We start from the raw sequence: 44,834 nt of genomic DNA on the forward strand, positions 1-44,834 counted from the left end.
GCGCGGGACGTGGGGACCGAGGGGCGGCTGGGGGGTCAGGCGCAGGTGGGGGGGGGGGGGGGGGGGGGGGGGGGCCGGGCCGGCCAGCCCGGCGCCCACGACGACCACGTCGGGGGCGTCGGGGCGGCTGCGGCGGGTGATGTGGTGTGCGGTCACGAGCGAGCTCCCTCCCTGGTCCCGGAGCTCCGGGCCGGCGGACGGCTGCGGGGTGCCGGGACGGTCCGAACAAGTGATGCCCCGTCAGAGTCGCGATCAGGCAAGGGCATGCGGACGGATCGGCGGGCGCGAGCCGTGGCGGTGGCACGCCCGGGGAGCACGCGCGGGCGCCGTGCGCCGCACCGTGCGCCCCCAGGGCGTGTCTGACAATTCGCGTCGGACCAGCGTGCGCCGTTGGGCGCCCTCCTTGCCCTCGACGGGCAGGAGGGGCCCCTGGCTGGGCGTGCCGGCGGAGCGCCCTCGTACTGGGTCGTACTTGGGTGCTTCGCCGGTGCGTCCAGCCGGGATGCCCGGCGGCGCGCGCCCGGCGGGAATTGTCAGACACGCCCTATGCCGGGGGAACTGCGCGGGGAGCCGCCCGGGGAGCGCGGGGGAGGGGACGGGAGCCGGGGACCGTCAGAGGGCGGCGCGGACCGCCTCGTCCACCTGCGGGTGGCGGAACCGGAAGCCGGCGGCCAGCAGCTTGGCCGGCACCGCCCGGTGGCTGCCCACCACCTCCACCGCCATCTCGCCCAGCGCCGCCCGCAGCACCGCCTCCGGCACCGGGAACGGCGTGGGCCGCCGCAGCACCCGGCCCAGTGCCGCGGTGAGCTCCGCGTTCGTCACCGGCTCGGGCGCGCTGAGGTTCACCGGGCCGCTGAGCTCCCGGTGGTCGATCAGGAAGCGCAGCGCGGCGACCTGGTCGGCCAGCGAGATGAAGCTCCAGTACTGGGTGCCGGACCCCAGCCGGCCGCCCAGGCCCAGCCGGAAGAGCGGGAAGAGCCGCCCGCCGGCCGCGCCGGCGTCCGACAGCACCAGGCCGGTGCGCGGGTGCACCACCCGGATCCCCGCCTCGGCGGCCGGGCGGGCCGCGCCCTCCCAGTCCACGCAGACCCGGGCCAGGAAGTCCTCGCCGGCCGGCGCCGTCTCGTCGATCACCCGGTCGCCGGTCTGCCCGTAGTAGCCCACCGCGGAGCCGCTGACCAGCACGGCGGGCGGCGCGTCCGCCGCGGCCAGTGCCAGGGCCAGGGTGCGGGTGCCCAGCACCCGGCTGTCGCGGATCTCCCGCTTGTACGCCTCGCTCCAGCGGCGGTCGCCCACGCCGGCGCCGGCCAGGTGGACCACCGCGTCCAGGGCGTTCAGGGCGCCGCGGTCGATCTCGCCGCGCGCCGGGTTCCAGCCGACGCCGACCGAGCCGTCCGAGTGCGGCCCGAGCGCCGAGCGGCGGCGGACCAGCCGGACCACCTGGTGGCCGTCGGCCAGCAGCGAGCGGACGAGGGCGGAGCCGATCAGGCCCGAGGAACCGGTGACAGCGATGCGCATGCGGCCATCCTGGCAGCAGCGCCGGCCGCCACGGGTGCCTGACCCGCACTCAGGGACCGTGACCGCTCTGTCAGCGGGACGGGCGCGACCGATACGGTACGGCTGTGAGCAACTCCACTCCTCCCGGCTGGTACCCGGACCCGGCGCCCGCGCCGGGCGACGGGGGCGCCCGCGAGCGCTACTGGGACGGGGGCGCCTGGACCGAGCAGTACCGGTCCGCCGCCGTCCGCCCGCCGGTCGCTGTGCCGCCCCCGCAGCCGGTCGGCTCACCGCCGGCGGGCTCACCGCCGGACCCTGTGGCCGCTGTGGCCGCTGCGGCCGGTCCGGCCGGGCCCTGGGAGGGCACCGCTCACCCCGCCGCTCCCGTGGCGGCGCCGCCCGCCGCGCCGATCTCGGCCCGGCCGGCGGTCGCCGGCCCCTCGATACCGGCCTCCTCGCTCTCCGACGCCTCACCGGCCTACGGGCATCCGGCCGTCCCCGAGCCGCCGGAGCACGGCGGCTACGGGTTCCCGCCGCCCGGCTCGCTGCCGATGGCCCCGCAGCCGATGGTTCCGCAGCCGACGGCCGGTCCGATGTCCCCGTCGGCGTCCCCGGCGCCGATGCGGCCGGTGAGCGCGCCGCCGCCCGGTCCGCAGCCCGGGTACGGGTTCCAGGGCCCGCCGCAGGGCGCCTTCGCCCCGCCCCGGGCCCCGGCCCCGGGCTACGGCTCCCCGTACCTGGCCGCCCCCGCCGGCGGGCCCGCGCGGCCGTCCTCGCGCCGGCGCCCGGGCCTGATCGTCGGCATCCTGGGCGGCGCGCTGGCCCTGACGGTGCTGGCGACCGTCTTCTCGATATCGATCGTGCGCGGCGGCTTCGCGGCCCGGCAGGTCGACGGGTCCGCCGCCGTGCCGCCCGGCTCGGCCGGCGCCCCCGCACCCGGCCGGGGACCCGGCGCGGGTCCCAGCCTCGGCGCGCGCAGCCCCGGTGCCCCCAGCCCCGGTGCGACCGGGTCCGACCGGCCCAGCGCGCTGCCCTCGCCCTCGCGCTCCGGCGGCGCCCCGGCGCTGCCCGACGGCACCGGGGTGGTGGACGCGGTGCACGGCTGGGTCGTCCCGGTGCCCGGCGGCTGGAACCCGGCCGCGCACGACGGCGCGAGCACCCTGCTGCTGGTCACCGGCCCGTACGACTGCGCGACGCCCGGCGGCTGCGTGCGCGGCAACTTCTCGATCGACACCGCCCCCGTCGCGGGCCAGGACGCCGCCACGACGGCGCGCGCGACCATGACCACCTACGCCCCGCAGCTCTTCGGCGAGCTCGCCGCGCACCAGGAACTCGACAGCGGCCCGCTCACCGCCGCCGGGCTCACGGGCTACGCCGTCCGCTGGCACGTCACCGCACAGCAGGGCGGCGCGCGGGGCTTCCTGCTGCTGGTGGCCCTGCCGGCGCCGGGCGGCGGCTTCACCACCCTGGTCGGCTCGGTGGACGACGACCCGAGGGCGCCGCTGCCGGGGGTGCTCGACCAGTTGGTGGCCGCGATCCGCCCCAGCACGCCGCCGAACGGGGTCTGACCGGCCCGACGCCGAGCGGGCCGGCCCGGGCGACCCGGGGTGGCAGGCCTCAGCCGAAGAGCTCCCAGAGCTTGGGGAATCGTTTCGCCATCACTTCTCCGTCGGCGAAGTCGAAGGGCACGCCCTGCGGCTGCCGGGGCTGCTCGGTGCCGAGGTCCGGCAGGGCCATGCCGGTCAGCTGCTCGTGCGCCTCGTCGGCGGCGTAGCCGAACTCCTCGGCGTCGCCGTCCTCGTCCTCGTCGAAGTCGGGCACCAGCTCGGCCAGGTCGTCCGGGTGGTGCACCGCGCCCTCGAACACCTCCCGGCCCTGCGCGATCAGCCAGCAGCGGAAGAAGTCGAACGCGTCCTCCGAGGCGCCTCCGAGCATCAGGTAGGCGGCGCCCCACAGCTCGCGGGTGTAGGCGCGCTGGAACCGCGCCTCGAACAGCCGGGCGAAGTCGATCACCTCGTCCGGTGTCAGCTGCGCGAGCCGCTCCACCAGCAGGTCCGCATGGTCCTCGGGGTCGCCGTCGGCGGCGTCACGGGTCTCGTCGATGATCTGCCAGAAGTCCGTCTCGTACATCACCGCTCCAGCATCCCCGTTCCCCGCCCCGAACGCACACCATCCGCGCCCGTGCCACCCGTGCGGCACCCCCGGTTCGGGTGAACAAGGCACGTCGCGAGGTGTGCGGCCGCCGTGGAGCACGCGTTGATCGAGCGTTGATCGAGCGCTGGCAGAGTCGTCGACGACGGGGGTCGACGAGCAAGGGGAAGTTCTGATGGGGTACCAGAAGCGGTCCGGACGAGTCGTGGCGGCCCTGGCGGGGATCGGGCTGGCAGCGGTGCTGGGCGTCTTCACGGCCGGTGGGGTGGTGGCGTCGGGGGGCGCCGCGCACGGGAAGGGCGTGGTGACGGCCGGCGGTTCCATCGGCACCGGCCAGTCCGGCGTCAAGGAGTGGAACAACACCACGTCCAGCTGGGAGCCCCCGAAGGTGCAGAGCTGAGCCGGTGCCGAGCCGGCGCCGGCCGCGGCTCAGTCCGCGGCTCGGTTCGCGGACCCGGGCAGCTGGCGCAGCAGCGCGGTGACCTCGGCGGCCTCCGGTAGCCCGAGGGTGAGGAAGACCGCCAGCGCCTGGCGCAGGTGCCCCTCGGCCGGCTCCGGGTGTCCGAGGTCGAGCAGCACCCGGGCCAGCACCACCAGCGCGTTGGCCTGGTCGCGTTCGGCGCCGATCTCCTCGCAGTGCGCCAGGGCGTGCTCGGCGTGGCCCAGCGCCTGCTCCGGCTCGCCCTGCGCGCGCAGCGCGTCGGCGAGGCGGTAGCGGGCCTGCGCGGCGCGGTGCGGCAGGCCGGCCGCCCGGGCCACCGTCAGGCACTCGGAGAACCAGTGGACGGCCTCCGCGAAGCGTTCCAGGGTGTGGGCGGCCAGGCCCAGCACGTAGAGGCCGTACGCCGTCCCTGGGGCGTCGTCGCGCTCGCGCAGCTGCGGCAGCAGGTCCCGGCAGGTCGCCAGCGCCTCGGCCGCCCGGCCGCTGCGGACCCGGGCCATCGCGGCGTTGAGGGTGGCCACCATCTCGCCGGAGTGGTGGCCCAGCTTCCGGGCGATGCTGATCGCCTCGTCCAGGTGGCCCACCGCCTCGTCGTAGCGGCCCAGGTGCTGGGCGAGCACCCCCAGGTCGTTGAGCGCCTGGCGCAGGATGACCAGGTCGCCGACCTCGCGGCAGGCCGCGATGGCAAGGCGGGTCTGCACCTCGGCCTCGACGAAGCGGGTGGCGGGCACCGCGATGTTGCCGCACAGGAACCGGGCCCGGCCCTCGGCCCAGCGGTCGCCGGTCCGCACCGCGGCGGCCACCAGCTGCTCGGCGGTGGCGGCGAGCTGGCGGTAGCGCGAGTTGGGACCGAAGGCGCTCAGCGCGATCAGCAGGTCGATCGCCGCCCGCAGCCCCTCGTGGCCCGCGGGCCGGGCTCCGTCGGCGCCGGTCACGGGCGCGGACCCGGTCACCGGCCCGGGCTCCGGCACCGGCCCGGGCTCCGGCACCGGCCCGGGCAGGGGCGCCGGCCCGCCCGCCGGCCGGATCGCGTGCGCGACCTGCGCCGCCAGGGCCACCGCGCTCTCGGTCTCGGCGGCCGCCCACCGGCGGGCGGCCGCGAGGTCGCCGAAGGCCAGCGGGGCCGAGCGGGCCGGACCGAGCGAGCCGCCGATCGGGTCCCCGGGCACCGCGTGCCGGAACGCCTCGCAGGCGGTGGCGAGCAGGAAGTCGAGCAGCCGGTCGCGGGCCTCGGCGGCCTCCTGCGGATGGGTGGCCAGCGAGGTGCGCCGGGCGAAGGCGCGCAGCAGGTCGTGGAAGCGGTAGCGGCCGGGCGCCGGCGACTCCAGCAGCGTGACGTCGACCAGCGACTCCAGCAGGTCCTCGGTGAACTGCTCGTCCGCCGCGAGCAGCGCGGCCGCCGAGCTGAGCGCCAGGTCGGGACCGTCGACGGTGGCCACCAGCCGGAACGCCCGGGCCTGGCGCTCGGTCAGCTGGTGGTAGCCGAGCTCGAAGGCGGCCTCGACGGCCAGGTCCCCGATCCGCAGCTCGTCGATCCGGCGGCGTTCGTCGGCCAGCCGGCTGCTGAGCGTCTGCACGGTCCAGCTCGGGCGGGCCGCCAGCCGGGCGGCCACGATGCGCACCGCCAGCGGCAGGAACCCGCAGGCCGAGACCAGTTCCAGGGCGGCCTCGTGCTCGGCGGCCAGCCGCTGGGAGCCGATCGCCCGGCCGAGCAGCTCGGTGGCCTCGCCGGGCTCGAAGAGCGGCAGGTCGAGCTGGAGCGTGCAGGGCAGCCCGCCGAGGCGCACCCGGCTGGTGACCAGCACCGCGCAGCCGGCCGCGCCCGGCAGCAGCGGCTGCAACTGGGCGCGGTCCTTGGCGTTGTCGAGCACGATCAGCAGCCGGCGGCCGTCGACCGAGGAGCGGAAGAGCGCGGCCTTCGCCTCGACGCCCTCGGGGATCGCGGCCGCCGGCACGCCGAGCGCGCCCAGGAAGCCGGCCAGCACGCTCTCCGGGTCGGCGGGGGTCAGGTCGCTGCCGCGCAGGTTCGCGTACAGCTGGCCGTCGGGGTAGCTGGGGCGGGTGCGGTGCGCGACGTGCAGCGCCAGCGTGGTCTTGCCGATGCCGCCCATCCCGGTCAGTGCCACCACCTTGAGCGCCGGCGGGCCGGTGTCCGACAGCGCGGCCAGCAGGCTGTCGATCGGCGCCGCGCGGCCGGTGAAGTCGGCCGCGTCCGGCGGCAGCTGGGCCGGCCGCGGGCGGCCGGGCGCCGGTGCGGCCGGCTCGCCGGCGGTGGGTCGGGCCGGTGGGGCGGACTCCTCCTCGAAGGCGCCGGGCGCGGGCGCGGCCAGCACCCGGTCACCGTCCAGGATCCGCTGGTGCAGCGCGACGAGTTCGGGACCCGGCTCCACGCCGAGCAGCTCGATCAGGTGGTCGCGGGCCTCGCGGTAGACGGTGAGCGCGTCGACCTGCCGGCCGGACTGGTAGAGCGCGCGCATCAGCAGCGCGTACAGCCGCTCGCGCAGCGGGTACTCGGCGGTGAGCGCGGTCAACTCGGAGACGCAGCGCAGCGAGCCCCCCAGCGTCAGGTCGAGGGCCAGCCGCTCCTCCAGCAGGGCCAGGCGCAGGTCGTCGAGCCGGCGGCGCTGGCGCTCGGCGAAGGGTCCGGGCAGGCCGGCCAGTGGTTCGCCCTGCCACAGGGCCAGCGCCTGGTTGAGCAGTTCGCGGGCCTCGGCGGGCCGCTCGGCGGCCTGCGCCCGGTCGGCCCGGGCCGCCAGCTGCTCGGCCCGCAGCGCGTCCACCGCCTGCTCGGGCAGCAGCAGCCGGTAGCCGTCGCCGAGCGAGACCAGCAGGTCGGGGGCGTCGGCGGTGCTGCGCAGCATCTTGCGCAGCCGCCAGGCGTAGGTGCGCACGGTGGTGACGGCGGTGCTCGGCGGCTCCTCGCCCCAGAGCGCGTCGACCAGGTCGGCGGCGGTGGCCGAGCGGCCCGGGCGCAGCAACAGGACGGCGAGCATCGCCTGCTGCTGGGGGCTGCCGAGTCTCAGGACGGTGGTCCCCAGTTGGCCCTGCACCGGTCCGAGCACCGAGAACCTGAGGTCGTCCACTCTTTCACCCGCGCCTGTTCAATATCCTTGTGAGATTCGACCCAGACTAGCGCGGTAAATCGTCACACCCAGCCCAACTGGTGCGCACGCAGACCGGCCTCGAAGCGGCTGCGGGCGCCGAGCCGTTCGATCACCGAGGCCATCATCCGCCGGGCGGTGCGCGCGGAGATGTGCAGCTGGCAGGCCGCGGACTCGTCGGTGTGGCCCTGGGCGAGCAGCGCGAGCAGGGCGCGCTCCTGGTCGCTCGGGGCCGTCGCCGGGTCGCTCGCGGGGGCGGAGCCGAGCGGGGCGGCCAGCGTCCAGGTCTGTTCGAAAAGCGCGAGCAGCGGGGTCACCACGGCCGGGTCGGAGAGGCAGAGCGCGCCCCGGCGGCTGTCCGCCGGGTCGAGCGGCACCAGCGCCTGCGAGCCGTCCACCAGGATCATCCGGGTCGGCAGGCTGGGCGCGGTGCGGAACCCGCAGCCGTCGCCGGAGAGCCAGCGGGCGTAGGCCAGCGTGCCCGGGTCCTCGCGCACGCCGCTCAGTCCGACGGTGCGGATCAGCACGCCGCGCCGGCGGATCCCGTCGTCGTTGCGCTGGGCGGCGGCGAGCGCGGCGGCGGACTGCGGGCCGCCGGGCATGAAGGTCAGCACCTCGCGGGCGGCCTCGACGGCGAAGCGCTCCAGCCGGCGCTGCACGGCGTCCATCCCCACCAGCCGCTCGACGCCCTCGAAGCCACCGGCGCCGGGGCCGGCCGCGGCCAGCACCCGCACCAGGGCGGCCTGGCTGTCGGCGACCTGGCGCTGACGCCGGATCAGCTCCTCGTGCTGGCGCTCCATCAGCTGCTGCAGGCCCATCGCCGGGTCGACCACGGTGAAGCGGCCCGGCGCCTCGAAGGACTGCTGGATCAGCCGGAGCTCGAAGAGGCGGTCCAGCGCGCCGCGGACCTGCGCCGGCGTGGTGGCCAGCCTGGCCGCCAGCTCGCTCACCCCGAGGGTGGGCGAGGCCAGCATCTCGCGGTACACCGCCTCGTCCGGTGCCTCCAGCCCCAGCGCAGCCAACATCGTGCCTCCCCTTGTTCCGCCCCGTGGGGGGAAGTCTGCTGGACGGCGATAGACGCCCCATCTACAGCGCGTCAGCGCTCCCCGCGCCGGGTGCCGGAGCCCCGCGCCGAGGCGTGGCACAAAGCGGCCTGGACGGTTCCGACCTGCCGAAACCCGTTCCCCGCAGCGGTGGTGGCGGTCAGGATGGAGGCATCGCCGCGGCCCCGTGCGCCGCCCCGATCCGGCCGCCGGGCCCGCTCCCGGGCCGCTCACCCCACTCCAGACGAGGGCACCCCCATGACTTCTTCGCCGCACCTCCCGCGCACCACCGCCGCCGTGCTGGCCGTCCTGGTGGGCGTCCTGGGCGGGGCGCTGTCCGGCGCCGCGGGCCACGCCCCGGCCGCGCCGAGCGCCGCCGCGCCGGCCGTGCACGCCGCCGGGGGCGTGCACGCCGACGGTCTGATCTGGGACTGACCCCACCACCCCGGCGTGGAGCTGACCCTGATCACCCTGAGCGCCGACGGACCCGCCACCGGCCACCTGCTGGACGGCGGCCGGGTCGGCGACCTGATGTGGGCCGCGTCGCGGCCCGGCGAACTGCTCGAGCACGTCAGCACCCAGGCCGGGCCCGGCTGGCTGCACCTGGGGGTCTTCACCCTGACGAGCGAGCAGCACACCGCCGGGTCGGCCGCACTCGCCATCTGTCGCCGCGCGCTCGCGGCCTCCCCCCTGCTGCGCGGCTGGCGCATCGCCGCCGTCCGCCCCGGTGCGTGACCTCCCGTCACATCCGCACCTCCCCAACCCCGCGAGAGAGGACTTCCGATGACCAACCCCTTCGAGGACGAGAGCGCCAGCTACCTGGTGCTCGTGAACGAGGAGAACCAGCACTCGCTCTGGCCGGCCGCCGTCGCCGTGCCGGCCGGGTGGCGCACCGCGCACGGCCCCGACACCCGGCCCGCCTGCCTGGAGCACATCGAGCGGGAGTGGACCGACCTGCGGCCGGCCTCGCTGGTCGCCGCGCTGGCCACGGCGAACGGTGCGTGACCCGATGACCACCACGCTCCCCACCGCGGTCCGCCCGCCGGTGCGCACCGCCCGCCCGCGGCACTACCTGATGTGCCGCCCCTCGTACTTCACCGTCGACTACCGGATCAACCCCTGGATGGACCCGGCCAAGCCGACCGACACCGCGCTGGCCGTCCTGCAGTGGGAGCGCCTGTACGCGCTCTACCAGGAGCTGGGCCACACCGTGGAGCTGATCGAGCCGGTCCCCGGCCTGCCCGACATGGTCTACGCCGCCAACGGCGCCACCGTGCTGGACGACCGCGTCGTGGTCGCCCGCTTCCGGCACCCCGAGCGGGCCGCCGAGGCCCCCGCCTACCAGGCCTGGTTCGAGCAGCAGGGCTACCCGGTGGTGCATCCCGCCGCCTTCACCAACGAGGGCGAGGGCGACTACCTGGTCGCCGGCCGCCGGATCCTGGCCGGCACCGGCTTCAGGACCGACCCGGCCGCGCACGCGGAGGCGGCCCGGCTGCTGGGGCGCCCGGTGGTCAGCCTGACCCTGGTCGACCCGCGCTTCTACCACCTGGACACCGCGCTCGCCGTGCTCGACGACGACGAGATCATGTACTACCCGGGCGCCTTCGCCCCCGAGAGCCGCCGGCTGCTGGCCGAGCTCTACCCGGACGCGATCCTGGCCGAGGAGTCGGACGCCGAGGTCTTCGGCCTCAACGCGATCTCCGACGGCCGCCACGTGCTGCTCCCCGAGGCGGCCGGCCGGCTGGCCGAGCGGCTGGCCGAGCGCGGCTTCGAGCCGATCGGCGTGGACCTCTCCGAGCTGTTCAAGGGCGGCGGCAGCGTCAAGTGCTGCACCCTCGAACTGCGCCACCGCGACCTGACGCTGGGCGGCTGACGATGACCACGACCGAACCCCGGCTGCTCTGGGAGAGCGCGCCGGGCACCCCGGCGACCGTGACCGCCCCCGAGCTGGCCGACGCCGCCGCGGCCGCCGCCTGGCTCGCCTCGGTGCGCGAGGAACTGCGCGCCGGGCTGCTGCGGCACGGCGCGGTGTACCTGCGCGGCCTGCCGGTGCGCAGCGTGGCCGACTTCGGCCTGGTCCGCGACGAGCTGATCAGCCGGCGCACGCCGTACCGCGAGAAGGCGACCCCGCGCAGCGACTACGGCGGCGACGTCTTCTCCTCCACCGACCTGCCCGCCGCGCAGGCGATCCGGATGCACAACGAGAACAGCTACACGCTGACCTTCCCCGGCCTGCTGCTCTTCGGCTGCCTGACCGCCCCCGAGCAGGGCGGCGCGACCCCGGTGGTGGACTGCCGCGAGGTGCTGCGCACCCTGCCGCCGGAGCTGGTCGAGCGGATGCGGGCGAGCGGCTGGGTGCTGAGCCGCAGCTACTCCGAGCACCTCTCGGTCGACTGGCGGGCGGCCTTCGCGGCCGAGAGCGCCGAGCAGGTCGAGGCGTACTGCGCCCAGAACCTGATCTCCTGCGCGTGGGACGCCGAGGGCGGCCTGCGCACCCGTCAGCTGCGGCCGGGCATCATCAGCCACCCGCTGAGCGGCGAGGAGGTCTGGTTCAACCACCTCGCGTTCTGGAACTCCTGGTCGCTGGACGAGGAGATCCGCGAGACGCTGATCGAGGAACTGGGCGAGGGCGGCCTGCCGTTCGACACCGCCCTCGGTGACGGACTGCCGCTCACGCTGGCCGAGCTGGACGTGATCAACGCCGCCTACGAGCGGGCGACCGTGCGCCGCAGCTGGCAGCCGGGTGACCTGCTGCTGGTGGACAACGTGCTGACGGCGCACGGCCGCGACCCGTTCCGCGGGGACCGGCGGATCGTGGTGGCGATGGGTGACCCGCTCGCGCTGGCCGACTGCAAGCCGACCGTCGCGCCGAGCGCGGGGGCGATCGCGAGCGCGGGTGCCGGTACCGGTGCTGGTGCCGGTGTCGCCGTCGGGGCGGTGAGCTCGGATGGCTGAGCCGATCGATGTGCCGATCGATGTGCTGACCCGCCTGTACCGGGCCGCCGCCGCGACCCCGCACCGCCTCGCGGTGCAGGGTCCGGACGGCCGGCTCGACTTCGCCGGTCTGCTCGCGCGCAGCGCCGAACTGGCCTCCGGGCTGCGGGCGCTGGGCGTCGGGCGGGGCGACCGGGTGGGCGTGCGGGTGCGCCGCGGGGTGGACTGGGCGGCCGCGCCGCTGGCCGCCTGGCGGCTGGGCGCCGCGTACGTGCCGCTCGACCCGTCCTACCCGGACGAGCGACTCGCGCTGATCGCCCAGGACGCCGGGCTGCGGGCGCTGGTCACGGACGCCGGGCGGCCGGCCTGGCTGACCGCGCTGCCGGGGCTCGCCGAGCTGCCGGTGCTGGACGCGCCGGTGCTGGGCGCGCCGGCTCCGGAGGCGGACCACGGCCGGGCGGCGGACCACGGTCGGCAGGCCGTCGCGTTCGTCGACGCCGAGGCGGACCCGCTGGATCCCGCCTACCTGATCTACACCTCCGGCTCGACCGGGCGCCCCAAGGGCGTGGAGGTCACCCGGGGCGGCGTCGCCGCGCTGGTGGCCGGCCTGGAGGAGCGCGGCGTCTTCGTCGCCGAGCCCCGGGTGGTCGGCTGGAACGCCAGCCTCTCCTTCGACGCCTCCGTCCAGCAGCTGGTGCGCGTCTGCCGCGGCGACAGCCTGGTGGTGCTGGGCGAGGAGGACCGGACCGAACCGCGGCGGCTGGCCGCGCTGCTCGCCGAGCACGGCGTGCAGGAGCTCGACCTGACCCCCTCGCACTGGCGCCTGCTGGCCGGCCCGCTGCTGGCCCTCGCCACGCCCGAGCGCCCGCTGCGGCTGCTGCTGGGCGGCGAGCCGGTCCCCGAGCGGATGTGGCGCGAGCTCGCCGCGGCGCGCGGACGGATCGGGACCTGGAACCTGTACGGGCCCACCGAGTGCTCGGTGGACGCCACCGCGGTCGAGGTCAGCGGGGACCACCCGCGGCTGGGTCACCCGCTGGCGGGCGTGCGGGCGCACGTGCTGGACGGGGAGCTGCGGCCGGCCGGGATCGGCGAGCTGCACCTGGCCGGTCCGGGCCTGGCCGCCGGGTACGCCGGACGGCCGGGGCTGACCGCCGAGCGGTTCGTCGCCGACCCGTTCGCCGCGGACGGCTCGCGGATGTACCGCACCGGTGACCGGGTGCGCCGACTGCCGGACGGGGGTCTGGAGTTCCTGGGCCGCACCGACCGGCAGGTCAAGCTGCGGGGCTTCCGGGTGGAGCTCGGCGAGGTGGAGGAGCGGCTGCTCGCGCACCCCGCGGTCACCGTGGCGGTGGCCGCCGTGCGCACCGGCCCGGACGGCGACGCGCTGCTGGTGGCGTACTACGTGCCGGTGCCCGGCGCCGGGCTGGAGCCGCAGGAGCTGCGCACGCACTGCGCGGCGGCGCTGCCCGACCATCTGGTGCCCTCCGCGCTGGTGCCGCTGGAGGCGCTGCCGCTGACCGCCAACGGCAAGCTCGACCACGCCGCGCTGCCCGCCCCCGAGGACCGGCCGCAGGTCCGGGGCCGGGTGCCCGAGGGCGAGTTGGAGGAGCTGATCGCCGGCGTCTGGGCCGAGGTGCTGGGCCGGGAGGCGATCAGCGCGGACGACGACTTCTTCGCACTCGGCGGCCACTCGCTGGTCGCGCTGCGGGTGGTCTCGCGGCTCAAGCGGACCGCCGGCGTGGTGCTGCCGACCAAGGACGTCTACCGCTACCCGCGGCTGAGTGACCTGGCCCGGCACGCCGAGTCCCGGCGGACGGAGCAGGTGCGATGACCGCCGCCGACACCACCGTGGTGCGGCTGCGGCAGAGCCCGCGGCCGGACCTGACGCTGGTGGCGCTGGGCTTCTGCGGCGGCGGCACGGCCGCCTACCACCCGTGGACGGCCTCGCTGCCGGCCGGCGTCGACCTGGCGGCGGTCTGCTACCCGGGCCGCGAGGGCCGGTTCGCCGAGGACTTCGCGGACAGCTGGGACGAGTTGGCCGCGGACGCCGCGCAGGCCGTCCGTTCGGTGGCCGCCGAGGGCCGCTACGTCCTGTTCGGGCACAGCATGGGCGGCTGGATGGCCTTCGAGGTCGCCACCCGGCTCGCCGCGGCGGGTGACCCGGCCCCCGAGGCGCTGGTGGTCTCCAGCTGCAACGCGCCGGACCGCCCGCTCACCGCGCGCGACCAGTTCCCCTCCCGGCACCAGGACGACGCGCAGCTGCTGGAGTGGATGAGCACCCACGGCCTGCTGCCCGACCACGTCCTCGCCGACGAGGACCTGACCGAGATGGCGGTCGAGCTGATGCGCGCCGACCTGCGGGTGCGCGACAGCTTCGAGCCCGCGGGCCGGCGGCTCGACCTGCCGCTGCAGGTCCTCTCGGGCGCCGGGGACAGCGTGGTCGAGGCCGACCTCGGCGAGCGCTGGGCCGCCCTGACCACCGCCGGATTCCGCCACGACGTCCTGCCCGGCGGCCACTTCTACACACCCGAGGTCTGGCGGGAGCTCCCCGCACGGATCGTGGCGCTCGCCGCCGTCCCCTCCCGATGAAGGTTCCTCCATGACTCACTCCTCCCACCTGGGCATCAGCCATGTCGAGTGCCACGTCGCCGACCTGGCGACGGCCACCGCCGACCTGGTCGACCGCTACGGGTTCCGTGCGGTGGCCCGCGCCACCGACACCGACGCCGACTCGCTGGTGCTGCGCCAGGGCCGGATCACCCTGGTGCTCACCGAGGCCCGCTCGTCGGGCCACCCGGCGGCCGACTACGTCCGGGCGCACGGTGACGGCGTCGCCGACATCGCGCTGACCTGCCCGGACGTGCCCGCGCTCTTCGCCGACGCGCTCGCCCGCGGCGCCGTCCCGATCGCCCCGCCGCGGCTGCACCCGGACGGGCGGCACACCGCGGTGATCGGCGGCTTCGGCGACGTGGTGCACACCCTGGTCGAGCCGGCGGCCGGTGACGAGGGGGGCCGCGCGCTGCCGCCCGGGTTCACCCCGCTGCCCGCCGCCGACCAGGTCGCGCCGCAGGACGAACTCCTCGACGAGCTCGACCACTTCGCGATCTGCGTGACGGCCGGTCAGCTGGCCGCCACGGTGGCCTACTACACCGAGGTGCTGGACTTCGCCGTCGTCTTCACCGAGCTGATCCGGGTGGGCGCGCAGGCGATGGAGTCCACCGTGGTGCAGAGCGCCTCGGGCCAGGTCACCTTCACCCTGATCGAGCCGGACACCAGCGGCGAGGCCGGCCAGATCGACCGGTTCCTGGCCGAGCACGGCGGTCCCGGGGTGCAGCACGTGGCCTACCGCTCGGGCGACATCGTGCGGGCGGTCGGCACGCTGCGCGAGCGCGGGGTGGAGTTCCTGGCCGTGCCGGACGCGTACTACACGCTGCTGGCCGACCGGCTCGACCTGGCCCGGCACAGCACGTCGGAGCTGCACGAGCTGAGCGTGCTGGTCGACGAGGACCACGACGGGCAGCTGTTCCAGATCTTCACCCGCTCCACCCACCCGCGGCGCACCCTGTTCCACGAGGTGATCGAGCGCTTCGGGGCCCGGACCTTCGGCAACGGCAACATCAAGGCGCTCTACGAGGCGGTGGAGGCCGAGCGGGCGGGCGTCGAGGAGGCCCTGCGATGACCGCGCCGACCGTCACCGCGCAGCCGGGCCGCGCCACCGAGCCGGTCAGTGTGGCCGAGCCGGTCTGCACGGCCGACTTCGCCGCCCTGGCGCAGCGCGAACTCCCCGCCGAGGTGTGGGACTTCATCGCCGGTGGCAGTGGCGCCGAGCTCACCATGGCGGCCAACCGGGCGGCCCTGGACCGGATCGCGCTGGTGCCGAGGATGCCGGCCGGCCTGGCGCACTGCACGACCCGGGCACCGCTGCTCGGCGCACCGGCCGCCCTGCCGCTGGCCGTCGCGCCGATGGCCTACCAGCAACTCCTGCACCCGGACGGCGAGTCGGCCACCGCCCGGGCCACCACCGCGGCCGGCGTGCCGTTCACCCTCAGCATGCTGAGCACCCGGCCGGTCGAGGAGATCACCGCGCTTGGCGCGCGCACCTGGTTCCAGCTGTACTGGCTGCGCGACGCGGGCGCCACCGAGGAGTTGGCGCGCCGGGCCGAGGCGGCCGGCTGCGAGGCGCTGGTGGTCACCGTGGACGAGCCGCGGATCGGCCGGCGACTGCGCGACCTGCGCAACGGCTTCGCGCTGCCCACCTCGGTCGCGGCCGCGCACCTGGACACGGCCGGCACCCGGCGCAGCCGGCAGCGGCAGGCCGGCGTCTCGGCGGTCGCCGAGCACACCGCCGAGGCCTTCGCCCCCGGGCTGAGCTGGGACGACCTGGCCCGGCTGCGGGAGAGCAGCGGGCTGCCGCTGGTCGTCAAGGGCGTGCTGGACCCGCGCGACGTGGCCCGGGCGGCCGAGATCGGCGCGCAGGCGGTCGTCGTCTCCAACCACGGCGGGCGTCAACTCGACGGCGCAGCAGCCAGCGTGGACCTGCTGGCGGCCGCCAGTGCGGCGGCGCCGGCGCACTGCCAGGTGCTCCTCGACAGCGGCATCCGCGGCGGCGACGACGTACTCAAGGCACTCGCGCTGGGTGCCGACGGCGTCCTGCTGGGCCGACCGGTGCTCTGGGGCCTGGCCGCCGACGGCGAGCGCGGGGTGCGCCGGGTGCTGGACCTGCTGGCGGCCGAACTGCGCTGCGCGCTGGAGCTGGCCGGCTGCGCCGACCCGGCCGCGGCCCGTGCGCTGACCGTGCTCGGCGCCCGGCCGGTGGACGGGCCCGGCACCACCGGGGGTGCCCGATGAGCGCCTCCGCGGGCCTCGCGGGCCCGCCGGTGCTGCTCGAACCGGCCGACCTGCACGCCTCGTTGCGGGACCCGGCGCTGCGCTCGATGAACTTCCTCAACGAGGTGGCCAACCGCTTCCCCAAGGCCCTGTCGTTCGCTCCGGGCCGGCCCGCCGAGTCCACCTTCGACCTGGCCGACCTGCACCGTTACCTCGACGCCTACGCCCGCCACCTGGTCGAGCGGAAGGGCTACGACACCGTCCGGGTCAACCGGGAGCTCTTCCAGTACGGCCGCACCAAGGGGATCGTGCACGAGCTGATCGCCCGCCAACTGGAGCTGGACGAGGGCATCGTGGTCGACCCGGACGCGGTGCTGGTCACCGTCGGGGCCCAGGAGGCGCTCTGGCTGGTGCTGCGCGCGCTGCGGGCCACCGAGCACGACGTGCTGCTCGCGGTGGCGCCCACCTACGTGGGCCTGACCGGCGCGGCCCGGCTGCTGGACCTGCCGGTGCGCCCGGTGCGCGAGGGCGAGGACGGGGTGGACCTGGCCGACCTGCGCGCCCAGTTGCGGGCCGCCCGGGCGGCCGGACAGCGCCCCCGGGCGCTCTACCTGGTGCCCGACTTCTCCAACCCCAGCGGCCGGTCGATGCCGCTGGAGACCCGGCGCCGGCTGCTGGAACTCGCGGCGCGGGAAGGGATCCTGCTGCTGGAGGACAATCCCTACTCGATGTTCCGCAGCGCGGATGCCGACCAGCTGCCGACCCTCAAGGCCCTGGACACCGGCCACCACGTGGTCTACCTGGGCTCGTTGGCGAAGACCTGCTTCCCGGGCGCGCGGGTCGGCTTCGCGATCGCCGACCAGCCGGTGGCCGGCGGCGGCGTGCTGGCCGACGAGCTCTCCAAGGCCAAGAGCATGCTCACCGTCAACACCTCGCCGGTGAGCCAGGCCCTGGTCGGCGGGCTGCTGTTGGAGCACGGCGGCAGCCTGCTGCGGGCCAACGAGCGGCAGATCGCCATCTACCGGGAGAACCTGCACTGCCTGCTGCGCGGTCTGGCCGACCGCTTCGACGGCGTGCCGGGGGTGCGCTGGAACACCCCGGACGGCGGGTTCTTCGTGGTGGTGACCGTCCCGTTCGCGGTCACCGACGAGCTGTTGGAGCAGGCCGCCGTCCAGCACGGCGTGCTCTTCACGCCGATGTGCCACTTCACCGAGGACCCCGCCGCCACCCGCCAACTGCGGCTCTCCTGCAGCTCGCTGACGCCGGCCGAGATCGAGCAGGGCCTCGACCGGCTGGCCGCCCTGATCGCCGACCGGAGCTGAGCGCCGGCGCTGCCCCGCTCCCGCCCCGGCCCCGCCCCACCCCCCTGACCTCCGAAAAGGAACCCCGCATGCTGACCGAGAGCCAAGTCCACGACTACCGCCGTGACGGCCACCTCCTGGTCGAGAACGTCTTCGACGCCGAGGAGATCGCCCTGCTGCGCCGCGAGGTCGAGCAGCTCTACGCCACCGACCACCCCGGCCGGGTCTTCGAGAAGGACGGCAGCACGGTGCGCGGCATCCACGGCTGCCACACCACCAGCGCGCTCTTCGGCCGGCTGGTCCAGCTGCCCGCCCTGCTGTCGGCGGCCGAGCAGCTGCTGGAGAGCAAGGTCTACGTGCACCAGGTCAAGGTGAACGCCAAGCGCGCGCTGCGCGGCGACGTCTGGCAGTGGCACCAGGACTACATCTTCTGGGAGCAGCACGACGGCGTGCGCGAACCGCGTTTCGTCAACGTCGCGCTGCTGCTGGACGACGCCACCGAGCACAACGGTCCGCTGCTGGTGGTGCCCGGCTCGCACCGCTCCGGCGTGATCCGCACCGAGCGCCGCGCCCCGGTCGGCGCCGCGGTCGGCGCCGCGTCCGGCGAGGAGGGCGCGCAGGGCGGCGAGAGCTGGGCCGCCAGCCTCTCCGCCGAGCTGGACTTCGCCCTGAGCGCCGAGCAACTCGCGCCGCTGGTGGCCGAGTCCGGCATTCGCTCGCTGACCGGCCCGGCCGGCAGCCTGCTCTACTTCGACTCCTGCATCGTGCACGGCTCGGGCGCCAACATGTCGCCCGAGGACCGCACCATGGCGCTGGTCACCTACAACAGCGTCGACAACGAGCCGGTCTGGGTGGCCAATCCGCGCCCGGAGTTCCTGGCCGGGCGCGACCTCACCCCGCTGGCGGCACTGGAAGGCGGGCTGCGCGGATGACCGGCACCGACCGCACGCTGGTGAGCGCCCTGCTCGGCGCGGTCCGCGAGCACCGCGGGGCCGTCGCGGTCCACGACGCGGGGGTGGCCTACAGCTACGCCCAACTGGACGCCCGCTCGGGCGAGATCGCGGGCGCGCTGGCGCTGCGCGGGATCGTCCCGGGCGACGTGGTGGCGCTGTACTCCACCCGCTCCTGGGAGCGCTGCGCCGCGGTGCTGGGCGCCTGGCGGGTGGGCGCCGGCGTGGTCTCGCTCGACCCGGAGCTGCCCGCGGCGCGGGCCGAGCGGATCGTGCGCGGCGCCGGCTGCACGCTGGTGCTGCGCGCCGACGAGCTGGCGCCGACCGGACTGGGCGCCGAGGAGGCCGCCTTCGGCGAGCTGCGCGCCGCGGCGCCGGCCGAGGTGGTGGACGGGCCGATCGGCTACGTCATCCCCACCTCGGGCTCGACCGGCGAGCCCAAGTCGGTGGCGGTGCCCCCGGTGGTGCTGGCCGACCTGGGTGACTGGCACGGCTGGCACTGGCAGCACGAGCAGCTCCCGCACACCCTGCACGCCGCCTCGATCGGCTTCGACGTGGTCTACGAGGACATGGTCGCCACCTGGCTGGCCGGCGCCACCCTGGTGGTGGTGGGCGACGACGAGCGGCGCGACCCGTTCGCGCTGATCGAGCTGGTCCGCGAGCACCGGGTGGCGCGGCTCTTCCTGCCGGTGGTGGGCCTGCACGGGCTGGCGATGGCGGCGGTGCTCGGCGAGGAGGAGCTGCCGAGCCTGCGCGAGATCGCGGTGGCCGGCGAGCGGCTGGTGATCAACGACGAGGTCCGGGAGTTCTGCGCGGCCGCCGGGGTCACCGTGGTCAACCAGTACGGTCCCAGCGAGACCCACGTGGTCACCCAGCACCGGCTCACCGCCGACCGGGCCGCGCAGTGGCCCGACCACCCGCCGATCGGCGCCGCGGTGGTCGGCGCCGAGCTGCTCTGCCTGGCGGACGGCGTGCTGCGCCCCTTCGAGGAGGGCGAGGAGGCCGAGCTGATGATCGCCGGTGACTGCGTGGCGCTCGGCTACCTGGGCGACGAGGCGCTGACCGCGGCCAAGTTCCGCACCCTGGCGCACCAGGACGGGGAGTCGCGGCGCTGCTACGCCAGCGGTGACCTGGTCCGCTTCGAGGGCGGCGAGTTCCACTTCCTGGCCCGGGTGGACGACCAGCTCAAGGTCAACGGCTACCGGGTCGAGCCGGGCGAGGTGGAGGCGGTGCTCAACGCGCTGCCCGGCGTGCGGCGGGCGGTGGTGGTCGGCGTCAGGGTCGCGAACTCCACCCGGCTCGCGGCGGCCTACACCCGGCCGCCCGGCGTGGCGCTGGAGGCGCACGAGCTGGCCGAGGCCTGCGCGGCGCAGCTGCCCGGGTACATGGTGCCCAAGCACTTCCACGAGCTGGACGAGCTGCCGGTCACCGCGAACGGCAAGGTCGACCGCGCCCGACTGCGCGAGATCTGGGCGCAGCAGCCCATCGGGAGCCAGGCATGACGGACCGTCAGATCGAGGAGACGCTCTGCGGGCTGCTCGCCGGCCTCTTCGGAGTGGAGCGCGTCGAGCCGCGGGAGAGCTTCGTGGGGCTCGGCGGGGACAGCATCATCGCCGTCCAGCTGGTCGGCGCCGCCCGCCGGGCGGGGCTGCGGATCACCGTGCGCGAGGTGCTCACCCAGCCGGACGTGGCGGCGCTGGCCGCCGTCGCCCAGCCGATGGCGCAGCGCGCCCAGGGCCCGCAGGACGGGGTCGGCACGATGCGGCCCACGCCGATCATGCACTGGCTGCGCGAGCGCGGCGGCCCGGCGGCGAGCTACTACCAGTTCACCGTGCTGCGCACGCCCGCCGAACTGACCCTCCCGCACGCCCACGCGGTGCTGCAGGCGGTGCTGGACCGGCACGACGTGCTGCGGCTGCGGCTGACCGAGCCGGCCGCCGATCCGCAGACCCTGCCCGTCGGCGCGGTGCGCGCCGAGCGGGTGCTCACCCACGTCGACGCGGCCGGGCTGGACGACGAGCAGTGCGCCGCGCTGGTCGAGCGCGAGGTGCACGCGGCCCGCGACCGGCTCGCGCCGGCCGAGGGCACCGTGGTGCAGGCGGTCTGGTTCGACGCCGGCGCGGGGCGGGCCGGGCGGCTCGCGCTGGTGATCAACCACCTGGTGGTGGACGGGATCTCCTGGCGGGTGCTGACCGGCGACCTGGCGCAGGCCTGGGCGGCGGTGGCGGCTGGCGGGGCGCCGCGGCTGGAGGCGGTGCCCACCTCGTTCCGCCGCTGGTCCCAGCTGCTCACCGCGGAGGCCGCCGCCGACCGGCGCACCGCCGAACTCCCGTACTGGCAGGAGGTGGTGCGCCCGGGCGGGCTCGGCTTCACGCAGCGCCCGCTGGACGCGGCCCGCGACCACGAGGACACCGCCCGGCACCTGGTGCTGACCCTGCCGACCGGCACGGCCGCGCCGCTGCTGACCTCGGCCGCCGAGCGGCTGGGCGCCGACGCCAACGAGGTGCTGCTCACCGCGCTGGCGCTGGCGCTGGCCGACTGGCTGCGGGTGGGCGCGGCGGCGGGTGCGGCGCCGGTCGGGGCGAGCGTCCTGGTCGAGCTGGAGGGCCACGGCCGTGAGGAGATCGTCGAGCAGGTCGACCTCTCGCGCACGGTCGGCTGGTTCACCACGCTCTACCCGGCCCGGTTCGAGCTGGCCGGGCTGGCCGGCGGCGTGCCGGCCACCGTGGGCCTGGCGCTGCGCCGGGTCAAGGAGGTGCTGCGCCGGATCCCCGACAAGGGGATCGGCTACGGCCTGTTGCGTCACCTGCACCCGGACGGCGAGCGGCTGGCCGCCCGCCCGGAGCTCGGCTTCAACTACCTGGGCCGCTTCCCGGTGGCCAGCGCCGCCGACTGGCAGCTGCTGCCCGAGTACGGTGCCCGGCTGGACGCCCCCGGGCCCGGCATGCCGATGGCGCACCCGGTGGAGCTCAACGCGATCACCCTGGAGACCGCCGACGGCCCGGTGCTGCATGCCGACTGGGCCTGGGCCGAGGGCGTGGTCGGCGAGGAGCAGGTGCGCGGGCTCGCCGAGAGCTGGTTCCGGCAGCTGGCGGCCCTGGTGGCCTACGCCGAGCAGCCCGCCGAGAGCGGTCCGGTCGCCGCCGACCTGACCCTCGCCTCGATCGACCAGGACGAGTTGGACGATCTCGCGGCCGCGCTCGAAGCGTTCTGAGGCCCGCCGCCCGCCCCTCGCCGCCCGCCCTCGCCGCCCCGCCGCCCGGGCGCCCGGTCCCCGATGCCGGGCGCCCGGTCCCGGCGGTCCGGCCCACCTCGGTCCGTCCGACCCCGACCCCGACCCCGACCCCGGTGCGCCCCGCCCCACCCCCTGACCGTCTCACCAGGAAGCGAACACCAGTCATGAAGACCAGCCAGCCCGCGGTCGAGGACATCCTGCCGCTCTCCCCGCTGCAGGAAGGCATGCTCTTCCACTCGGGGTTCGACCGGGAGTCCAAGCACCTCTACATCGCCCAGTTCACCGTCGACCTGGACGGCGAGCTCGACGCGGAGCGGCTGCGCGCCGCGGCCGAGGCGCTGCTGCGCCGGCACGCCAACCTGCGGGTGGCCTTCACCCACCGGCCCAGCGGCGAGCCGATCGCGGTGGTCCGCCGGGACATGCCGCTGGCCTGGCAGCAGCACGACCTGAGCGGGCTGGACGAGGCGGGCGCCGAGGCCGGCGCGGCCGAGCTGACCGAGCAGGACTGGGAGCGCGGGGTGGACGTCCAGCGCCCGCCGCTGCTGCGCTTCACGCTGATCACGCTCGGCCCCGGCCGGCACCGACTGCTGGTGACGGTCCATCACATCCTGCTGGACGGCTGGTCGTTCGCGCTGCTCTTCGGCGAGCTGTTCGCGCTCTACGGGCAGCACGGCGGCCCGGTGACGCTGCCCGCGGTGCGCCCCTACCGCGAGTACCTCGGCTGGCTGGCCCAGCGCGACCGGCCGGCCGCCGAGCGCGCCTGGGGGGCCGCGCTGGCGGGCGTCGGGGAGCCCAGCCGGCTCGTCGACACCGGCCAGGTCGCGCCCGGCGCCACGCCCGAGGACGTCGTGGTGCGGCTCGGTGCCGAGCGGACCGCGGCCCTGACCGACCGCGCCCGCGGCTGCAACCTGCTGCTCACCACGGTGATCCAGGGCGCCTGGGCGGTCCTGCTGGCCCGCGCCACCGGCCGCCAGGACGTGGTCTTCGGCTGCACGGTGAGCGGCCGTCCCGACGACCTGCCCGGCGCCGACCGGATGATCGGCATGCTGATCAACACCGTCCCGGTGCGGGCCGACCTCGCCGGTGCCGGCACGCTGCGCGAGCTCTGCGGCCGGCTGCAGGCGCAGCGCGCCGCCCTGCTGGACCACGACCACCTGGGCCTCACCGAGATCCAGCGCCTGGCCGGCTCGCCGACCGCGCTCTTCGACACCAACCTGGTGTTCGACAACTTCCCGATGAGCGACTACGCGCTGGACGTGCCCGGCGTCGACCTCGCCGTCGACATCGGCTTCCGCGACACCACGCACTTCCCGCTCACCCTGGTGGTCGAGCCCGGCGAGTGCCTCGAACTGCGCCTGAGCCACCACCCCGAGCTGCTCGACCGCGCCCGCGCGGCCGACCTCGGCGCCCGCCTCGCCCGCCTGCTGGAGCAGTGGAGCGAGGACCCGGACACCCCGCTCGCCGAGCTCGACCCGCTCGCCGACGACGACCGCCACCGGGTGCTGACCGCCTGGAACGACACCGCCGTCCACGACGAGCCCGCCACCCTGCCCGAGCTCTTCGAGGCGCAGGTGGCCCGCACCCCCGAGGCGACCGCGGTCCTCTTCGAGGGCCACCGGCTCAGCTACCGCGAGCTGGACGAGCGGGCCGGCCAGTTGGCCGCCGTGCTGGCCGCCCGCGGCATCGGCCCGGAGAGCCTGGTGGCCGTCGCGCTGCCCCGCTCGGTGGAGCTGATCGTCGCGCTGTACGGCGTCGTCAAGGCCGGCGCCGCCTACCTGCCGGTCGACCTCGGCCAGCCGGCCGCGCGGATCGAGGGCCTGCTGACGGACGCGGCCCCGGCCCTGCTGCTCACCGACTCCGAGCACGTGACGGCGCTGCCGGCGGTGCCCGCGCTGCTGCTGGACCGCCCGCTGCCGACCGCCGGGCCCAAGGCGCCGGGCCGGGTGCCCGGGCGCACCGAGCTCGCCGGGCGGCACCCCGCCTACCTGATCTTCACCTCCGGCTCCACCGGCCGTCCCAAGGGCGTCCTGGTGCCGCAGGAGGGCATCGTCAACCGGCTGCGCTGGATGCAGCGCGCCTACCCGCTGGGCGCCGGGGACCGGGTGCTGCAGAAGACGCCGTGCGGATTCGACGTCTCGGTCTGGGAGTTCTTCTGGCCGCTGGCGGTCGGCGCCGCCCTGGTGGTGGCCCGCCCCGGCGGGCACCAGGACCCGGCCTACCTGGCCGAGCTGATCCGGCGCGAGCGGGTCACCACCGCGCACTTCGTGCCCTCGATGCTCGACGCCTACCTCCAGGAGCCCGCCGCCGCCGTCGCGAGCCCGCTGCGCCGGGTGATCTGCAGCGGCGAGGCACTCGCGCTGCCGACCCAGAGCGCCTTTTTCGCCGCCCTGCCCGACACCGAACTGCACAACCTCTACGGCCCCACCGAGGCCTCCGTCGACGTCACCCGCTGGGCCTGCCGGCCCGACCCGGCGGCCACCGGTGTGCCGATCGGCCGCCCGACGGCCAACACCCGCACCTACGTGCTGGACGGCCTGCTGCGCCCGGTCGCGCCGGGCGTCGCGGGCGAGCTCTACCTGGCCGGGGTGCAGCTGGCCCGCGGCTACCTCGGCCGTCCGGCGCTGACCGCCGAACGGTTCGTGGCCTGCCCCTTCGAGCCCGGCGCGCGGATGTACCGCACCGGCGACCTGGCGCGCTGGAGCGCCGGCGGGGTGCTGGAGTACCTCGGGCGGACCGACGACCAGGTGAAGATCCGCGGCTTCCGGATCGAGCTGGGCGAGGTCCAGGCCGCCGCGGCGCGACTGCCCGGGGTCGCGCAGGCCGCCGTGGTGGTCCGCGAGGACCGCCCCGGTGACCGCCGCCTGGTCGGCTACCTGGTGCCCGCCCCCGGCGCCGCCACCGGCCCGGCCCCGCTGGCCGGCGACGGGCCACTGGGCGTGCCCGCCGTGCGCGCCTTCCTCGCCGAGCGGCTGCCCGGCCACGCGGTGCCCACCGCCTTCGTCGCGCTGCCCGCGCTGCCGCGCACGAGCACCGGCAAGGTCGACCGGCGCGCCCTGCCCGACCCCGGCGAACTGCCCGGTCAACGTGCCGGCCGGCGTGCCGCGTCCGGGCCGATCGAGGAGATCCTGGTGGAGATCTGGACCGAGGTGCTCGGCGCCGAACCCGGCGTCGACGACGACTTCTTCGCGATCGGCGGGCCGTCCCTCCTGGCCGACGCGGTGTCTGCCCCGCGCCGGGACCGCTTCGAGATCCCCTTCCCGGTACGGGTGTTGTTCGACGAGCCGACCATCGCGGCGCTGGCCGGTGCCGTCGAGAAGGCGATCGTCGAGGACCTGGGATGACCACACTGGAAGAGCGCCTGGCGCAGCGGGTCGCCCGCGCCAAGGCCCGCAAGCCCACCGCTGGGCCGGCCTTCGCACCCCGGCCGGCCGGGGTGACGCCGCTGTCCGCCACCCAACGGCGGCTGTGGTTCCTGCACCGCTGGGCCCCGGACAGCGCCGCCTACACCATCCCGGTCGCCTGGCGGCTGCGCGGTCCGCTCGACCCCGGGCGGCTCGCCGGCGCGCTGAGCGCCGTCGTGGCGCGGCACGAGATCCTGCGCACCCGCTACCTCGCCGACGGCGGCGAACCGAGTGCCGTGGTGGACGCCCCGGCGCCCGTCGCGCTGCCGGTCCACGAGGTGCCGGGCGGCCCCGAGGGCCTGGCGGCGGCCCTGCGGCGCGCGGTCGCCGAGCCCTTCGCCCTCGACCTGCGCCCGCCGCTGGGCGCCGAACTGCTGCGGCTGGGCCACGACGACCACGTCCTGGTGGTCTGCCTGCACCACATCGCCGGCGACGGCTGGTCGCTGCGGCTGCTGGCGGCCGACCTGGCCGCCGCCTGGCAGCACGGTGGCCCGCTGCCGCCCGCCGTCGGGTACGCCGATGTCACCCACGCCCGGCTCGGTGTCAGCCACGAGGCCGAACTCGCCTACTGGAAGCAGCGGTTGGACGGCGCGCCGACCGTCCTGGAGCTGCCCGCCGACCGGCCCCGGCGCGCGCTCGACGACGACGCCGGTGCGGCGCTGCGCTTCACCCTGGACGAGCCGACCACCGCCGCGCTGCGGGGGCTCGCCGCCACGACCGGCTGCACGACCTTCATGGTCCTGCTGGCCGCCTTCCAGGCCCTGTGCGCCCGCTACGCCGGTGTGGACGACGTCCTGGTCGGCACCCCGGTGGCGGGCCGGGACGAGGTGCCTGAGGTCTTCGGCTGCTTCCTGGACACCATCGTGCTGCGCGGCCGCTTCCCACACGGCGTGACCGGGCGCCAACTGCTCGCCACGGTCCGCGAGTCGGTGCTGGCCGACACCGCCCACAGTGCGTTGCCCTTCGACCGGCTGGTCGCCTCCTCCCCCCGGCAGGTCGGCCACCACCCGCTCTACCAGGTGCAGTTGGTGGCCACCCACGTGCCGCGGGTGCCGCTGCGGCTGGACGGGCTGAGCGTCGCCTGGCAGGACGTCGAACCGCGCACGGCCAAGGTCGACCTCAGCCTCTTCGCCGAGGACCTGGGCGGCGCCACCGTCGAGGTCACCGCCGTCTACCGCACCGCCCTCTTCGAGCGCGCGAGCATCGAGCGCTTCGCCGGCCACTACGGCCGGCTGCTCGCGGCCCTGGCCGCCGACCCGGCCGCCGCCGTCGACCGGCTCCCGATCCTGGGGCCCGAGGAGCTGCCGGCCGCCGGCCCGCGGTGGCAGCCCGCCCCGGGCACGGTGCTGGACCGCTTCGACCACTGGGTCCGCACGCACCCCGAGCGCCCCGCCGTCCGGGCGCCCGACGGCACCCTGGACTACGCCGAACTCGACCGGGCGGCTCGCACCCTGGCCGAGCGGCTGCGCGGCGCCGCGGTGGTGGCCGTCGACGCCACGCCCGGGACGGGCTTCCTCGTCGCGGTCCTGGCCTGCTGGCTGGCCGGCGCGGCGTATCTGCCGATCGACCCCGCGCTGCCGGCGGCCCGGCGGCAGGAGCTGCTCGCCTCGGCCGGCGCGGCCCTGCTGGTCTCCGGGCCCGCCGACGGCCTCGCGGTGCGCCGGGTCGGCGCCGACGGCGACGCGGACCCGGGCCTGGCGTACGTGATGTTCACCTCCGGCTCCACGGGGCGCCCCAAGGGCGTCGCGGTGGGCCACGACAGCCTCGCCGCCTACCTGGCCGCCGTCACCCCCGTCCTCACCCCCGAAGCCCCCGACGGCCCCGATAACCCAGGCGCCACCGCCACCGCCACCGCCCCCGCCGCCCCCGAGACCTCCGCCACCGCCGAGCAGTACGCCGTCTGCTCCACCCTCGCCGCCGACCTCGGCCACACCATGCTGTTCGGCGCGCTCTGGGCCGGCGGCACCGTCCGGTTGCTCGATCCCGCGCTGGCGCTCGCCGCCGACGCGCTGGCCGCCCACCTCGCCGAGCAGCCCGTCGACCTGCTCAAACTCGTTCCCTCCCAGCTCGCCGCGCTGCTCACCGCCGACCGTCCGGCCGACCTGCTGCCGCGGCGCTGCCTGGTGCTCGGGGGCGAGGCCGTCGGCTGGGAGCTGGTCGACCGGATCACCGCGCTGCGCCCGGGCCTGCGGATCGTCAACCACTACGGCCCCACCGAGACCACGGTCGGGGTGCTCACCCACGTCCTGTCCCAGGCCCCGCCGGCCGGGCGGGCGCCCGCGCCGCCGCTGGGCCGACCGCTCGCGCACGTCGAGGCCCGGATCCTGGACCGGCACGGCGAGATGGTCCCGCTCGGCGTCCCCGGTGAGCTGTGGATCGGCGGGGCGGCCGTCGCGCGCGGCTACCTGGGCGACCCCGGGCGCACCGCCGAACGCTTCGTCAACGCCCCGGGCGCCGGCACCCTCGAGTTCCTGGGCCGCGCGGACCGGCAGGTCAAGCTGCGGGGCTTCCGGGTGGAGCTCGGCGAGGTGGAGGCCGCGGTGCGCGCCGAGCCCGGCATCACCGACGCCGCCGTGCTCGCCACCGACGGTCGGTTGATCGCCTATCCGGTGGCGACCGGCCCCGAGGCCCTGGAGCAACTGGCCGAGCGGCTCGCCGCCCGGTTGCCCGCCCACCTGGTGCCGGCCGTCCTGGTGCCGCTGGAGGCGCTGCCGCTGACCGCCAACGGCAAGCTCGACCGGGCGGCGCTGGCCGCGGCCCCGGCCCCCGAGGCCTCCGGGCGCCCGCCCGCCGGTCGACTGGAACGCGCGGTCGCCGCCGTCTTCACCGACCTGCTCGGCGTGCCGGTGACCGACGCCGACGACGACTTCTTCGCGCTCGGCGGCCACTCCCTGCTCGCCACCCGCGCGGTCTCCCGACTGCGCCGCGACCTGGGCACCGCGCTGCCGTTGCCGGTCCTGTTCGCCCACCCCACGGTGGCCGGCCTGGCCCGCCACCTCGCCGCCCTGCGCGCCGACGCCGACGGCCACCCACCCCTGCGCGCCGCCACCGTTGCCGCCCTCGCGCCGCTGCGCCCCGGCAGCGCGGTGACGGTCTCCTACGCCCAGCAGCGGCTCTGGTTCCTCGACCAGGTCACCCCGGGCAACCCCGCCTACAACCTCCCCTACGTGCTGCGCCTGGACGGCGACCTGGACCCCGTCGCGCTGGCCGCCGCGCTGACGGCGGTGGTGGCCCGCCACGACGCGCTGCGCACCGTCTTCCCCGCCCTCGACGGCGCCCCGGCTCCCCGGGTGCAGGCGCCCGCACCCGTCCCGCTGCCGGTCGCCGACCTGCGCGGCGCCACCGACGAGCGGGTCCGCGCCGAGATCGACGCCGAGTTCCGGCACGGCTTCGACCTGGCGGCCGGCCCGCTGCTGCGGACCCGGCTGCTGCACGTCGAGGACCGGGCGCACCTGCTGCTGCTGACCTTCCACCACATCGTCTTCGACGGCTGGTCGTACGCCCTGTTCGCCGACGAGGTCGGCTCCGCGTACTCGGGCGGCCCGCTGCCGGTGCCCGAGCTGCAGTACGCCGACCACGCGAGGTGGCAGCGCGGCGTGGAGCACGCCGAGGGCCTGGCGCTCTGGCGCGAGCTGCTGCGCGGTGCCCCGCCCTGGCTGGAACTGCCGGCCGACCGTCCACGTCCGCCGCGCCCGAGCCACACCGGCGGCGCCGTCACGGTGACCGTCCCCGCGCAGGTGTCCCAGCCGCTGCTGGCCACGGGCCGGGCGGAGGGCGCCACCGCCTTCATGACGCTGTTCGCCGCCTACCAGGTGCTGCTCGCCCGGTACGCCGGCACCGACGACCTGGTGGTCGGGGTCCCGGTGGCCGGTCGCCACCACCCGGACGCCGACGCGCTGATCGGCTTCTTCGTCAACATGCTGGCGCTGCGCGGTCGTCCGCGCCCCGAGCTGACCTTCCGCGAGCACCTGCGGAAGGTCCGGGACACCTGTGTGGCGGCCTTCGGCCACGCCGACGTGCCGTTCGAGCACCTGGTCGAGCAGCTCGCCCCGGTCCGTGACCCCGCCCGCACCCCGCTCTTCTCCACCATGTTCGCCCTGCAGAACATGCCCGCCCCCGCCTGGCGGCTGCCCGGCCTGAGCGCCACGCCGGTGCAGGGCCCCACCGGGGTCGCCAAGTTCGACCTCTCGCTGATCCTGGTCGAGCACCCCGAGGGTCTGACGGGCGCGCTGGAGTACAGCGCGGACGTGCTGGCGCCCGCGACCGCCGAGCGCCTGGCGGGCTACCTGGTCACCCTGCTGGGGGCGATCGCCGCCGACCCCGACACCGCACTGGCCGACCTGCCGCTCGCGGGGCCCGCCGAAGCGCACCGGGTGCTGACCGAGTGGAACGACACCGCCGCCGACCTGCCCACCGCCACCGTGCCCGAGCAGATCGCCGCCCACGCGTCCCGCACCCCGCACGCCCTCGCGGTCAGCGACGGCACCCACACCCTGGACTACGCCGAACTCGACCGGCAGGCCGACCGGTTGGCCCACACCCTGGTCGCCCACGGCATCGGGCCCGAGAGCGTGGTCGGCGTCGCGGCCGGCCGCACCACCCGGTGGGCGGACGCGCTGCTGGCCGTGCTGCGGGCCGGCGGCCGGTACCTGCCGCTCGACCCCGACTACCCCGCCGAGCGGCTGCGCCACATGCTCACCGACTCCGGCGCGGCCGCCCTGCTCACCGACGACGGCACGCCCCTGCCCGGCGTCCCCTTCGACGGCCCGGTGCTGGCGCTGCCCACCGCCCACCCCGGCCCGACGGTGGCCGCGGGCCCGCCGCCCGCCACCGGCCCGCTGCCGGCGCCCGATCCCGACCGCACGGCCTACCTGATCTACACCTCCGGCTCCACCGGCCGCCCCAAGGGCGTCGCCGTCCCGCACCGCGCGCTCGCCAACCTGCTCGGCGGCATCCGCCGCGCGCTGGGCGACTTCGGCCCCGACGACGTCCTGCTGGCCATCACCACCCTCTCCTTCGACATCGCGGGCCTGGAGCTGTGGCTGCCGCTGGTGACCGGCGCCCGGGTCGAGATCGCGGACCGCACCACCGTGCGCGACGGTGCCGCGCTGGCCCGCCGGATCGCCGCCGGCGGCGCCACCTGCCTACAGGCCACGCCCGCGACCTGGCGCCTGCTGCTGGAGGCCGGCTGGGGCGGTGACCCGCGGCTCACCGCCCTGTGCGGGGGAGAGGCCCTGCCCACCGACCTCGCCGCCGCGCTGCGCCCGCGGGTCGCGGCCCTGTGGAACCTCTACGGCCCCACCGAGGCGACCATCTGGGCCACCGCCCGGCGGATCGAGGACGACGGCGAGATCACGGTGGGCCGCCCGCTGGCCAACACCACCGCGTACGTCCTGGACGACCGGTTGCGGCCGGTGCCGATCGGCGCGGTCGGCCAGCTCCACCTCGGTGGCGCCGGCCTCGCCCACGGCTACCACCGCCGGCCCGACCTGACCGCCGCCGCCTTCCTGCCCAACCCCTTCGGGCCCGGCCGCCTCTACCGCACCGGCGACCTGGCCCGGTACCGCGCGGACGGCCAACTCCTGCTGCTGGGACGGGCGGACGGCCAGATCAAGCTGCGCGGCCACCGGATCGAGACCGGCGAGATCGAGGCCGTCCTCGCCGAGCACCCCGACATCCGCCGCGCGGCCGTCGTGCTGCGCCCCGACCGGGCGGGCGAGCCGCAGCTGGTCGGCTTCCTGGTCACGACCCGGCCCCTGGACCCGGTGGAGGCCAGGGCCTGGCTGCGCGGGCGGCTGCCGGCCCACCTGGTGCCCGATCGGCTGGCCACCGTCGACGAGCTGCCGCTCAGCCCCGCCGGCAAGGTCGACCGCGCCGCACTGCCGGCCCTGTCCGAGCTGCCCGCACCGGGTACTCCGGGCGACCGGTCACCCGCCGACCCGGCCGCCTTCCCCACCAGCCCGGCCGAGGCGCTGGTGGCCGGCGTCTTCCAGGACGTGCTGGAGCGGCCGGTCGGCCTCGACGAGGACTTCTTCGCCGCCGGCGGCGACTCGATGCGCGCCATCCGGGCGGTGGGCCGGATCGACCCCGAGCTCTCCGTCCTGGACCTGTTCACCCACCCCACCGCCCGGGCGCTGGCCGCCCGCACCGCCGGACCGGGCCGGGCCGCCGACCTGGTCCACCGGCTGACCGGCATCGGCGCCGAAGCGGCCGAGGTCACCGTGCTGGCCGTCCCGTTCGGCGGCGCCGGCGCGATCGTCTACCGCGACCTCGCCGCCCGGCTGCCCGCCACCTGGGCGCTCTACGCCCTCCAACCGCCGGGCCGCGACCTCGCCCACCCGGACGAGGACGCCGAGCCGATCGCCACCCTCGCCCGGCGCTGCGCGGAGCGGATCCTGCGCGAGCGGCCCGGCCCGCTGGTGCTCTACGGCCACTGCGTGGGGGCCGCGCTGGCCACCGCCCTGGAGGCCGAGCTGCGCGCGGCCGGCCACCCGGTGCTCGGGCTGGTCGTCGGCGCGGCCTTCCCGACCGCCGAACTGCCGGGCCCACTGGGCCGGTTGGCCCGCCTGGCGCCCGGCCGCCGGCAGTCCGACCGGGCGCTCACCGACGCCCTGCGCACGCTGGGAGGCCTGGCCGAGGACCTCCCCGAGCCCGAACGGCGGCTGGTGGCCGCCGCGGTGCGGCACGACGCCGTCGAGGCCGAACGCTTCTACGGCGCCCCCGCCGCGGCCGTTGCGGGCGCCCCCGCCACAGTCCCCGGCGCCGCCCCCGCCCCGGTGCTGGTGGTGGTCGGCGAACGCGACCGGGTCACCGAGTTCCACCACGAACGCGCCCACGAGTGGGCCGCCTACGGCTCCACCGTGGACACCGCCGTGGTCCCCGGCGCCGGCCACTTCTTCCAACGCGAACCGGCCCTGGCCGAACTGCTGCGCGAACGCGTCGAGCGCTGGCGGCGCGGCCAGCGCCCGGCCCCACCCCCCGAGGTGCCGCCGCCGGCCCGGCTCACCGCCTTCCTCACCGTCACCCTGGGCCAGCTGGTCTCGCTGGTCGGCACCGGACTGTCCACCTTCGCACTGGGCCTGTGGGCCTACCGCACCACCGGCGCCGTCACCGCCTTCGCCGCGATCGCCGCCTTCGCGCTGCTCCCGGCGATCCTGGCCGCCCCCGTGGCGGGCGCCGTCGCCGACCGCTACGACCGGCGCCGGGTGATGATCGGCTGCGACCTCGCCGCCCTGGGGGCGGCGGTGGCCGCCGCCGGCCTGCTCAGCGCCGGCTCGCTGCACCTGTGGCAGCTGTACGCGGTGGTCATCGTCGGCGCCCTCGCCACCGCCTTCCGACAACCCGCCTACCTGGCGGCCGTCACCCAGCTCACCCCCAAGCGCTACCTGGGCCAGGCCAACGGGGTGGTCGGGCTGGGCACCGCCACCGGCACCCTGTTCGCCCAACTCCTCGGCGGTGCGATGGCGGTGGCCTTCGGACTGGCCACCGTGGTGTGGCTGGACGTGGTCTCGTTCGCCCTCTCGCTCGGCACCCTGCTGGCGGTCCGCTTCCCCGACCTCGGCTTCGTGCGCCGCCAGGGGCCACTGCTGCGCGAGATCACCGAGGGCTGGCGCTTCCTGGCCCGCCGCCGCGGTCTGATCGCCCTCGCCGTCTTCTTCGCCGTCGCCAACGCGCTCGGCGGCGTGGTGACGGTCCTGGTCACCCCGCTGGTGCTGGCCTTCGGCTCACCCGCCACCCTCGGCGTGGTGCTCGCGGCCCAGGGCGCCGGACTGCTGGCGGGCAGCACGCTGATGGCGGTCTGGGGCGGCACCCGCCGCCGGGCCGCCGGCATGATCGCCTTCGTCGCCCTGTTCGCCGCCTCGGCAGTGGTGATCGGCCTGCGCCCGACCGCGGTCTTCCCGGCGCTCGGGATGTTCGGCATCGGTCTCTGCGCGGCGCTGATCAACGCGCACTGGCTGGCGCTGGTCCAGCTGAAGGTCGGCCTGGACCTCCAGGGCCGGGTGCTCGCCACCTGCCTGATGCTGGCCCGGCTGGTGATGCCACTGGGCTACCTGGTCAGCGGCCCGCTCACCGACCACGTCTTCGAACCGATGCTGCGCCATCCCGGCACCCTCCTGGGCACCCTGATCGGCACCGGCCACGGGCGCGGGATGGCCGCCGTCGTCATCCTCACCGGGCTGGCCGCGCTGGCCTGGACCGCCGCCGGCTACGCCTACCGGCCGCTGCGCGAGGCGGACGACTCACTTCCGGACCCCGGGCCGTCGAGCGACGCCGTCCCGGCCGACCCGCGGGACTCCTGATGCTCACCCATCCCACCAGAGCCGACCTCTTCCTGCTGACCGCGGCCGACCTGGAGGCACCGGGCGCCGGCGACGAGCTCCCGGCGGCCGCCGCGGCACACACCGAAGCGCTGCGCTCCGTCCTCGACTGGGCCCGGGCCTACCTGACCGAGCCGCACCCCGAGCTCGGCCGCACCGGCCCGGTCTGCCCGTTCGTCGGGGTCTCGCTGCGCGACCAGCGCTTCCACCTGGCGGTCCGTCCCGGCCTGCCGGACGGCCGGGATCCGGTGGTGGAGGCCGTCGCGCTGCACCGGGAGTGGTTCCTGCTGCTGGCCCCGCCCGGCGCCGCCCGCTCGCAGTCCACCACCATCCTGATCGTCTTCCCCGACCTGCCCACCAGCCAGGCACCCGAGCTGATCGACCGCACCCAGTTGGAGCTGAAGACCGCCTTCGTCGAGGAGGGACTGATGCTGGGCCAGTTCCACGACCTCCCGCCGCAGCAACCGGGCCTGTGGAACCCGCACTTCCGCCCGCTGCGCAGCCCGCTGCCGATGCTGGTGATCCGCCACATGGTCCCCACCGACCTCCCCTTCCTCCTGGAGGACCCCCGCCACCACGCCGCCTACCACCGCCTGTTCGGCGACCGCGCCCAGCCGGCCCGCCGCACGGTGCCCTCCTGACGCCCGCCGCCGCCGCGGGTGAGGCCGGTACTCCGGCGGCACCCGCTCGGCTCGCACCCCCGGGAGAGGGCACCTACGGTGAACGAGCCGGTACTCTCCGGCACTGGAAGGAGCGAATCGTGATCACAGCGCGTGACATCATGCACAGTGGGGCCCAGTGCGTCGACGCCAGCGAGACCCTGATGACGGCCGCCAAGATGATGCGGGACAAGGGCGTCGGTGCTCTCCCCATCTGCGGGCCGGACAAGAAGCTCAAGGGCATCATCACGGATCGTGACATCGTCACCCGATGTCTCGCCGAGGGCAAGGACCCGTCGACCATGACGGCGATGGAGCTGGGCGGCCATCTGCACTGCGTGCGCGCCGAGGACGACATGGACACGGTGCTCAAGAAGATGGAGCAGCACCAGATCCGCCGCATGCCGGTGATCGACGACGGCAAGCTGGTCGGCATGATCACCGAGAAGGACCTGGCCGACGCCCACAAGATGGCCAAGGGCCTCAGTGACAAGCAGATCATCGAGTTCATGGACAGCATGTTCGTCACCCACTGACGCACACCTGCGGGCGGCGGTGGTGGAGCGGTGTCCGTACCCGGTGCGGGCGCCCGCCACCGCCGCCCCTGGCGCGCGCGGTGGCCCAGCGTGGCATCGAGGACCGCGCGGACGGCGGGGCCTACCGTCGTCGAGGGGGCCCGAGGAGACCTGCGAGCGGGAGGCAGCCGTGCCGGAGCAGAAGATCACCACCTTCCTGTGGTTCGACGACCAGGCCGAGGAGGCGACGCGGTTCTACACCTCGCTCTTCCCGGACTCGCGGATCGTCGAGGTGCAGCGCTACGGCCAGGCCGGCCCCGGCGAAGCGGGCTCGGTGATGACCGTGACGTTCGAACTCGCCGGCCAGCGTTACGTCGCGCTCAACGGCGGCCCACTCTTCCCGTTCACCGAGGCGATCTCTCCAGGTCACCTGCGACGACCAGGCGGAGGTCGACCGGCTCTGGGCGGCCCTCACCGAGGGCGGGCAGGAGAGCGACTGCGGCTGGCTCAAGGACCGGTACGGGCTGTCCTGGCAGATCACCCCCCGGCGGCTGATGGAACTGCTCGGCGACCCGGACCCGGTCAGGGCCGAGCGGGCGATGCGGGCGATGCTGCGGATGAGGAAGATCGACATCCAGGCACTGGAAGAAGCCCACGCCGACGGCGGCGGCTGACCCGGATCCGCGGTCCGCGACGGATCGGCGGGGTGCCCGACCACGTACGCGCGGCCGTACGCGCACGCCGTCGAGCACCCCGGTACCGCGGGGCCGATCCGGTTCAGCAACCGCCGGAGTGGGTCGCCTGGCCGGGGACGGGGGATCCGGCCCTGCGGGCGTGCAGGACGGTGGCGTCCAGGGGCAGGGACGCGGTGTCCACCAGGGTGAGGCCCGCATCGGCGAGCAGGCGGGCGTAGTGGTCGGCGTGGCGTTCGCGACCGCCGACGTTGCACCGCATGTGCAGGTCCCAGGCGGTGGCCAGCGACGGCGAGTCGTCGGTGGGCAGGAGGCGCTCCACCACCAGCAGGTCGGCGTGGGCGGGCATCGCGCGGGCGCAGTGCCGCAGGATCTCCCGGCACCGGTCGTCGTCCCAGTCGTGCAGGATCCGGGAGAGCAGGTAGAGGTCCCCGCCCGCCGGCACGTCGGCGAAGTCGCCCGCCACGTACGTGCAGCGGTCGCCGTGCCCGGCCGCCTCCAGGCTGCGGCGGGCGGCCTCGACGGCGTGCGGGCGCTCCAGCAGCACGCCCCGCAGCCCGGGATGGGCGGTGAGGAGGCGGCCGAGCAACTCCCCGTTCCCGCCCGCGACGTCGACCACCGTGCCGGGATCGGGCGCCCGGCCGGCGGAGGTGACCGCGGGGTGGGCGGTGAGCGGCTCGAACATCCGCGAACTGGCGGCCATCGACTCGTCGAAGAGCGCGGCGAGCCGGGGGTCGCGGGCGAAGTGGTCGAAGTGGTTGGCGCCGTGCAGGTGGTCGAAGGCGACCTCGCCGGTGCGCACGGTGTGCCCGAGGGCGGCGAAGGAGTGGTAGAACGGGCCGCCGTAGAGCAGGGCGAGCGGACGCATCGAGGCCGGCACGTCGGTGCGCAGCAGGGCGCCGATCTCGGTGAGCCGGTAGCCTGCGCCGTCGCCGTCGGCCGCCACCACGTCGAGCATCGCGAGGTAGCGCAGCAGGCAGGCCAGCGTGTCCGGGTCGGCGCCGACCGCCCGGGCCAGGGCCGGTGCGCCGAGCGCGGTGTGGGTGTCGAGGGCGTCGGGCAGCCGGAGTTCGGCGCAGACGGCCAGCGCCTGGGTGGTCCACGCGCCGGTCAGCAGGCGCAGGAGCGTTTCGGCAGGCCGGCCGGCCCGGTGCCGGGCCAGGTGCGCGGCCAGGACGTCGGGGTGCTCACCGGGGGCGTAGAGCTCCAGCCGTCGGTAGCCGGCCTTGGAGCCGGTGGGCGCGGTGAAGTAGAGGACGGTGCCGTCCTCGTGCGGGTTGTAGCCGCCGCCGTCCGCGCCGGCGCCGTGCCGGGTCAGCAGCGCGCACAGGCCGCGCAGCACCAGCGGGTCGGGCTGTTCGACCTCCAGGGCCAGGTGGGCCTCGTGGTCGTGGGCCCGCTCGTGCCCGGCCAGGTCGGTGAGGTCCGAGCCCGGCGGGGCGGTCAGGGTGAACAACTCGACCGTGCGGTCCGTGCCGGCCACCCGCGGGCGCAGGATCCGCACGTCCAGCTGCGCCGGGTCGCGCCCGTGGCGGGCGGCCAGGCGGTCGCGGACGACCACGCTGGGGCGCGCCGTCACCTCGGCGGGCAGCCCGGCGTCGGTGAGCAGGGCGCGCAGGGCCTCGGGAGAGGGCGGGAAGACGAGCAGGGCGGCGTGCGAGAGCCGGCAGCGCTCCACCAGGGCGCGCAGTTCGAGGGCGTCGAGCCCGGGGAGCAGGAGGGGCAGCAGGCTGGCGGTGTCCTGCTCGCGGACGAAGCCGACCGTCTCGGTTAACCGGTCCAGGTCGGTGGGGTGGGTGGTGATGGTCATGGTGAGGTGTCCTCATTTCCTGGGTGGTGCGGTGGATCCGGGCATGGCGGTGCCACCCGGTGGGCGGTGCCCCGCGGTGGGCGGTGCCCCGTGGTCAGTGGTGCCGGGGGAAACGGTTCTTCGGACGGGGGAGGAGCCTCAGACGCCGACGTAGTGCTCGGCGAACCAGTCCTGGTGACTGCGCGAGGTGCGCAGGGAGTCCAGGCGCGAACGCCGCAGGGCCTCCTGGAAGGGGGCACCGGGTTCGTGGACGGGCGCGGGGTGCAGCAGGCGGACCATCCAGTGCGAGAACTCCTGCGCGCGCCAGACGTGTCGCAGGCAGCGCTGCGAGTACGTCGCGAGGGCCTCGCCGTCGCCGTGCAGCAGGTCCGCGACGAGGGCCTCGGCCAGCAGCTCCGCCTCCAGGACGGCGAGGTTGGCCCCCTTGGCGGCGGACGGGCTGAGCAGGCTCGCCGCGTCGCCGGCGAGCAGGAGCGAGCCGTGACGCAGCGGCTCCAGCACGTCGGACTCCAGGTCGACCACGGCGCGCTGGACGATCGGGCCCCGGTGCAGCGCGCCGTGCTCGGCGCTGCGCATCCGCAGCTCCAGCTCCTCCCAGATCCGGTCCTCGGACCAGTCCTCGGCCGACGTGCCGCGCTCGGTCTGGAGGTAGTAGCGGGTGATGGCCGGGGTGCGCGCCATGTGCCCGGCGAAGCCCCGCCGGTGGACCGCGTAGCCGACGGCGTCCAGGCTCGGCGGGGCCTCGGCGAGCAGACCCAGCCAGGAGACGCCGTGGTCGTGCCGGTGGTGGCGGACGCTGCCGGGCGGCAGCGAGCGGCGGGCCGCGCCGTGCCGCCCGTCGCAGCCGGCCACGTACCGGGCCTGCCAACCCTGCGGGCGGCCGTCGGGCTCGCGCACCGTGACGCGCGGGCGGCTGCCGTCGGCGTCGAGGACGGCCAGCGCCTCGCTGTCGAAGAGCACCCGCCCGCCGATGCCCTGATAGTGCGTCAACAGGTCCTCCACCAGGAGGTGTTGCGGGTAGACCGTGTGCCGCTCGCCCCGGCCGAGGGAGCCGTAGTCCAGCCGGAAGCTGCCGTCCTCGGTGCGGAACTCGCAGACCGCGTGCTGCCGGCCGTGCCGGCGCAGGCCCTCGGCGAGGCCGTGGCGCTCCAGGATCCGTACGGTGTGGGCGGCCAGGAAACCGGCCCGGGGTCTGGCCGCCAGCTGGGCCCGGGGAGCGCGTTCGAGGATGACGCAGTCCACGCCGGCCGCGTGCAGCAGGTTGCCCAGCACCAGCCCGGCGGGCCCGGCTCCGAGGATGACCACGTCAGCCTGATGGCGTACAGCTCGGATGATCCGACTCTCCGTCATGGATGTGGATCATAGGCAGTCCGCGAGCCGGCGATCGGAGAAATTCACCCGTATGCCCGGATCGCGCCGGTGTTTGCGGACCGCGGGCCCCGCCGCCCCGGCCGCCGACTGCCCTTCCACCACCCCGCGATGGGGAGTCCCGCCGGGCACCCCACCGCCTCGCACCCGTTTGCCGTACCGTGACGGACGACGAAGTGGAGGTCGACATGAGTGCCCAGCCCGAGCACCTTCCCGTCCCGCCGCCGGCCCCGGCCGCCGCCGCCCGGCTGCTCACCCGCATCCGCGCCGAGCGGCCCGAGCGCTGCGCCCGCTGGCTGCCGGCGTTCGAACGGGACTGGGCCAAGGCCCTGGAGGACTCCCGCCAGACCTACGACCTCACCCCCCTGCACGAGGTCGTGCGCAGCTGGCAGGCCCGGCTGGACACCGCGCCGGCGGTCGACGCCTTCGTCGCCGGCGGCCTGGACGACGAGGACGGCATCGACCTGGAGCAGGTCATCGGGACCCGCCGGTGACTGCCCGGCCCTGGCCCACCCGCCTGTCGCCGCAGGCCGCCAAGACCCTGTCCGCCCTGCCGCAACCGGCCCGGGAGCTGGTCCGCGACGTCCTGGACATCGCCGCCCGCACCCCGTGGGGATGGCCGCAGTGGGACTCCACCGACCTCGACGGCGAGGACGTGCGCTGCGCCTCGGTCGGTCCCCTGACGGTGGTGTACCTGGTCAACCGCGGCGCCGAACGCCTGCACGTCATCGACGTCGTCTGGCTCGGCTGACCCGCGTCCGACCGGTCAGCCGGTCAGCCCCGGGACGATTTCGGCGCCCGGGAGTCGTGCCAGCGCCCAGCCGGGGAGGATGAGTTTGCCGCGGCGCCGTCCACTGCCGACGAGGACGAACGGCGCCTCGACCACGGCCGCGTCGATGAGCAGGGGCCAGGCGGCGGGCAGGCCGACGGGGGTGATGCCCCCGTACTCCATCCCGCTCTCGGCGACCGCGGTCTCCAGCGGGGCGAACGAGGCCTTGCGCGAGCCGAGGTGCCGGCGGACGGCGGAGTTCACGTCCACCCGGGTGTCGGCGAGGGCGAGGCAGGCGGCGAGCGTGGTGTGCCCACCGCGCTTGGCGGCGACCACGACGCAGTTCGCGGACGCGTCCAGTGGGACCTCGTACGCCTCGGCGAAGGTGGCGGTGTCGGCCTTGGCGGGATCGGTGTCCACATAGAGGACGGCTCCGGCCGCCTCGCTCGCGTCCCAGCTCCGCAGGGCGTAGGCCACGGGCGCGGCGAGGTCCGCGCAGACGTCGAGCGCGAGCCGGGCCGTGGCGAAGTTGCCGAAAGGGGCGGGCACATGGGTGGTCATGCAGGGACTCTAGTGCGGTGACCCGGCCGGCCCGACCGGGTCGGGTGGCCGGACCTCCCCCGTGAGGGTCCGGCGACTCCTCCGCTGTCCGCCGATGGGGTGCCGGCGTGACGCCAAACTGATGACCCGTTCCTACGACCACCGCCTTATCCGCTCCTGCCTGCGACGGCGTCAGATCCCGGCCCCCATCGCCCGCCGAGGCATCGACTCCTCCCGGCGGCTCGGCCGGCACCGATGGGTGATCGAGCGCACCGTGTGCGCCACGAGGCGCTCTCTACGAGCCGGCGTTCTCCGACCGATCTCATGGGTTCCGTCCCCGTCGCGGCTGCCACACCGCACTGTGGGAGGTGGCCCACACCTGGAGCGGGACTTCCTGGTTCATCGAAGGGGACATCGCCGACTGCTTCGGCAGCCTGGACCACCAGGTCCTGCTGTCGATCCTCGGCGAGAAGATCCACGATCAACGGTTCCTGCGGCTGGTGCGCAACATGCTCACAGCCGGGTACCTGGAGGACTGGAAATGGGGAGCCACGCTCTCCGGGGCGCCGCAAGGCGGAGTGGCTTCCCCGATCCTGTCCAACATCTACCTGCACAAGTTGGACGAGTTCGTCGAGAAAGCTCTGATCCCGGAGTACACCCGTGGAGAATGCCGGGCCCGTAACCCGGCATACCTGGAGTTGCAGAATCTTCTGGCGAAAGCCCGCCGGCGCGGCGACCGGGCCCAGGCCCGGACACTGCGTCAGCGGGTGACCGGCCTGCCGAGCGCGGATCCGAACGATCCGTCATATCGCAGGCTGCGTTATATCCGCTATGCAGACGATCACCTCCTCGGATTCACCGGGCCGAAAGTCGAGGCCGAGCAGATCAAGCACCGCCTGGCGGAATTCCTGCGTGACGAACTCAAGCTGGAACTCTCCCAGGAGAAGACGCTGGTCACCCATGCCCGGACCGGGTCGGCGAGGTTTCTCGGCTACGAGATCACGACCCAGCACAACGACACGAAGAAGACCGGCCGCTACCGCAGGGTCAATGGTCGGATCGCCCTTCGTGTCCCCCGGGGCGTGATCAAGGCCAAATGCGAGCCCTACCTCGCCCGCGGCCAGCCCGCGAAGTGAACGGAACTGACCAACGGCAGCGATCACGCGATCGTGGCCACGTTCGGGGCCGTCTACAGGGGCATCGTCCAGTACTACCTGCTCGCCGGTGGCATTGACGGCTTGAAGTGGCCCCGCTTCTCCGGCCTGAGCCGGCCCGCACTGGTGGGGCGTGCGGGAGTGTTCGGGGGTTGAAGTGGCCCCACACCGTCTGGTGGGCTGGGACGCTCGGTGCGGGTCTCCGTGAGGGGGCGATTCCGGGTGGTGTCCTCGAAGGAAGAGCTGTTCCTGCAGATCCGCCGGGACTCCTGGCGTGAGGGGTTGTCGGTTCGCGGGCTCGCGCGGAAGTACCGGGTCCACCGGCGGCTGGTGCGTGAGGCCCTGTCCTCGCCGGTGCCGGGTCCGCGGCGGACGCCTCGGCGCCATTCGCCCAGGTTGGAGCCGGTCAAGAAGACGATCGACCAGTGGCTGCTGGACGATCTGGAGGCTCTGCCGAAGCAGCGACACACAGTGAAGCGGATCCTGACCCGGCTTCAGCAGGAGTGCGGTGCCGAGATCGCTACTCGACTGTGTGGGACTACGTTCACCGCCGGCGCCAGGAGATCGCCGAGGCCGCCGGGGCGGCCCCCGTCGCCGGGTTCGTGATCCGGCACAACCAGCCCGGCATGGACGCGGAGGTGGACTTCGGCGAGGTCTGGGTGGACCTGGCCGACGAGCGTACGAAGTGCTACCTGTTCGCGTTCCGCCTGGCCTACTCCGGCAAGGCGATCCACCGGATCACCGCCTCCTGTGGGCAGGAGGCCTTCCTGGACGGCCACATGCACGCGTTTCGCACGCTGGGTGGCGTCCCGGGCGGCCAGATATGGTATGACAACCTCTCGCCCGCGGTGTCCTGGGTCATCCGCAAGAGCCGCTCCCGTGAGGAGCATCCGCGCTGGACCGACTTCCGCCAACACTTCTCGGTCACCCCGTTCTACTGCGAGCCGGGCCTTCGTGGCGCCCACGAGAAAGGCGGGGTGGAGGGCCAGGTCGGCTACTGGCGCCGCAACTACCTGACCCCGGTCCCGCGTGTCGAGTCCCTGGACGAGCTCAACACCGCGTTCGCCGAGTTCGAGCGAGCCGAGGAGGGACGCCGGATCGGGATGCGGATCCGCACCATCGGCCAGGACTTCGCCCAGGAGGCCCCGTTACTGCTGCCACTGCCCGCGGGTCCGTTCGAGACCGGCATGGCGTTCACCCCGCGCGTCGACCGCTATGGCATGGTCGCCGTCCGAGTCTGCCGCTACTCGGTTCCGGTCCGGTTCATCGGCCGCACCGGTCCACGTCCTGCTGCGGTCCACACCACGGGAAGATCACCTCGGCCGCAGCGGGGCCAGCCCGCGCCGGAACCCGGGGCCACCTCAAGCCGGAGCAACCCACCGGCAGGCCGAGAAGTGGGGCCAGCTCAGGCCGGAGAAGCGGGGCCACTGCAAGCCGTTAATGCCACGCCGGAGACGTCTTCCGGCTGCACCGGCTGCAATGGGCCATGGAGACATCCATGCTCAAGACCCTTGCAGGCAAGCACCGTTCGACCATGACGAAGATGGCCGCCAAGCACAAGGCCAGGATCGACACGCCGGGCGGGCCCCGAGTCTGCTTCGAGGCCCGCATCGAGCGGAAGAACAGGAAGCCGCTGGTGGCACGGTTCGGTGGAATCCCTCTCCGGCAGCAGCGGTCGGCGAAGGTCGTCGACCGTCGGCCTGTCTGGGTGGACTATCCGCAGAAGGAGCTGATCACTCGGCTCCTGGCGGACACATGCGAGGTCTGCGGGGCCACCGGTGATGTCCAGGTGCATCACGTCCGAGCCCTTGCCGATCTCGCTCGTGCCGGATGGCCGCCGTCCGACTGGGCGCGCGTCATGCTCGACCGGCGGCGCAAGACCCTCGTGGCCTGCACCGCCTGCCATGACCGCATCCACGAAGCACGAACGGCCGGATCACTCACGCCGTGATCACTGGAGAGCCGGATGACAGGGAAACCGTCATGTCCGGTTCGGCAGGAGGCCGCGCGGAAAAGGACCTGCCACGGGCAGGCACCTCGCCGCGCGGCCGACCCAACCTCCTGGCTCACCACCCACTGGCGCCTCGCCCGGGACTACGAGAGCAGTCCGGCCCACTCCGAGACGATGATTCGATGGGCCATGATCGGTGTCATGGTCCGCCGACTCACCCGGCAGGGTTCCGCATCCCTGCCAGGGCGCCGTCCACTTCGCCGGACCACTACTGAACTGGGCCGGCCAGGGTCTCGATCGACAGAGGCAAGTGCATCTCTTGCTCCTGCCTCAAGGTTAGGTCGACCAACTCCTCCGGCGGCTCGTTCCCCTCTCGGACGGCCATGACATACGCCTTCGCCTGCTGCAGTCTCATGAGAGGGGCTCGCTTCCGTAGGTGACGCATCGCGGCCATCATCCCGTCGGACCGCACGAGTGTCCGGACAGTTGTAATCAGCGGCTCGGGCGGCTCGGGCGGTCGGACGCCCCTGACCTGCTGGAGGTAGAGCTCCTCCCAGCCTTCGCGGCCATACGTGCCGAAAGGGACATGGTGGATGCTCCCGTCCTGCCGGTCCACCAGATAGGGCCCGTGGCCCAGCAGCATCTGATGGATGTCGCGACTGCGGATGTACTCCACGGATTGCCAGAAGACCAACCACCCGAGAACGTGCTCCTCCACGAGGAGAACGGCGAGCTCAGGCAGTTGTGCCATCCAGAGCGACTCCTGCCGCTGCCTCGACAGTAGGACTTCGACCAGTTCCACAGCGCGTCCTCTGGTAATCACGTCCCTCATCCTTCACCACGGTACAACCGGGTTTCGGCGCTGACCGAACAGCCGCGTTCGCCTAGATCGAGATCTCAAACGCGGTCTGAGCTTGTTCCTTGACCTCTGATGCTGTTGATCAGCTGGGAGTTTCGAGTCCGGCCAGGAGGTAGGCGACGTCGAGTCCCGTCCTGAGGTACTGCTCGAAGGTCTGATTGTTCAGGGCCCAGGGCGATCGACTCTGTCGAATGAGCGCGATGGCGGTCGCCGGGTCCTGGCCCAGCTCGATCAGGGTCTGTGCGGCGACGAGGCCGGAGCGGTTGTAGCCGGAGTGGCAGCGCACGAGAACGGTGCGGTCATTCCGTACGGCCTCAGCTGCCGTGACGGCCAGCTGTTGGACCGAGTGGAGTTGCTCAGCCGTGAGTGGGCCGTCTGGGATCTCACTGATCAGATGGTCTACTCCGGGGTGCGGTCCGTGGCCTGGTCGGGTGAACAAGCTGATGACCAGGTCGAATTCAGTACCGACAACGGCGGTCTGCACCTCGCCGTCAGGGCCGGTCCAGAAGTGCCCGCCCTGCCATAGCTGCGGCCTTACTTCGTTCCACGGTGCCTGCGGTTCGGGGGCGCCTCGGTCCCTCTGACGTGTCTTCACGGACGCTCCTTTCCAGGTGGACCAACGACGCGGTCAGGCGGTCGCGTTCCCTGCTCGATGCGCTGTCGCCGTTCTTTGATCGTCAGGTCACGCACTTCGGTCTTGCCCACGTCGGAGCGCGGGGCCTTTTGCCGGTTGGTGGAGCCGAGTGGTCGGCCTGGGCCGGGTCTTCCAGGCCTCGGCGCACTGGCCGGGAGGAGGGACTTCGCGCGGATGTTCCTGAACCCTCGCCGGACTCGCGCCGGGGTGAGTCGTCCGGGTGAAGCGGGCTTCTCCCATGGCCGGCGGAGGTCCTCAGCGAGCGGTCGGGCGAGGCGGAGCTGGGTGTGGGCGGTGATCACCAGCCATGTCCAGCGGTCTCCCGCTTCGGGTGTGCGGATCTTCGGGCGGGTCCAGCTGAGGGTCTGCTTGAACAGTCGGAAGGTGTGTTCGAGATCGAATCGGCGGAGGAATGCCTGCCAGCGATGGTCGATGTCGTGGGCAGTGGCGCCGGTGCGGGAGGAGCACAGCCAGACGGGCTTGGGGATGCGGTCACCGGGCAGGTGGTTGGCTTGTGGTCGGTGGGGTGGTTTGTGTTTCAGGGGCGGGTTGGGGGTGGCTTGGGGTGGGGTTGTGTGGTGGGTAGTGGTGGGTGGGTGTCGGGTGTGGTGAAGGTGTAGCCGGCGTTGATGAGTCGGGGGAGGTAGTTGTTGAGGGCGTTGACGGTTTGGGAGCGGTCGCCG

Annotated in this window: 32 protein-coding genes and 4 pseudogenes; 26 read left to right on the top strand and 10 right to left on the bottom strand. The window is 74.9% G+C overall.

All coding sequences use genetic code 11. The features are described 5' to 3' along the window. Positions 1-612: 612 nt before the first annotated feature. Positions 613-1,518 (bottom strand): TIGR01777 family oxidoreductase, encoded by a 906-nt coding sequence (locus ABD323_RS17080; protein ID WP_344442482.1) that lies wholly within the window; start codon positions 1,516-1,518, stop codon positions 613-615. A 104-nt stretch (positions 1,519-1,622) separates the two neighbouring features. Between ABD323_RS17080 and ABD323_RS17085 the strand changes: the two genes are divergently transcribed. Beyond that, positions 1,623-3,065: a DUF2510 domain-containing protein gene (locus ABD323_RS17085; protein WP_344442484.1), complete on the top strand. Its 1,443-nt coding sequence runs from the start codon at positions 1,623-1,625 to the stop codon at positions 3,063-3,065. Between the two features lie 49 nt (positions 3,066-3,114). On the opposite strand, the gene ABD323_RS17090 is transcribed toward ABD323_RS17085, so the two are convergent. Beyond that, positions 3,115-3,627, bottom strand: coding sequence for a DUF4240 domain-containing protein (locus ABD323_RS17090; protein ID WP_344442518.1), 513 nt, complete (start codon positions 3,625-3,627; stop codon positions 3,115-3,117). A gap of 196 nt (positions 3,628-3,823) precedes the next feature. Between ABD323_RS17090 and ABD323_RS17095 the strand changes: the two genes are divergently transcribed. Then, positions 3,824-4,048 (top strand): hypothetical protein, encoded by a 225-nt coding sequence (locus ABD323_RS17095; RefSeq protein WP_344442485.1) that lies wholly within the window; start codon positions 3,824-3,826, stop codon positions 4,046-4,048. Between the two features lie 29 nt (positions 4,049-4,077). Here ABD323_RS17095 and ABD323_RS17100 read toward each other — a convergent pair whose 3' ends face one another. After that, entirely contained in the window at positions 4,078-7,173 is a 3,096-nt protein-coding gene (locus ABD323_RS17100; RefSeq protein ID WP_344442486.1) for an AfsR/SARP family transcriptional regulator, read from the bottom strand. Between the two features lie 62 nt (positions 7,174-7,235). Next, entirely contained in the window at positions 7,236-8,216 is a 981-nt protein-coding gene (locus tag ABD323_RS17105; protein ID WP_344442488.1) for a LuxR C-terminal-related transcriptional regulator, read from the bottom strand. 276 nt (positions 8,217-8,492) lie between these two features. Between ABD323_RS17105 and ABD323_RS17110 the strand changes: the two genes are divergently transcribed. The 18 genes and pseudogenes from ABD323_RS17110 to ABD323_RS17195 form a co-directional block, all read left to right on the top strand. Next, complete coding sequence (locus tag ABD323_RS17110; RefSeq protein WP_344442489.1) at positions 8,493-8,669, top strand: hypothetical protein; 177 nt, start codon at positions 8,493-8,495, stop codon at positions 8,667-8,669. Positions 8,670-8,684: 15 nt separating this feature from the next. Beyond that, positions 8,685-8,969 (top strand): hypothetical protein, encoded by a 285-nt coding sequence (locus ABD323_RS17115; RefSeq protein ID WP_344442490.1) that lies wholly within the window; start codon positions 8,685-8,687, stop codon positions 8,967-8,969. Between the two features lie 48 nt (positions 8,970-9,017). Then, on the top strand, positions 9,018-9,239 hold the full coding sequence (locus tag ABD323_RS17120) for an MbtH family protein (protein WP_344442491.1): 222 nt from the start codon (positions 9,018-9,020) through the stop codon (positions 9,237-9,239). A gap of 4 nt (positions 9,240-9,243) precedes the next feature. Further along, the gene (gene ddaH, locus ABD323_RS17125; RefSeq protein ID WP_344442493.1) at positions 9,244-10,107 is read left to right on the top strand and encodes a dimethylargininase; all 864 of its coding nucleotides are present in this window, start codon (positions 9,244-9,246) and stop codon (positions 10,105-10,107) included. Between the two features lie 2 nt (positions 10,108-10,109). Continuing rightward, positions 10,110-11,189, top strand: coding sequence for a TauD/TfdA family dioxygenase (locus tag ABD323_RS17130; RefSeq protein WP_344442494.1), 1,080 nt, complete (start codon positions 10,110-10,112; stop codon positions 11,187-11,189). Next, the gene (locus tag ABD323_RS17135) at positions 11,182-12,999 is read left to right on the top strand and encodes a non-ribosomal peptide synthetase (protein ID WP_344442495.1); all 1,818 of its coding nucleotides are present in this window, start codon (positions 11,182-11,184) and stop codon (positions 12,997-12,999) included. Before ABD323_RS17130 ends, ABD323_RS17135 begins: the two co-directional genes overlap by 8 nt. After that, the gene (locus ABD323_RS17140) at positions 12,996-13,757 is read left to right on the top strand and encodes a thioesterase II family protein (RefSeq protein WP_344442496.1); all 762 of its coding nucleotides are present in this window, start codon (positions 12,996-12,998) and stop codon (positions 13,755-13,757) included. The genes ABD323_RS17135 and ABD323_RS17140 overlap by 4 nt, the downstream gene beginning before the upstream one ends. A 10-nt stretch (positions 13,758-13,767) precedes the next feature. Next, complete coding sequence (gene hppD, locus ABD323_RS17145; protein WP_344442497.1) at positions 13,768-14,847, top strand: 4-hydroxyphenylpyruvate dioxygenase; 1,080 nt, start codon at positions 13,768-13,770, stop codon at positions 14,845-14,847. Continuing rightward, a complete protein-coding gene (locus tag ABD323_RS17150; protein ID WP_344442498.1) occupies positions 14,844-16,016 on the top strand; it encodes an alpha-hydroxy acid oxidase in 1,173 nt (390 codons plus the stop codon). The genes hppD and ABD323_RS17150 overlap by 4 nt, the downstream gene beginning before the upstream one ends. Continuing rightward, entirely contained in the window at positions 16,013-17,317 is a 1,305-nt protein-coding gene (locus ABD323_RS17155) for an aminotransferase-like domain-containing protein (RefSeq protein WP_344442499.1), read from the top strand. Before ABD323_RS17150 ends, ABD323_RS17155 begins: the two co-directional genes overlap by 4 nt. Positions 17,318-17,385: 68 nt before the next feature. Then, positions 17,386-18,228, top strand: a complete 843-nt coding sequence (locus ABD323_RS17160; protein ID WP_344442500.1) for a phytanoyl-CoA dioxygenase family protein — start codon at positions 17,386-17,388, stop codon at positions 18,226-18,228. After that, positions 18,225-19,748 (top strand): AMP-binding protein, encoded by a 1,524-nt coding sequence (locus tag ABD323_RS17165; protein ID WP_344442501.1) that lies wholly within the window; start codon positions 18,225-18,227, stop codon positions 19,746-19,748. The genes ABD323_RS17160 and ABD323_RS17165 overlap by 4 nt, the downstream gene beginning before the upstream one ends. After that, a complete protein-coding gene (locus tag ABD323_RS17170) occupies positions 19,745-21,460 on the top strand; it encodes a condensation domain-containing protein (protein ID WP_344442502.1) in 1,716 nt (571 codons plus the stop codon). Before ABD323_RS17165 ends, ABD323_RS17170 begins: the two co-directional genes overlap by 4 nt. A gap of 185 nt (positions 21,461-21,645) precedes the next feature. Beyond that, positions 21,646-24,822 carry a non-ribosomal peptide synthetase gene (locus ABD323_RS17175; RefSeq protein ID WP_344442503.1) on the top strand — a complete coding sequence of 1,059 codons (3,177 nt, stop codon included), beginning with the start codon at positions 21,646-21,648 and terminating at the stop codon, positions 24,820-24,822. Next, positions 24,819-33,182: a non-ribosomal peptide synthetase/MFS transporter gene (locus ABD323_RS17180; RefSeq protein WP_344442505.1), complete on the top strand. Its 8,364-nt coding sequence runs from the start codon at positions 24,819-24,821 to the stop codon at positions 33,180-33,182. The genes ABD323_RS17175 and ABD323_RS17180 overlap by 4 nt, the downstream gene beginning before the upstream one ends. Beyond that, complete coding sequence (locus tag ABD323_RS17185; RefSeq protein WP_344442507.1) at positions 33,182-33,841, top strand: DUF6875 domain-containing protein; 660 nt, start codon at positions 33,182-33,184, stop codon at positions 33,839-33,841. The genes ABD323_RS17180 and ABD323_RS17185 overlap by 1 nt, the downstream gene beginning before the upstream one ends. Positions 33,842-33,960: 119 nt before the next feature. Beyond that, entirely contained in the window at positions 33,961-34,395 is a 435-nt protein-coding gene (locus ABD323_RS17190) for a CBS domain-containing protein (protein ID WP_344442508.1), read from the top strand. A gap of 169 nt (positions 34,396-34,564) precedes the next feature. Continuing rightward, positions 34,565-34,904: pseudogene (locus ABD323_RS17195) on the top strand (VOC family protein); the annotation flags it as partial. Positions 34,905-35,151: 247 nt separating this feature from the next. Here the strand turns inward: ABD323_RS17195 and ABD323_RS17200 are convergent. Both ABD323_RS17200 and ABD323_RS17205 read right to left on the bottom strand, forming a co-directional pair. Beyond that, a complete protein-coding gene (locus ABD323_RS17200) occupies positions 35,152-36,876 on the bottom strand; it encodes a methyltransferase (protein ID WP_344442509.1) in 1,725 nt (574 codons plus the stop codon). 138 nt (positions 36,877-37,014) lie between these two features. Continuing rightward, complete coding sequence (locus ABD323_RS17205; protein WP_344442510.1) at positions 37,015-38,226, bottom strand: 4-hydroxybenzoate 3-monooxygenase; 1,212 nt, start codon at positions 38,224-38,226, stop codon at positions 37,015-37,017. Between the two features lie 206 nt (positions 38,227-38,432). Here ABD323_RS17205 and ABD323_RS17210 point away from each other — a divergent pair, with 206 nt between their 5' ends. Together ABD323_RS17210 and ABD323_RS17215 are read left to right on the top strand one after the other, a co-directional pair. Further along, positions 38,433-38,738: a DUF6247 family protein gene (locus ABD323_RS17210; protein WP_344442511.1), complete on the top strand. Its 306-nt coding sequence runs from the start codon at positions 38,433-38,435 to the stop codon at positions 38,736-38,738. After that, entirely contained in the window at positions 38,735-38,995 is a 261-nt protein-coding gene (locus ABD323_RS17215; protein WP_344442512.1) for a hypothetical protein, read from the top strand. Before ABD323_RS17210 ends, ABD323_RS17215 begins: the two co-directional genes overlap by 4 nt. A 15-nt stretch (positions 38,996-39,010) precedes the next feature. Here ABD323_RS17215 and ABD323_RS17220 read toward each other — a convergent pair whose 3' ends face one another. After that, on the bottom strand, positions 39,011-39,562 hold the full coding sequence (locus ABD323_RS17220; protein WP_425556036.1) for a YbaK/EbsC family protein: 552 nt from the start codon (positions 39,560-39,562) through the stop codon (positions 39,011-39,013). 139 nt (positions 39,563-39,701) lie between these two features. On the opposite strand from ABD323_RS17220, the pseudogene ABD323_RS17225 reads away from it, so the two are divergent. The 4 genes and pseudogenes from ABD323_RS17225 to ABD323_RS17240 all read left to right on the top strand — a co-directional run. After that, positions 39,702-39,830, top strand: a pseudogene (locus tag ABD323_RS17225) (IS5/IS1182 family transposase); the annotation flags it as partial. A 13-nt stretch (positions 39,831-39,843) separates the two neighbouring features. Further along, a pseudogene (locus ABD323_RS17230) lies at positions 39,844-40,785 on the top strand (reverse transcriptase/maturase family protein); the annotation flags it as partial. 548 nt (positions 40,786-41,333) lie between these two features. Next, positions 41,334-42,245 (top strand): Mu transposase domain-containing protein, encoded by a 912-nt coding sequence (locus tag ABD323_RS17235; protein ID WP_344442514.1) that lies wholly within the window; start codon positions 41,334-41,336, stop codon positions 42,243-42,245. Continuing rightward, the gene (locus ABD323_RS17240) at positions 42,206-42,658 is read left to right on the top strand and encodes an HNH endonuclease (RefSeq protein WP_425556035.1); all 453 of its coding nucleotides are present in this window, start codon (positions 42,206-42,208) and stop codon (positions 42,656-42,658) included. The genes ABD323_RS17235 and ABD323_RS17240 overlap by 40 nt, the downstream gene beginning before the upstream one ends. A 268-nt stretch (positions 42,659-42,926) precedes the next feature. Here the strand turns inward: ABD323_RS17240 and ABD323_RS17250 are convergent, their stop codons facing one another. The 3 genes and pseudogenes from ABD323_RS17250 to ABD323_RS17260 form a co-directional block, all read right to left on the bottom strand. After that, complete coding sequence (locus tag ABD323_RS17250; protein ID WP_344442516.1) at positions 42,927-43,460, bottom strand: YrhB domain-containing protein; 534 nt, start codon at positions 43,458-43,460, stop codon at positions 42,927-42,929. Between the two features lie 139 nt (positions 43,461-43,599). Continuing rightward, on the bottom strand, positions 43,600-44,112 hold the full coding sequence (locus ABD323_RS17255) for a protein-tyrosine phosphatase family protein (protein ID WP_344442517.1): 513 nt from the start codon (positions 44,110-44,112) through the stop codon (positions 43,600-43,602). Further along, positions 44,109-44,744, bottom strand: a pseudogene (locus tag ABD323_RS17260) (NF041680 family putative transposase); the annotation flags it as partial. The pseudogene ABD323_RS17260 and the gene ABD323_RS17255, both read right to left, overlap by 4 nt. Between the last annotated feature and the right edge of the window lie 90 nt (positions 44,745-44,834).

It is taken from the genome of Kitasatospora nipponensis, assembly GCF_039528135.1.
In the GTDB taxonomy this organism is placed as follows: Bacteria; Actinomycetota; Actinomycetes; order Streptomycetales; family Streptomycetaceae; genus Kitasatospora; species Kitasatospora nipponensis.

Excerpts from the sequence above, each read along its gene's own strand:
- ABD323_RS17080 (WP_344442482.1), bottom strand. The coding sequence starts at position 1,518 with ATGCGCATCGCTGTCACCGGTTCCTCGGGCCTGATCGGCTCCGCCCTC.
- ABD323_RS17090 (WP_344442518.1), bottom strand. The coding sequence starts at position 3,627 with ATGTACGAGACGGACTTCTGGCAGATCATCGACGAGACCCGTGACGCC.
- ABD323_RS17095 (WP_344442485.1), top strand. The coding sequence starts at position 3,824 with ATGGGGTACCAGAAGCGGTCCGGACGAGTCGTGGCGGCCCTGGCGGGG.
- ABD323_RS17105 (WP_344442488.1), bottom strand. The coding sequence starts at position 8,216 with ATGTTGGCTGCGCTGGGGCTGGAGGCACCGGACGAGGCGGTGTACCGC.
- ABD323_RS17110 (WP_344442489.1), top strand. The coding sequence starts at position 8,493 with ATGACTTCTTCGCCGCACCTCCCGCGCACCACCGCCGCCGTGCTGGCC.
- ABD323_RS17120 (WP_344442491.1), top strand. The coding sequence starts at position 9,018 with ATGACCAACCCCTTCGAGGACGAGAGCGCCAGCTACCTGGTGCTCGTG.
- ddaH (WP_344442493.1), top strand. The coding sequence starts at position 9,244 with ATGACCACCACGCTCCCCACCGCGGTCCGCCCGCCGGTGCGCACCGCC.
- ABD323_RS17130 (WP_344442494.1), top strand. The coding sequence starts at position 10,110 with ATGACCACGACCGAACCCCGGCTGCTCTGGGAGAGCGCGCCGGGCACC.
- ABD323_RS17135 (WP_344442495.1), top strand. The coding sequence starts at position 11,182 with ATGGCTGAGCCGATCGATGTGCCGATCGATGTGCTGACCCGCCTGTAC.
- ABD323_RS17140 (WP_344442496.1), top strand. The coding sequence starts at position 12,996 with ATGACCGCCGCCGACACCACCGTGGTGCGGCTGCGGCAGAGCCCGCGG.
- hppD (WP_344442497.1), top strand. The coding sequence starts at position 13,768 with ATGACTCACTCCTCCCACCTGGGCATCAGCCATGTCGAGTGCCACGTC.
- ABD323_RS17150 (WP_344442498.1), top strand. The coding sequence starts at position 14,844 with ATGACCGCGCCGACCGTCACCGCGCAGCCGGGCCGCGCCACCGAGCCG.
- ABD323_RS17155 (WP_344442499.1), top strand. The coding sequence starts at position 16,013 with ATGAGCGCCTCCGCGGGCCTCGCGGGCCCGCCGGTGCTGCTCGAACCG.
- ABD323_RS17160 (WP_344442500.1), top strand. The coding sequence starts at position 17,386 with ATGCTGACCGAGAGCCAAGTCCACGACTACCGCCGTGACGGCCACCTC.
- ABD323_RS17165 (WP_344442501.1), top strand. The coding sequence starts at position 18,225 with ATGACCGGCACCGACCGCACGCTGGTGAGCGCCCTGCTCGGCGCGGTC.
- ABD323_RS17170 (WP_344442502.1), top strand. The coding sequence starts at position 19,745 with ATGACGGACCGTCAGATCGAGGAGACGCTCTGCGGGCTGCTCGCCGGC.
- ABD323_RS17175 (WP_344442503.1), top strand. The coding sequence starts at position 21,646 with ATGAAGACCAGCCAGCCCGCGGTCGAGGACATCCTGCCGCTCTCCCCG.
- ABD323_RS17180 (WP_344442505.1), top strand. The coding sequence starts at position 24,819 with ATGACCACACTGGAAGAGCGCCTGGCGCAGCGGGTCGCCCGCGCCAAG.
- ABD323_RS17185 (WP_344442507.1), top strand. The coding sequence starts at position 33,182 with ATGCTCACCCATCCCACCAGAGCCGACCTCTTCCTGCTGACCGCGGCC.
- ABD323_RS17200 (WP_344442509.1), bottom strand. The coding sequence starts at position 36,876 with ATGACCATCACCACCCACCCCACCGACCTGGACCGGTTAACCGAGACG.
- ABD323_RS17205 (WP_344442510.1), bottom strand. The coding sequence starts at position 38,226 with ATGACGGAGAGTCGGATCATCCGAGCTGTACGCCATCAGGCTGACGTG.
- ABD323_RS17210 (WP_344442511.1), top strand. The coding sequence starts at position 38,433 with ATGAGTGCCCAGCCCGAGCACCTTCCCGTCCCGCCGCCGGCCCCGGCC.
- ABD323_RS17235 (WP_344442514.1), top strand. The coding sequence starts at position 41,334 with ATGGACGCGGAGGTGGACTTCGGCGAGGTCTGGGTGGACCTGGCCGAC.
- ABD323_RS17240 (WP_425556035.1), top strand. The coding sequence starts at position 42,206 with ATGCTCAAGACCCTTGCAGGCAAGCACCGTTCGACCATGACGAAGATG.